We start from the raw sequence: 56,556 nt of genomic DNA, 5'->3' as shown, positions 1-56,556 counted from the left end.
CGGCCCGGTTCAGGCCAAGTACGTCCTGTTCACCAACGCCGCCAACTTGGCCACCTCGTTTAAGGCCACCATCAAAGAGGACGTCCTGACCCCCTGCGGGGACGCCACCCAGTCGCCGTCGACCTGGCACAAGGACGGCGCCGCCGACAGCGCCGGTCAGGCGGCCTGCGGCACGTACCGCAACGGCGCCGAGATCATCTGGACCACCGACGCCAAGAACACGCTGAGCTACCTGCGCGCGTCCAACACCGACGTGGCCGCGCTCTACCGGTGGTGGCGCGCCAACGGGTGAGATTCGGCGAAGGGCCGCAACCGATTCAAGAACAGATGACCGAGAGACGTTCGCCCCTCTTTATTTCCATCAACCGCAGGGAGTCAGGAAAATGTCACATCTCAACACCGCGCTGCGAGTCGTGTCGGCCACAGCCTTTACGGGCAGTTTGGCTTTCGCGGGTTGTGCCACCGCAAGCGCCGAACCCAACACGGGTAACGCGGCGGACCTGAACACGCTGGCCGCCTCGCTGTCGAAGGGTTACGGCCTGAACAACTGCAAGTCCCAAGAGCTGACCGAGGCAGGCGAGCTGGCCGAACTGGTGTGCGGGCAAAGCCCCGACTCCAGCGGACCGGGATCGGGTGTCTACGCGCTCTTCTCCAACAGCACGAACCTGGGCTCCGCGTTCAGTTCCACGATCAAGGACGTGTCCCTGGCCGCGTGCGGGGACGCCGGGCAGTCACCGGGAACCTGGAAGCAGAACGGCCAGACGGGCGGCCAGATCGCCTGCGGCACCTACAAGAACTACGCGACGCTGACCTGGACCACCGACGCCAAAAACGTGTTGGGACATCTCACGTCGGCCAACTCCGATGTCAACGCGCTCTACCAGTGGTGGCGCACCAACGGCTGACGCTTAGAGCGCGGCCGCAACCAAATCCGCTACCGCACGCATCCCGTCGGCGTTCGGGTGCAACGGAGCGGGGCGTCCGGGCAGTGACACACCCAAGCGGGTCGGCAGCGTCGTCCAGGGCTCTGCCGACCATGCGTGGTGCTCCCGGCTGGCCGCGGCGGCGCGGATGAGTCCGCAGCCGGTCGCCGCGGCGGCATCGGCCGTCATCGTCTCCAGCGCCGCGGCCACGTGGCGACCCAGGTCGGCGTCGGCGCTCGACAGCGGCGCGGCCGGCACACCCGGCGGCGGCAGCATCGTCAGGTAGTCGACGAAGAATATCCGTGCCCCCGCGGACCGGTGGCGCACTTCCCGGCCGACCGCGCACAGCGATTCAAACACCGCGTCCAAGGCCGCATCTCGCGCTTGGCGGTCCAGCAGTTCGGTGATGCGGTCCCCCAGCAACGGCAGGTGCCGCAGTGCCCGCGGTAGCGACGCCGCCATCAGCAGCGGGATGTAGCCGACGTCGTTGCCGCCGATGGTGACGGTGACCAGACTTTCGGTGCCGTCCAGCGCGGCGATCTGGGGTGGCGCCCCGCGCTGGCTTTCGGCGAGCACGTGGGCGGTGGTCGCCCCGGAGAAGGTGACGTCGACCAGGTCGTAGCCGTGACGCTGCGCGATCAGGTGGGCGTAGTTGCGTGCGGATCGACCCGACCATCGCGGAGCCCCTGCCGCGCGGGGACGGATGCCCGGGCCCGCGGCCATCGAACTGCCCAGCGCCACATAACGATTCATTGACTTAGGCTGGGGCTGGAAGCCTGCGCCCAGAACCGCTTCGGGATCCGTCCGGCGCGGCGGGCCAGATACCCGGCCGTGACCGCGGCGGCCATCGCGGCGGCCATCGCCGCCGGATCGGCGGCCCGGGTCACCGCGGTCGCCAGAAGTACGGCGTCGCAACCCAATTCCATCGCCAGCGCGGCATCGCTGGCGGTTCCGATGCCGGCGTCGAGCACCACCGGAACGCCGGCCCCGGCGACGATCATCTCGATGTTGTGCGGGTTGGTGATGCCCAGGCCGGTGCCGATCGGCGAACCCAGCGGCATGACGGCCGCGCAGCCGACGTCCTCGAGCCGGCGCGCCAGCACCGGATCGTCGTTGGTATAGGGCAGCACGACGAATCCGTCGTCGACCAATTGCTCTGCGGCCCGCACCAATTCGACCGCGTCGGGCAGCAGCGTGCGTTCGTCGGCGATCACCTCGAGCTTGATCCAGTTGGTGTTCAGCGCCTCGCGCGCCAACTGTGCGGTGAGCACCGCCTCGGCCGCGCCGCGGCATCCCGCGGTGTTGGGCAGCGGCGTGATGCCCAGCCGGTTGAGCAGATCGAGCAATCCGGTGCCGCCCTCGGCGTCGACGCGGCGGATCGCGACGGTGGTCAGTTCGGTGCCCGAGGCCACCAGCGCCTCTTCGAGCACCGCCAGGTTGCTCGCGCCGCCAGTCCCCATGATGAGCCGCGACGCGAAGCTGCGGTCTCCGATGGTCAGCTTGGGCATCTCGGATTTAGCCACCTTGCACCGCCGTCACCACCTCGAGCCGGGCACCGTCGAATAGCTCGGTGGCCCAACGGGATCGCGGCAGCACCGTGTCATCCATGGCCACCGCCACCCCGCGGTCCGGGAACCCCAGGGACTGCAGTAACGCGGCGACCGTGATGGGCGCGTCGACGTCGACCTTCTGTTCGTTGACCAGAACGATCATGGGTGTGCTCCCACCGGGGCCAGTTCGGACACGATCTGTTCTGCCGTCCAGGGCGCCAACAGGAATCCCGACCGGCCGTGGCCCGCGGCGACCAGCGTCCGCGCATCCAGGCGATGCACCAACGGCAGATTGTCAGGGGTCATCGGGCGCAGCCCGGCGGCGCATTCGGCCAACTCGTATTCGCCCAGCGCCGGCAGCACCGCGCACGCGTCGTCGAGCAGGTCGCGCACCCCCGACACGACCGGGGCCGTGTCGCGCCCGTGCTCGTACTGGGTGGCGCCGACGACCACTCCGTCCGCGCGGGGCACCAGGTACACCTGCCGTCCGTGCACCCGGGCGCGAATCACCCGCCGCGGCAACGGCATACAACCCTTGCGCCACCGCAGCCGCAGCACCTCGCCCTTCACCGGGCGCACCGGCAGGCCCGGCCACAACGCCGGCGCGTCGATGCCGTTGGCGATCACCACCGCGTCGGCCTCGACGCGCGACAGCTCGTGCACCGCCGGCGCCCACCGCACCCCGAGGCGCTCACACTCGGCGGCCAGCGCGTCGAGCACCGCGCGGTTGTCCACGGCCAGTTCGGTGGGCGCCCGGAAGCCGTGCCTGATGCCCTGCGCCAGCAGCGGTTCGACGTCGCGGGCCGCCGATTCCCAGACCACCGGGTGCCCCTGGCCGGACAACCAGTCCGCGACGGTGCGCAGGTCGGCGACGTCGGCGCGGTCGACGGCCACCACCAGCGACTCGCGCGCGGTGACCACCCCGGGCGGCAGCCCGTCGGTGAAACCGCCCTCGCGCCACAGCCGCAGCGATTCCAGCCCCAGCCGCAGCAACCGCTCCTCGCCGGGCCAGCCTTCGCTGTGCGGCGCCAGCATGCCGCCGGCCACCCAGGATGCGCCCTGGTGGTCGCTGCGATGCACCCGCACCGACCAGCCGGCCTGCGCGGCGCGGCGCGCCACCGCCAGCCCGATGACGCCGCCGCCGATGACGGCTAGGTACCCCGATGGGGGTCCCGGGGGCATCCCGGTCATTCTCGAGCCTCCCTTCGCCGGCATGATCCGGATCAGGTGTGACGGTAAGGGCAGGTCCGGGTGGCTCCGGCTGTGCCCACTCTCAGCCCCGCAGTCGCCTCGACTACCCGGGACTCCCGTGTCTGGTGGTTCTCTTCGGCTCCACGCTAGCGCGCTAGCGTCTCGGTGTGCATCAACCTCTTGCCCGGCTGGCCGCGGCGCGACTCTATCTGTGCACCGACGCGCGCCGTGAGCGCGGCGATTTGGCCGAATTCGCCGACGCCGCCCTGGCCGGCGGCGTGGACATCATCCAGCTGCGCGACAAGGGTTCGGCCGGTGAGCAGCGGTTCGGCCCGCTGGAGGCGCGTGAGGAGCTGGCGGCGTGTCAGGTCCTGGCCGCCGCGGCACGCCGGCACGGCGCCCTGTTCGCCGTCAACGACCGCGCCGACATCGCCCGCGCGGCCGGGGCCGACGTGCTGCACCTCGGCCAGGGCGACCTGCCGCTGGCGATCGCGCGCGACATCGTCGGGCCGGACGTGCTGCTCGGCTCGTCCACCCACAGCGCCGATCAGGCCGCCGCGGCCGCGCGCAGCGAAGCGGACTACTTCTGCGTCGGGCCGTGCTGGCCCACGCCTACCAAACCGGACCGCGCGGCGCCGGGCCTGCCGCTGGTGAAGGTGGCCGCCGGGCTGGGAACCGACAAACCATGGTTCGCCATCGGCGGCATCGACGAGCGCCGGCTGCCCGAGGTGCTCGACGCCGGCGCCCGGCGCATCGTGGTGGTGCGTGCGATCACCGCGGCCGCCGAGCCGCGGGCCGCGGCCACGCGGCTCAGTTCGGCGCTGGCAGCAGCGCGCTGATCCGGCGGGCCAGCTGCGAGGGCGCCCGGTCGGCCTCCGACGGGGGCCCGGGCATGCACCAGACGAAGACGCCGGTCTCGATCTCGATCGTGCGCGGCAGGTATCGCCGTCGCTCGTCGCCGTCGCCCAGCGGCAGCACCGCCGGCGCGGTGCGCAGCCGCTGCCAGCTGGCCGCGAAGCCCGGGTGCAGCGGCAGGTCGGCCACCTCGTTTTCGGCGACCCAGCGCATCTCGGCGCTTTCCCGGTTGGGCACGGTGTGCAGCAACTCGTCGGCGTCGGCGATCACGGTGGTGTAGCTCCACTGCGTGCCGGCGATGCCGGCGACCTCGGCCGTGACCACCGTGGCGCGCACCGCCAGCCGCTCGCCGAGCAGCCCGGCCTCCTCGTTCGCCTCGCGGACCGCCGTCTCCTCCGGCGTTTCGTGGCTGTCCCGGGCGCCGCCCGGCAGTCCCCAGGTGCCGCCCTGATGGCTCCACACGGCGCGATGCTGCAGCAGCACCGCGGGCGTACCGTCGGACTGCGGGGCCCGCAGCAGCAAACCCGCCGCGCCGTACCGGCCCCAGTAATGGGCGCCGCTGTCGGAGATCACCCAACCGTCACCGTCGCCCTGCACCGATTCAGGATATGCAGACTTGGTTGGGGCGTCGCCAATTGCGTCTGCCTCCACCCATCCACCCGAACATGCTCTTAGACTTCGCTTATAGAGGTCCGTGCAGCGAAATCGAGTGGCCGAGAGATGAGGGCTGATCAAACGTGACGGTTGAGCTGGCACACCCGTCGACCGAGCCGCAGGGATCGCGGTCGCCGGCCGAACCGGCTCATCCCCGCTGGTGGTTCATCTCCACGACGCCGGGGCGCATCTTGACCATCGGCATCGTGCTGGCCGCGCTCGGCGGCATCAGCGCCTTCGCCACCTCGACCACCATCAACCACCGGCAGCAGGTGCTGACCACGGTGCTCAACCACACCGAGCCGCTGTCGTTCGCCGCCGGCCGGCTCTACACCACCCTGTCGGTGGCCGACGCCGCGGCGGCGACCGCGTTCATCGCCGAGGCGGAACCACAGCCGGTGCGCCAGCGCTACGAGCAGGCCATCACCGACGCGTCCGTCGCCGTGACCCGGGCCTCGAGCGGGCTCACCGACGAACCGCTGGTGCAGCTGTTGGGCCGGATCAACGCCGAGCTGGCCGTCTACACCGGCCTGATAGAAATCGCCCGGACCAACAACCGGGAGGGCAATCCCGTCGGCTCGTCGTACCTGTCGGAGGCTTCGGGCCTGATGCAGTCGACGATCCTGCCCGACGCGGCGCGGCTGTATCAGGCGACGTCGGAGCGGGTGGACGCGGAAACCACCGCGTCGACGCAGATCCCGGCCCCGGTGATCATGGTGGTCGGCGCCACCGTGATCTTCGGCGCGTTCTCGCACCGCTGGCTGGCGCGGCGCACCCGCCGCCGAATCAACCCGGGCCTGGTGGTGGGCGCACTCGCTATTCTCGTCATGGTGGTTTGGGTTGGAACTGCGCTGACCATTTCTACGACGGCCAGTCGTAGCGCGAAGGACACTGCCGCGGAATCCCTCAAGACCGTCACCAACGTCGCGATCACCGCCCAGCAGGCGCGCGCCGACGAAACCCTGTCGCTGATCCGCCGCGGCGACGAGGAGAAACGCAAGCAATCCTTCTACCAGCGCATCGATTCCATGCACCGCCAGCTCGACCAGTACATGTCCCGCAGCGACGCCGTCGACAAGCCGGACCTCGAGGGCGCCGACCAGCTGTTGCTGCGCTGGCGGCAGGCCAACGACCGGATCACCTCCTACATCTCGGTGGGTAACTACCGGGCCGCGACGCAGGTGGCGCTGGGCAGCAGCGAGGAAGACTCGACCCCCGCGTTCGACAAGCTGGAAGACGAGCTGGTCAAGGCCATGGATCAGGGCCGCATCACGCTGCGCAACGACGTCATCAACGCGCGCAGCGGACTGTCCGGCGCCCAGGTGGGTGGCGTGGTGCTCAGCCTCGGCGCCGCCATCGCGGTGGCGCTGGGCCTGTGGCCGAGGCTGAAAGAGTATCGATGATGCTCGGCCTGCGGATGCTTCGCCGGGCGGGCGCCGCGACCGCCGCGGTGGTGGTGCTGGCGGGTTGCGGGCACACGGAGTCGTTGCGGGTGGCCAGCGTGCCGACGTTGCCGCCGCCGACACCGGTCGGCATGGAGCAGTTGCCGCCCGAGCTGCGGCTGCCGCCCGACGGCCCGAACCAGAACTGCGACCTCACCGCCAGCCTGCGGCCCTTCCCCACCAAGGCGGAGGCCGACGCCGCCGTCGCCGACATCCGCGCCCGCGGCCGGCTGATCGTCGGCCTCGACATCGGCAGCAACCTGTTCAGCTTCCGCGATCCAATCACCGGCGAGATCACCGGTTTCGACGTCGACATCGCCGGCGAGATCGCGCGCGACATCTTCGGGGCGCCCTCGCACGTCGAGTACCGGATCCTGTCGTCGGACGAGCGGGTCACCGCGCTGCAGAACTCCGAGGTCGACATCGTGGTGAAGACCATGACCATCACCTGCGACCGGCGCAAGCTGGTGAACTTCTCGACCGTCTACCTCGACGCCAACCAGCGCATCCTGGCCCCGCGCGACTCGTCGATCGTCAAGGTCTCCGACCTGTCCGGCAAGCGCGTCTGCGTCGCCAAGGGCACGACGTCGCTGCACCGCATCCAGCAGATCGATCCGCCGCCGGTCGTGGTGTCGGTGGTCAACTGGGCCGACTGCCTGGTGGCGATGCAGCAGCGCGAGATCGACGCGGTCAGCACGGATGACTCGATCCTGGCCGGGCTGGTCGAAGAGGATCCGTATCTGCACATCGTCGGGCCCAACATGGCCACCCAGCCCTATGGCATCGGGGTCAACCTGAACAACACCGGACTGGTGCGGTTCGTCAACGGAACCCTGGAACGGATCCGCCGGGACGGTACGTGGAACACGTTGTACCGCAAGTGGTTGACGGTGCTGGGTCCCGCGCCGGCCCCGCCCACGCCGAGGTATCTGGACTGATGGCCGAGCCGGACAAGCAAACCGAGCAGCCGGAATCCGACCCGGAAGACGTGGCGGACGTGGCCCCGGGCACCCAGCCGGCCGACGTCCAGACCGGCGCGGCGACCGGGCGGCTGCAGGCCACCCAGGCGCTGTTCCGTCCCGATTTCGACGACGACGACGATGACGACGACTTTCCGCACATCTCGCTGGGCGCCCTGGACACCGATCCGCAGGACCGCTTGACGGTCGCGACGCGATCGCTGCCCGCGGTCCGCCAGCTCGGCGGCGGCCTGGTCGAGATCCCGCGCGGACGCGACATCGACCCGCTCGAAGCCCTGATGACCAATCCGGTGGTGCCGGAATCCAAGCGCTTCTGCTGGAACTGCGGAAAACCGGTGGGCCGGTCCAGCAAGAAAGCCAAGGGCACGTCGGAGGGCTGGTGCCCGTCCTGCGGCAGCCCGTATTCCTTTCTGCCGCAACTTAATCCCGGCGACATCGTCGCGGGCCAGTACGAGGTCAAGGGCTGCATCGCCCACGGCGGCCTGGGGTGGGTCTATCTGGCGGTCGACCACAACGTCAACGACCGGCCGGTGGTGCTCAAGGGTCTGGTGCACTCCGGCGACGCGGAGGCCCAGGCGATCGCGATGGCCGAACGACAGTTCCTCGCCGAGGTGGTCCACCCGCAGATCGTGCAGATCTTCAACTTCGTCGAGCACAAGGATCAGCACAACAATCCGGTCGGCCTCATCGTCATGGAGTACGTCGGTGGGCAGCCGCTCAAGCACGGCAAGGGTGAGAAGCTGCCCGTCGCCGAGGCCGTCGCCTACCTGCTGGAGATCCTGCCCGCGTTGAGCTATCTGCACTCCATCGGCCTGGTCTACAACGACCTGAAGCCGGAGAACATCATGCGCACCGAGGAGCAGCTCAAGCTGATCGACCTGGGCGCGGTGTCGCGGATCAATTCGTTCGGATACCTCTACGGCACACCGGGATTCCAGGCCCCCGAGATCGTGCGGACGGGGCCGACGGTGGCCACCGACATCTACACGGTGGGCCGCACACTGGCCGCGCTGACGCTGAATTTGCAGACGCGCAACGGCCGCTACGTCGACGGCCTGCCCGAGGACGACCCGGTGTTGACCACCTACGACTCCTTCCGCCGGTTGTTGCGCCGCGCCACCGACCCCGACCCGCGGCGCCGGTTCGGCAGCACCGAGGAGATGTCGGCCCAGCTGATGGGCGTGCTGCGCGAGGTGGTCGCCCACGACACCGGCATCCCGCGGCCCGGCCTGTCGACGATCTTCTCCCCCAGCCGCTCGACGTTCGGGGTGGACCTGCTGGTCGCGCACACCGACGTGTACCTGGACGGCCAGGTTCACTCGGAGAAGCTGACCGCCCGCGAAATCGTTACGGCACTGCAGGTTCCGCTGGTCGATCCGGCCGACGTCGCCGCCCCGGTCCTGCAGGCGACGGTGTTGTCCCAGCCGGTGCAGACGCTCGATTCGTTGCGCGCGGCCCGGCACGGCACGCTGGACGCCGACGGCGTGGAGGTGTCCGAGTCGGTGGAGCTGCCGCTGATGGAGGTCCGCGCGCTGCTGGACCTGGGCGACGTGGCCAAGGCCACCCGCAAGCTCGACGACCTGGCCGAGCGGGTGGGCTGGCAATGGCGGCTGGTGTGGTACAAGGCCGTCGCCGAGCTGCTCACCGGCGACTACGACTCGGCCACAACGCATTTCACCGAAGTGCTGGACACCTTCCCCGGCGAGCTGGCGCCCAAGCTGGCGCTGGCCGCCACCGCCGAGCTGGCCGGCGACGTCGACGACCACAAGTTCTACGAGACGGTGTGGAAGACCAACGACGGGGTGATCTCGGCGGCGTTCGGGTTGGCCAGATCACTGTCCGCCGAAGGGGATCGGGCCGCCGCGGTGCGCACGCTGGACGAGGTGCCCGCCACCTCCCGGCACTTCACCACCGCGCGGCTGACCAGCGCGGTGACGCTGCTATCCGGCCGCACCAAGAGCGAGATCACCGAGGAGGACATCCGCGACGCGGCGCGGCGGGTGGAGGCGCTGCCGCCCACCGAGCCCCGCGTGCTGCAGATCCGCGCCCTGGTGCTCGGCTGCGCGATGGACTGGCTGGAGGACAACAAGGCCAGCACCAACCACATCTTGGGCTTCCCGTTCACCGAGCACGGGCTGCGGCTCGGCGTCGAGGCGGCGCTGCGCAACCTGGCCCGCGTCGCCCCCACCCAGCGGCACCGCTACGCGCTGGTGGACATGGCGAACCGGGTTCGCCCCACCAGCACGTTCTAGCGGTTCGCGTTAGGCGCGACTCGGGGCCCGGTTGGGCGCCCGTTTGGGCGCGGCATCCGGCCCGCGTCCCGTCGAGTGTGAATCGTGGGCGTTGAGTGTGAACCCTGGGCGGCGACACGCCGACAAACCACACCGTAGTTTCACACTGAAAGCCGCTATTTCACAGTCGATTTCGTCAACGCTGCACGCACCCGGTGGATGATCGCGGCGGGCCGGTCCTCCGCGACGACCCGGACGACGATCCACCCCAGCCGCTCCAGCGTTTCGATCCGGCGAATGTCCTTGACGTACTGGCGTCGGTCGGTGCGGTGTTGGTCGCCGTCATACTCGACGCCGACCATGGCGTCCGGCCAGCCCAGGTCCAGGTAGGCGATCGGCAGGCCGTCGGCCCCCAGCACCGGGATCTGGGTCTGCGGCCGCGGCAGTCCCGCGTCGATGAGCAACAGCCGCAGGTAGCTTTCCCGGGGCGACTGTGCACCCGCGTCGACCAGCTCGAGCGCGGCCTCTAACGCCCGCAGCCCGGGCGAGCGAGGGTGCGCCATCGCGACCCGCAGCACGTCGTCGACCTTGAAACCCGTTGCGTGCGCGAGGGCGTCGAGCCGCACCACGGCGGACCGCACCGCGCCCCGCCGCCCGATGTCGAAGGCGGTTCGCTCCGGTGTGGTGACGGGCAGACCGTCCTGGCGCTGAGTCTCACCGGCATACAGCGTTTCCCGATGCGTCAACACGCCGTTCGGGGGACGGGTGTTGGGATGGATCAGCTCAACAGGCACGCCGTCGGGGATCCATTCGGCGCCGTGCAGCGCCGCCGCGGCCGCTCCCGCGATGACCGCCCTGCGGCCCGACCACAGCCAGGCCGCGCGGATGCGCACCCGCAGCGACGGCTCCACGTGTGCGGGCACGTACACGTTCGGAAACACCGCGCGGTAGGCCGCCCGCAGCTGGTGGCGACTCAGCCTTCCCGACGCCAGCTCCTCGCTGCCGATAAACGGCACTTGCCTCATGTCGCGAACCATCTCACGTCGAACGCGGTCCGCGGGCGCGTCTGTGCACAGGCCCCGAGCGCACGGTATCGGCTACTTATCCGCCTAGCACGCTCACGCAGTCGCGGGCGATGGCCAGTTCTTCGTTGGTCGGGATCACCAGCACCGCGATCGGTGAGTCGTCGGCCGAGATCTGCCGCGCCCCCTTGCCGCCGCCGAGATTACGGCGCTCGTCGAGCACGATGCCCAGTTCTTCCATGCCGGCCATCGCGTCGCGGCGCACCGCGGCGTCGTTCTCGCCGATCCCGGCGGTGAAGCTGATGACGTCGGTGTGCCCCAGCACCGCCAGGTAGGCGCCGACGTACTTGCGCAGCCGGTGGGTGAACACGCTGTAGGCCAATTGCGCTGCCTGGTCACCGGATTCGATCATGGTCCGCAGCCGGCGAAAGTCGCGCTGACCGGACAGGCCCAGCACGCCCGACCGCTGGTTGAGCATGGACTCGATGTCGTCGACGCCCATGTCGGCCGTGTGCGACAGGTAGCCGACGACGCTGGGATCGATATCGCCGCTGCGGGTACCCATCACCAGCCCCTCCAACGGGGTCAGCCCCATCGAGGTGTCCAACGGCCGGGAACCGGCGATCGCCGAGGCGGAGCAACCGTTACCCAAATGCAGCACAATCTGTTTCAGGTCGCCGACGGGCCGCTCCAGAAAGGCGGCGGCCTGCTCGCTGACGTAGCGGTGCGACGTGCCGTGGAACCCGTATCGGCGGATCTGATACCGCTGAGCGAGGTCGCGGTCGATCGCGTAGGTGGCTGCCGCCGGCGGCAGGTCGTGGAAGAATCCGGTGTCGAAGACCGCGATGTGGGCGATGTCGGGCAGCAGTTTGCGCGCGACCTCGATCCCCTTGAGCGCGGGCGGATTGTGCAGCGGGGCCAACTCCGACAACTCGTGCAGCCGGCCTATCACCGCGTCGTCCAGCAGCGTGGGCTGATAAAAGGCGTTGCCGCCGTGCACCACTCGGTGCCCCACCGCGACGATGCCGCTCGTCTTCAGGTCGATACCGTCATCGGCCAACGCGTCGAACGCGTGGCGCAGCGCGGCGTCATGATCGGGAACCGACGACGATTCCTCTCCGATCCGCTCCACCAGGCCCGTCGCCCGGGCTGTGCCCGAATCCGGGTCGACCACTTGGTATTTCAGCGACGACGAGCCGGAGTTGATCACCAGCACCAGGCGGGAGCCACTCGTTTCCGTCACGGCCGCCCCTGCGCCTGGATCGCGGTGATGGCCACGGTGTTGACGATATCTTCGACCAGCGCGCCCCGCGACAGGTCGTTCACCGGCTTGCGCAGGCCCTGCAGCACCGGCCCGATGGCGAGCGCGCCGGCGCTGCGCTGCACCGCTTTGTAGGTGTTGTTGCCGGTGTTGAGGTCGGGGAAGATCAGCACCGTGGCCCGACCGGCCACCGGCGAGTCCCGCAATTTGGTGGCCGCGACCGACGGTTCGATCGCGGCGTCGTATTGGATGGGCCCCTCCACCGGCAGGTCGGGGTCGCGTTTGCGCACCAATTCCGTTGCCGTCCTGACCTTGTCGACGTCCGCACCGGTGCCGGAGTCGCCGGTCGAGTAGGACAGCATCGCCACCCGCGGTTCGATGCCGAACTGGGCGGCGGTGCGTGCCGAGGAGATGGCGATGTCGGCCAGCTGCTCGGGCGTCGGGTTCGGGATGATCGCGCAGTCACCGTAGGCCAGCACCCGATCCGGCAGGCACATCAGGAAGATGCTGGACACCGTCGAGACGTCCGGGACCGTCTTGATGATCTCGAATGCCGGCCGAACGGTGTGCGCCGTGGTGTGCGCGGCGCCGGACACCATGCCGTCGACATGGGAGTTCTGCACCAGCATGGTGCCGAAATACGTGGCGTCGCGCATGGCCTCGCGGGCCTGCTCGACCGTGACACCCTTGGCCTTGCGCAACTGCGCGTACTGGTCGGCGAACTCGTCGCGCAGCGGGCTACTGCGCGGATCGATCACGGTCGCGTCGCCCAGGTCCACCCCGAGTTCTCCCGCGCGCTGGCGGATTTGGGCTTCGTCGCCCAGGATGGTCAGGTCGGCGACGCGGCGCTGCAGCACCCGGCCCGCCGACTGCAGAATGCGGTCGTCGTCGCCTTCGGGTAGCACGATGTGCTTGCGGTCCGCGCGTGCCTGCAGCGTCAGCTGGTGAATGAACATCTGCGGCGTGACCACGGTGGGAATCGGAATCGCAAGCTGGGCAAGCAGATCGGGGACGTCGACGTGGCTGTCCATCAACTCCAGCGCGGTGTCGATCTTGCGCTGCGAGGTCGCGGTGACCCGGCCCCGGGCCGACGCCGCCGCGCTGGCGGTGTCGTAGGTGCCCAGCGCGGTGGCGACGATGGGCAGGCGCAGCCGAAGCCCGGCGACCAGGTCGGCGATGGACGGATGCAGCTGGAAACCGCCGTTGAGCACGATGCACGACAGCGACGGAAAGCCTTCGGCCGCATGGGCACTGGCCACGGCCAGTACTACGTCCGAGCGGTCGCCGGGGGTGATGACCGCCATGCCGTCGCGCAGGCGTTCCAGGACGTGGTCGGCGGTCATCCCGGCGACCAGCACGCCGGTGACCTCGCGTTCGCGCAGTGACTCTTCGCCGCTGACCGGCGCCCCGCCGACGGCCTTTTCCAGCTCGGCCACCGTCGGCGCGGACAGCAGCGGCGCGTCGGGCAGCACGTAGCTGCGCTGGGCGAATTTGCGCAGGGCCTGCGCGACCTCGGTCAGCTCGGCCGGCTCACAGCGGTTGGCCACCACGGCGGCGGTGTGGGCGTGCTGGGCGTCCAGCTCGGCCAGGCAGACCTCGACGACGCTGGCGACCTCGGCGGCCGTGCGCCCCTTGCCACTGACCGTCAGCAACAGCGGCGCACCGAGATTGACCGCGATGCGCGCGTTGGTCGAAAGCTCTGCGGGCCGGGTCACGTCGGTGTAGTCGCTGCCGACGATCACCACCACGTCGCACGCCTCGGCCACCGCGTGGTAGGCGTCGACGATGGCGGCGATGGCCGCGTCACCGTCGGCGTGCAGCTGCGCATAGGTGACGCCGACGCATTGCTCGTAGGTCAGACCCGCGGTGGTCCGCGACAGCAGCAATTCCAGGATGTAGTCGCGGTCCTCGCCGTCGTCGGAGCGCGTAATCGGGCGGAACACACCGACTTTGGCGACCGTGGCGGTCAACCGGTGCAGCAGCCCCAGCGCGATCGTCGACTTGCCGGTCTCCGGCTCGGGGGCCGCGATATAGATCGCTGTCACTGGACGGGCAGCACGGCGCCGCAGACCGCTTAGGCCAGCCGCCGCAACCGCGGCGCCAGGTCCTTCTCGAAGAGCTCCAGGAACCGGCGCTGGTCATGGCCGGGCGCGTGGAACACCAGGTGGTTGAGGCCCCATTTCACGTACTGGCCGACCTTTTCGACCGCCTCGTCGGGATCCGACGCCACGATCCAGCGCTTGGCCACCTGCTCGATCGGCAGCTCGTCGGCGGCCTTCTCCATTTCCAGCGGGTCGTGAATGCTGGTCTTCTGCTCGGCCGTCAGCGACAGCGGCGCCCAGAACCGGGTGTTCTCCAGCGCCTTGTCCGGGTCGGTGTCGTAGGAGATCTTGATTTCGATCATCCGGTCGATGTCGTCGGGATTCTTGCCGGCCGCCTCCGCACCCTCCTTCATGGCCGGCATCAGCTTGTCCTTGTACAGCTCCTCGCCCTTGCCGGAGGTGCAGATGAAGCCGTCGCCGGCGCGGCCCGCGTACTTGGCCACCTGGGGACCGCCCGCGGCGATGTAGATCGGGATGCCACCCTCGGGCACGTCGTAGATGGAGGCGCCCTTGGTGTGGTAGTACTCGCCCTCGAAGTCCACCCGGTCGCCCAGCCACAGCTCGCGCATCAGCCGCACCGATTCGCGCAGCCGGGCATAGCGTTCCTTGAACTCCGGCCACTCGCCCTCGTATCCGGTGGCGATCTCGTTGAGCGACTCGCCGGTGCCGACGCCCAGGAAAATGCGGTCCGGGTACAGGCATCCCATCGTGGCGAACGCCTGCGCGATGACGGCGGGGTTGTAGCGGAAGGTCGGGGTGAGCACCGAGGTGCCCAGCACCAGCCTCTTGGTGCGCTCGCCGACCGCGGTCATCCAGGCCAGCGAGAAGGGCGCGTGTCCGCCCTCGTGCCGCCACGGCTGGAAGTGGTCACTGACGGTTGCGCTGTCCATGCCGTGCCCCTCGGCGGCGACAGCGAGTTCGACGAGCTCGCGCGGTGCAAATTGTTCAGCGGACGCTTTGTATCCGAGTTTCAGTTCAGCCACTCGTTCTTTCTACTCCTGTGCTGATGGTCGCGACCCGCTACGCCCGGCTTCGCCGCGCTTGCGATCGCTCCTGTGCTGACGGTCGCGACCCGCTACGCCCGGCTTCTACACTCGCGGGCATGGGATCGGCGCCAACCCTCGTCCAAGTGACCGACACGGTCTACCTCGCCCGGGGCGAGGCCGTTAACTGGACGCTGGTCGTCGATGGCACCGGCGTGCTGCTGATCGACGCCGGATATCCCGGCGACCGCGAGGACGTGCTGTCGTCGCTGCGGGAGCTGAGCTACGGCCCCGGTGACGTGCGGGCCGTCCTGCTCACGCACGCCCACATCGACCACCTGGGTTCGGCGATCTGGCTCGCCAACGAATACGGCACCGCCGTGTACTGCCACGCCGAGGAAGTGGGCCACGCCAAACGCGAATACCTGGAACAGGCGTCGGTTTTCGATGTGGCCCTGCGCATTTGGCGGCCGCGCTGGGCGGCGTGGGGCCTGCACGTGTTGCGCAGCGGCGGCCTGATCCGCGACGGCATCCCCTCCACCCGGCCACTGACCGCCGAGGTGGCCGCCGGGCTGCCGGGGCACCCGCGGCCGGTGTTCACCCCCGGGCACACCAGCGGGCACTGCTCGTACGTGGTGGACGGGGTGCTGGTCAGCGGCGACGCGCTGATCACCGGGCACCCACTGCTGCGTCGGGGTGGGCCGCAGCTGCTGCCCGCGGTGTTCAGCCACAGCCAGCAGAACTCGCTGCGCAGCCTGGACGCGCTGGCCCTGCTGGACACCGAGGTGCTGCTACCCGGTCACGGCGACGTGTGGCGCGGCCCGATCCGGGAAGCGACTGCGCGCGCCATCTCGCTGGCTCAGTAGTGGAGAGGCGTTGTGCCGGTTGCTAAATCGATCGCATCGGGGCTTTGAGCGTGAATCCTGGGTCTTCAGTGTGAACCTACAGCGGGTGTTGTCGGCGTGTCGCCGCCAAGGATTCACACTGAAAACCGACGATTCACACTCGACCGGCGAGGGCGAGGACCGGCGCGGGCGCCGAACTCAACTCAAGCCAGCCACTTCTCGAAGGCGATCGGAATGAACGGGCCCCACGACGGCAGTGGATCCGGTGTTATCCGGGTGTATCCCGTCGCGTCATAGAGCGCCTCGGCCTCCGGCTGCCGGTTCCCGGTGATCAGGTAGAGCCGCCGATACCCACGCGCCAGGGTTTCGGCCTCCAGCGCCGCCAGCAGCGCCTTGGCGTAACCGCGGCGCCGGTGCCTGGCGTCGGTCCAAATCCGCTTGAGCTCGGCGGTCTCGGCGTCGTACCGGCGAAACGCGCCGCCCGTCACCGGCTCGCCGTCCACCACGCCGATCAGCAGTCCGCCATCCGGCGGCGCCAACTCGGCCTCCGGCACGGGCAGCCAGGTCAGGTGGGTGCTCGGCGTCCCGCCGTACCGTTGCGCATACTCGACGGCCAGTTCGGCCAGCAGCGGTTGCGCCAGCGGGTCGTCGTGAGTGGCCGACACGAACCGCAGTCGGCCGCGGGGCGTGGTTGATTCCGGCATCACCAAGGCTCAAACGCGTGTCGCGGTGACGTATTCCGGGATGAACTCCGAGTCGCCGGCTCCGGCGCTTCGCCGCCTGCCCAGGCCCAGCGCACCCAGCAGTTCGGTGAGGCCGCGCCCGGCGGTCTCCCAGCCATTGGACGCCAAATACTCTGGCACGTAATGGTATTCGCCCGGATAGGTCAGGCTGGCCAGGTCGACGTCCAGACCGCGCTGTCGCCAGCCGTCGACGAATGCACGCTCGGCCCCGAGCTGCAACGGATTCCAGGTGGGCATGTGATCGGCGGTGAACCGGCTACCGGCGGCGCTCGAGGCGGTGACGGCGTCGAGCACATGGTTCTGCTCGTCGGGCGGCAGGTAGCCGACGAGCAGCTGCTCGGCGACCCAGACCGTGGGCTGGGCGGCGTCGAACCCGACCCGGCGCAGCGCCGCCGGCCAATCCTGGCGCAGCTCGATGCCGACCGCACAGCGGTGGGTGGCCAATGTGGCGTCCAGCCCGCGCAGCACCTCGGCTTTGAAGTCGAGCACCTGCGGCCGATCGATCTCGTAGACCGTGGTGCCCTTGGGCCACCACAGCCGGTACGGCCGGGTGTCGAGGCCCGACGCCAGGATGACCACCTGCCGGATGCCCGCCCGGCCGGCGTCGGCCAGGAATTCGTCCACGAACCGCGTGTGCGCCGCCAGCGCGTCCATCAGCGCCGTCATGGCCGGGTCGTCGCCCTCGTCGGCCGCGAACACGTGATCGGTGATCGCGCGGGTGAGGTAGTCGATCCCGACGGCGCACAACAGCGGCTCGGCGAAGGGATCGTTCAGCAGGCCCTGGTGGGTGGCCACCGCCCGCGCGGCCGCGCCGAAAGTTGCGGTCACCGCCACGTCAACCGTCTGCGCCATGGTCGCCTCAGACGCCGGAGCGCCGCCGCAGGGCCAGCCCGGCGGCCACTCGCCAGCCCAACAACAACAGCGCGGTGACCGTCGTCGCCACCACCACGAAACTCGCCGCCACGCCCGCGGAGGTCGCCTTGCGCAACAGCATGCCGACGAGCACCGTGCACAGCCACACGACGACCCCGGTCGGCGCCACCGCGGTCGGCCGGCGCCACGCGCGGGAGACGAGCCACCCGACGACGGTGCCGGTGAGAAACGGCCACGCCGTCACGGCGACGCCGGTGATGTTGAGACCTTCGTCGTGGCTGCGGCGACCCACGGCGCAGAACACCAGCACGCCGATGACATCCACCGCGAGCCAGGCCGGCCCCCGGAGCCTAAGCATGCAGCGAGACTACCGGGACGTCGCATGATCCTTGACCGCGCAGCCGCGGTGAACCTAGATTCGTCAGCAATGAATCCCCATTCACTCCGCCGGTCCGGCGGTGGTAACCGGCGGCCCGACGGTGGCAGGCTGAGGACATGAGCACTCAGACACCGCCCGCCTTCGACCGCGACGACCCGCTCGGCCTCGACGCCTCGCTATCCAGCGACGAGCTGGCGGTGCGCGACACCGTCAGGGAATTCTGCGCCGAGAACGTGCTGCCGCACGTGGCGGAGTGGTTCGAGATCGGCGATCTCCCGGTGCGCGAACTGGCCAAGGGGTTCGGTCAGCTCGGGCTACTGGGCATGCACCTGGAGGGGTACGGCTGCGGCGGCGCCTCGGCCGTGCACTACGGGCTGGCGTGCGTGGAGCTGGAGGCCGCCGACTCCGGCCTCCGGTCGATGGTCTCGGTGCAGGGCTCACTGGCCATGTTCGCGATCTGGAATTTCGGGTCCGAGGAGCAGAAGCAGGAATGGCTGCCCGGCATGGCCACCGGTGAGCTGCTCGGCTGCTTCGGGTTGACCGAACCCGACGTCGGCTCCGATCCCGCCGCGATGAAAACCCGGGCGCGCCAAGACGGTTCGGACTGGGTGCTCAACGGCCGCAAGCTGTGGATCACCAACGGCTCGGTGGCCGACGTCGCGGTGGTGTGGGCCACCACCGACGATGGGATTCGCGGCTTCATCGTGCCCACCAAGACACCGGGCTTTTCCGCCAACACGATTCATCACAAGCTGTCGCTGCGGGCCTCGATTACCAGCGAGTTGGTGCTCGACGACGTGCGGGTGCCCGCCGAGGCGATGTTGCCCGAGGCCAAGGGGCTGCGCGGGCCGCTGTCCTGTCTGTCCGAGGCCCGGTACGGAATCGTCTGGGGCTCCATGGGAGCGGCGCGCTCGGCGTGGCAGGCCGCATTGGATTACGCCACGCAGCGCACCCAGTTCGGCCGGCCCATCGCCGGATTTCAGCTGACCCAGGCCAAGCTCGTCGACATGGCGGTCGAGCTGCACAAGGGCCAGCTGCTCTCGCTGCACCTCGGCCGCCTCAAGGACAGCGTGGGCCTGCGCCCCGAGCAGGTCAGCTTCGGCAAACTCAACAACACCCGCGAAGCGATCAAGATCTGCCGGACCGCACGAACCATATTGGGCGGCAACGGGATATCGCTGGAATACCCCGTGATCCGGCACATGGTGAACCTGGAATCGGTGCTGACCTACGAGGGCACACCGGAGATGCACCAGCTCGTCCTCGGCCAGGCGTTCACCGGCAGCGACGCCTTCCGCTGACGACAGACCCATGGCCGCACGCCTCGAGTACACGTCCGAGCATCACCAGTTCCGGGAATTGGTACGCGATTTCGTGCACCGGACGGTCGTGCCCAATCACGAGAAGTGGGAACGGGACGGCCAGTGGGATCGCGCGCTGTTCATCGAAGCCGGAAAGCTCGGACTGCTGGGCTTTTCCGTACCCGAGCGCCTCGGCGGCCCGGGCGTGGCCGACTTCCGCTACAACGCGATCGTCATCGACGAGTTGCAGCGGGCGGGCGCGGCCGCCGAGGCCATCGCCTTCACGCTGCAAAACGACGTGGTGCTGCCCTACCTCACCGACCTGACCACCCCAGAACAGCAACGGCGCTGGTTGCCCGGCGTGGTCACCGGCGAGACGGTGCTCGCCATCGCGATGACCGAGCCCGGCACCGGCAGCGACCTGGCCGGGATCCGCACGACGGCGGTGCCCGACGGTGACGACTACGTCGTCAACGGCGCCAAGACCTTCATCTCCAACGGGCAGATCGGCGACCTCTTCGTCGTCGCGGTGCGCACCTCGCCGGACCGTCACCACGGCCTGTCGCTGCTGGTCGTCGACCCCACCACACCGGGGTTCTCCCGCGGCCGCAACCTGGAGAAGATCGGCCTGCACGCCCAGGACACCAGCGAGCTCACCTTCACCGACATGCGGGTGCCCAGGGCCAATCTGCTCGAGGACGAGGGCAAGGGCTTCTACCAGCTGATGAAGAACCTGCCCCAGGAGCGGCTCGCGCTCGGGGTGGGGGCGGTGGCCGCAGCGGAAGGCATCCTCGCCCAGACGCTGGACTACGTGCGGGACCGCACCGCGTTCGGCTCACCGATCGCCAGCTTCCAGAACAGCCAATTCGTCCTCGCCGAACTGGCCACCGAAATCGACATCGCCCGCACCTATCTCGACGACTGCCTGGCCCAGCACCTGGCCGGCGAGCTGACCGCCGCGCGCGCCGCGCGGCTCAAGTGGTGGACCACCGACCTGCAGGTGCGCACCGCCGACCGCTGCCTGCAGTTGCACGGCGGCTACGGCTACATGCGCGAATACGGCGTGGCGCGCGCCTTCGTCGACGCCCGCATCCAAACCATCTACGGCGGCACCAACGAGATCATGAAGACGATCATCGCCAAGGACCTGGGCATCTGATGGCCGTCGACTACAGCGAGCTGCCCGTCGAGGAGGCGGTGCGCGCGGCCCGGGCCGACTCGCGACGCCGCCAGGTGCTCGACGCCGCGGTCAAGGTCATGGGCCGCAACGGGTTTCACCAGATGTCCATGCAGGACCTGGCGCGCGAGGCCAAGGTCTCCGTCGGCCTGATCTACAAGTACTTCGGCGGCAAGGAGGACCTGCTGCTCGCGACGATCGTGCGGATCCTCGACGCGTTCCGCGACCAACTGGCACCGGTCATCGCGGCCGCCGGCGACGACGTCGTCGACCAGCTGACCGCGGGCGTGCGCCGCTATATCGAGATCGTCGACGAGAACCTCGACGGCGTGGTGCTGACCTACCGGGAGAGCCGCACCCTCGGGGGGCCAGGTCGCACGCAGATCAAGGACCTCGAAATCGCCACCGCCGCACCGCTGCGCACGGTGATCGAGGCCGGCATCGCCCGGGGCGCCTTCCGCGACGTCGACGTCGATCTCACCGTGTTCGACGTCATGCTGCTCGCCCACGGCTGGGCGCTCAAGCACTGGCATTTCGGGACGAATTACAGCCTCGATGAGTACATCGCGCTGCAGACGCGCCACCTGCTGACCGGACTGATTGCCGACGACCGCCGCGCCGACTACGCGGACGTGCTGAAATAAAGGTCATGAAACTCACCGCGCGCCGGCTTCGCAGCACGATCGCGCTGCTGACCCTGGGCGCCGCCACCGGCCTGCCCGCGGCGGGCGCCGATCCCGCCGCGGCCCTGCCGGCGATGACCTCCAGCGGCAGCGGGCCGATCATCGGCGGCGGCTCGACGGCCGGGCAGGGAATCTCCCAGCAGCTCTTCAGCTTTGGCAAGCCTGACGTGGTGCAGGAGGTGGACGGCTCGGACGCGGCGCAGTTCATCAACGCCGCGGCCGGGGTCGCCAACCAGCAGCTGGCGGGCCCCTTCTCGCTGCTGCGCCGGGCGTTGACCTGCCAGACCAACAACGCCGGATTCGGCGCACGCGCCTACCGGCGCAACGACGGGCAGTGGGGAGGCGCGATGTTGGTCGCGGCCAAGAGCGCCACACCCAACGTCGACGGCCTGATCGCCTGTGCCAAGACCAACTGGCGCAGGTCGGCGGCGGGCGGTGAAGCCGCGATGTGCAACAACGGCTGGACCACGCCCACGTCGTACGAAAGCCGCCGTGGCGAGACGTATTACATCCTGCTGGCCGGCACCGCCGCCGACTTCTGCAGCGACCTCAACGCCAAGTACAAGACCGACGCCAACGCGTGGCCGTTCTAGGCCGACGCGGGTGCCGCCGCCCGGCGGTGAAACCAATTGTCGGCTCGACGGTTTCGCCGCGACCCGGACACCGCCGGTTTGGGCGCGCTTTTGAATTCATATCCAGTGTGCGCGCACCGGCCCCGAGCAGCGGTTGAATAGCGCTCCAATATAGCCTCGCCGGGATAGCGGCGCAGAATATTTCCATTTCTCGCCGCGGCCGGATTTTGCTGAAATTCCATTGCCGCCAAGGCGGCCGCATACCGCTCGTGACGCCGAATCATCCGTTTGACGAATCGTGCCGCAATATTCACGAAATCCGTTAGCTCCAAGCGGTTGACCGCGTAAACTCGCCCGCGTCGGGCATCAGACAATCGTCTCCCAGACGAAGGGGGTTCTTATGTCACGTCGTACCGGCAAAATCGTCCTCGCCTTGGTCCTCGCTTTCGCAGCACCGATGACCTCGGCTTGTACGGTTCCGCTAGTTATCGACTGCGGACCCGGTTTGACCTGCACCGGATAGCAGCTCAGTAACCGAAAAGCCACAAAGCAATTTGTGGCTTTTCGTTCGCATAACACTTCGCATAGCGAAGACCAACGGGTGACCGGCCGGGGCCGCGACACGGGTCGCTGGCTCGGCGCGACTCCGGCCGGGATCCTGCACCACACAAAGCATTTCGGGTAGGTGCGCGGCGCCTTGACGCGCGTCGACACCCGGGGGTTCTCCAGACCCGTTGCCTTGCAACGGGTCTGGTCATACGGCGCCCGCCGGTCAGGTGTGACTGTCGTGCGGGGCGCTGCCGTTCCTTCGGATGCTCGCCTTTCTGCGGGGTGGCGTCGTACGGTGGACATGCGCTGGGAAGATCGACACCCAGGCCCACGCAGAAGGGACAGGCATGTCGCGCCATCGTGTCGTCATCATCGGAAGCGGCTTCGGCGGACTGTCCGCGGCCAAGGCGCTCAAGCGCGCCGACGTCGACATCACCGTGATCTCGAAGACCACCACGCATCTTTTTCAGCCGCTGCTGTATCAGGTGGCCACCGGCATCCTGTCCGAGGGCGACATCGCGCCGACCACCAGGCTGATCCTGCGCCGCCAGCGCAACGTCCGGGTGCTGTGGGGCGAAGTCTCGGCCATCGACCTCACCGCCAGGACGGTCACATCCCACCTGATGGGCATGGAGACGGTGACGCCCTACGACAGCCTGATCGTGGCCGCCGGCGCACAGCAGTCCTACTTCGGCCACGACGAATACGCCGCCTTCGCGCCCGGGATGAAGAGCATCGACGACGCCCTGGAGTTGCGCGGCCGCATCCTGGGCGCCTTCGAAGCGGCCGAGGTCGCCACGGATCCGGCCGAGCGCAAACGCCGCCTGACCTTCGTGGTGGTCGGGGCCGGGCCCACCGGGGTGGAACTGGCTGGCGAGATCGTGCAGCTGGCCGAGCGCACCCTGGCCGGGGCCTTCCGGACCATCACCCCCAGCGAATGCCGCGTCATCCTGCTGGACGCGGCGCCCGCGGTGCTGCCGCCGATGGGGCCGAAACTCGGCCTCAAGGCGCAACGCCGGCTGGAGAAGATGGACGTCGAGGTGCAGCTGAACGCGATGGTGACCGCGGTCGACTACATGGGCATCACGGTCAAGGAGCAGGACGGCGGCGAGCGCCGCATCGAATGCGCGTGCAAGGTGTGGGCGGCGGGGGTGCAGGCCAGCTCCCTGGGCGCGATGCTCGCCGAGCAGTCCAGCGGAACCGAAACCGACCGCGCCGGAAGGGTGATCGTCGAACCCGACCTCACCGTCAAGGGCCACCCGTACGTCTTTGTCGTCGGCGACCTGATGTCGGTGCCGGGCGTCCCCGGCATGGCGCAGGGCGCCATCCAGGGCGCCAAATACGCGGCGACCGTCATCAAGCGCGCGGTCAAGGGCGACGACGACCCCGCCGAACGCAAGCCGTTCAAGTACGTCAATAAGGGCAGCATGGCGCTGATCTCGCGCTACAGCGCCGTCGCGCAGGTCGGCAAGGTGGAGTTCGCCGGGTTCATCGCCTGGCTGGCGTGGCTGGTGCTGCACCTGTACTACCTGATCGGCCACCGCAACCGCATTGCCGCCATGTTCGCCTGGGGCATCTCGTTCCTCGGCCGCACCCGCGGCCAGATGGCCATCACCAGCCAGATGATTTACGCCCGTCCAGTGGTGGATTGGCTGGAGCGGCAAGCGCAGGACGGGACGCTGGCGGCCGCCGAGCACGTCGACTCCGCCGAAAAACAGGCCGGCTAACTCAACGCCCGGTCGATGTCGGCGATCAGATCGTCGGCGCCCTCCAGCCCGACGGAGATGCGCACCACGCCGTCGCCGAGCCCGATCGCCGCGCGCCCCTCCGGGCCCATCGCCCGGTGTGTGGTTGTCGCGGGATGCGTCACAAGGGATTTGGCGTCACCGAGGTTGTTCGAGATGTCGATCAGCGCCAGCTTGTCCAGCACCTCGAACGCCCGCTGTTTGGCCACGCTGTCCGGGCAGTCCAGCGCGAAGGTGATCACCGTTCCCCCGCCGGACATCTGGCGCTTCGCCAAGTCGTATTGCGGGTGCGAGGACAGATACGGGTAGCGCACCCAACTCACGGCCGGATGGCTCTCCAGGAATTCGGCGATCCGCAACGCCGACGAATTGCTGTGTTCCACCCGGACCGCCAGCGTCTCAAGCCCTTTCACCAATACCCAGGCGTTGAACGCGCTCATCGCCGGGCCGGTGTGCCGCATCAGCTTCTGCACCGGGCCGTCGATGTACTCCTTGTCGCCCAGGATGGCCCCGCCGAGCACCCGGCCCTGGCCGTCGATGTGCTTGGTGCCGGAATACACCACCACGTCGACGCCGAGCGGAATGCCCTGCTGCAGAAGTGGTGTGGCAAAAACATTGTCCAGCACCACCTTTGCGCCCGCGGCGTGGGCAAGCTCGCACACCGCGGTGATATCCACCAGTGACTGCATCGGATTCGACGGCGTCTCGAAGAACACCGCCGTGGTGGGCACCGACAATGCCTGCTCCCACTGCGCCAGGTCGTCACCGTCGACGAAGACGGTTTCGACCCCCCACCGCGGCAGGATCTCGTTGCACACCACGAAACAGGAACCGAACAGGCTGCGCGATGCCACCAGCCGGTCCCCCGCCCCCAGCAACGCCCCCAGCGAGGTGAACACCGCCGCCATGCCGCTCGCGGTGGCGAAGGCCGCGGGCGCCCCTTCCAACAGGCGCAGCCGCTCCTCGAACATCGTCACGGTCGGGTTGCCGTAGCGCGAGTAGACGAAGTGATCCACCTCGCCGGTGAACGACTGCTCCGCCACCGCCGCGGACTCGTAGACATAGCCCGACGTCAGATACATCGCCTCGGCGGTCTCGTCGAAACCCGAACGCAACAGCCCGCCGCGCACGCCGATGGTCGCCTGGCTGACTCCGTCGGGCAGCGCCGCGGGCGTGCGAATGGAGCCGTCGTCGGCCGGTTTCATCGCCGTTTCAGCCCTGTTCAGCCCTGTTTCCAAGGCAATCCGACGGCCCGCCAACCGGTTTCGCCCCGGTGACCGTTGGCGTCGAGTTGACCCTCGAAGCCGTCCAGGATGTTGTAGGCCGGTGTGATGCCCAGCTCGGTGGCCACCTCGGCGGCGCCGATGGAGCGATTTCCCGAGCGACACAGGAACAGCACCGGGCGTTCCGCGTCGGCCTGCGCCGACGCAACCTGCTCGCGCAATTGCTCGGCGAAATTCTCGTTGCGCCGTCCGTCGGACGAATTCCACTCCAGGAACAACACCTCGCGGCCGAGGCTGGACAGATCGGGCACACCGACGAATCGCCATTCGGCGTCGGTGCGCACGTCGACCAGCACGGCGTTGGGGTTGTCGCTGAGCAGCTTCCATGCCTCCAGCGGCGTGATGTCGCCCGCGTAGGAGTGTGCGCGCTCTGTGCTCATGCTCGTATCCCTCGTTCTTCGTACGCGTTGTCAGCCACACTATCCGCGCCCGGGCGCTCAAGCCCCGGCCGGATTCCCCCGGACCCACAGCGATTACCTGACCTGAGATGGTATCGAGGCCTACGCGGTACCCGCTTGGCGGCGGTGGATTCGCGCGAAGTACCGGCCCGCTCAGGCGGGTGACTGCGGCGCGGCCAGCCGGCCGGCGACCTGGCCGGCGCGCTCCCGCGCGGCCGTCACCTCGGGCGCGGTGGCCAGGGCCCGGTAACCGCGTCCGAGGACACGCAGATCGCTTTCGGGCACGCTCAGCGCGCCGCTGAGCGCGGCGGGGTCATGGGAGTCGGCCGGCTCGATCGCGCGGGTGGCGGCCGGCGACACCATCATGGTGTCCACCGGCAGGCCCAAGACCGTGCGGGCCTGCAGCTCGAACGCGGACAGGCGCTGGCTGCGCAGCGTCACCCAGGCGCTATCGGTCGGGTGTGCGGTGACGTCGACGAAGTACACCTCGTCGCCGTTGATCATCAGTTCGACCGCGAAGACGCCGCGGCCGCCCAGTGCCTTGACGATCCGCGCGGCGATCGACCTCGCGGCGTCGGTCGCCGCAGCGCTCAACTTCTGCGGCTGCCAGGATTCCAGCACCTGCCCGCCGGAGCCGCGATGACCGATGGGCGAACAGAATTCGATCGACGAGCCCGCCGGGCCTTCGCTGCGCACCGCCAGCAGCGTCACGTAGAACTCCACTTCGACCACGGTTTCGGCCAGCACCCGGGGCTGGCCGGGGCCCGCATGACCGCCCACCGCCCGCTGCCAGGCGGCGCCGAGGTCCTCGCGGCGCGCCGCCACCGACTGGCCCGACCCGCTGGGCCCGGCCACCGGCTTGACCAACAGCGGATATCCCGCGTGCGCGCCCACCGCCTCGAGTTCGCCCAACGACCCGACGAACCAGAACGGCGCGGTCGGCAGCCCCAGCTCGTCGGCGGCCAACCGGCGCAGGCCCTCGCGGTCCGCGCTCAGGCGCACGGCGCGAGCGCTGGGCACCAGCACGGGGTGCTCGGCACCGGATCCGGTGGCGATCCGGTCGAGGGCCTCGGCGGCGACGGTGTCGGTCGCGGTCACCACGAAGTCGGGTTGCAGCCGTTGCAGCGCCGCGGCCAGCTCGGCGGCGTCGCTGAGCGGCAGCACCAGCGCCTGATCGGCCACGCCGTGGGCGGGCGCGTGCGGGCGCGCGTCGACGGCGATCACCCGCGCCCCGAGGCGCCCCAGGTCGATCGCCAGCTCCCGGCCGATCTCGCCGGCACCCAGCAGCACCACCGTGGGCCTGCCGTCGGCGGGCGCCGCGGGCGGGGCTTCGGCGCGCGCCGGCGCTTGCTGGGGCACCACGAGCGCCGTCGTCTCGTCGTCCCGTCCGTCGGTCAGGCCGTCAGTCACGGCTCAAGGATAGGTCGGTTCCTGTGGTGCGCCGGTCGAGCCGCCCGCTGACGATGCGGCCCGCGTAGCGGGGTGCTGAGGAAGCGGGCCACCTAGCCTAGGGCTGGCCTGGGAGTAACTGCACCATCAGGCCGTTGGCCTCGGCCAGCAGCGCGCCGTCGGTGTCGACCAATTCCGCCGACACGAACGCCTTGCGCCCCTCGGTGCCGGTGACCCGTCCGCGGACCACCAGCGGCACATCGATCGGGGTGATCTTGCGGTAGTCCACATGCAGGAACGCCGTGCGGCTGATCGGGCGGTTCGAGGCGTGCGAGACCATCCCGAACATGTGGTCAAACAGCAGCGGCAGCACGCCGCCGTGCACCGCGTAGTTGCCACCGACGTGAAACCGGGTGAAGCGGCCCTGCATCTCGCAGCCGTCGGGCTCGTAGCGCGTCAGCGTCCACGGCGGCAACAACAGGCTGCCCATGCCGGGCAGGTCGGGGGTGCGCCCGGCGGGCGCCTGTCCCTCCACGGCGGCCTGGAAGGGACCGAGCAGCTCGGTCAGCGCCGTGACACGGTCGGCCGCGTCGTCCCACACGTCGTCGTCGGGGTCGGCCGACACCGCGAGGTCCTGCAAGCGCCGCATGGCCGCCACGAACCGCCCGAAGCCCGGGCCCGGGCTGGCCACCCCGTATTCCGGGAAGCCGCCGTGGTGTTCGTATTCGGGGTCGAGGTCTTTGGGATCCTGGGCCGCATCCGTCACGGGCGGGCTGCCAGCACGTCGCGGCGCACGATGGTCTGTTCGCGCCCGGGGCCCACGCCGATGCACGAAATATGCGCTCCGGCAAGCTCTTCCAGTCGCAGTACGTAGTCGCGCGCCTTGGCAGGCAGATCGTCGAATTCCCTGGCGTGCGAGATGTCCTCCCACCAACCGGGCAGCTCCTCGTAAACGGGCTCGGCGCGCGCCAAATCGCTTTGCGTCATCGGCATCTCGTGGATGCGTGCCCCGTCGATCCGGTAGCCCACACACACCGGAACCGTCTCCAGGCTGGACAGCACGTCGAGCTTGGTCAGAAAGAAGTCGGTGATGCCGTTGACCCGGGTGGCGTAGCGGGCGATGACGGCGTCGAACCAGCCGCAGCGCCGGCGCCGTCCGGTGGTGACACCGAATTCACCGCCCGTCTTCGACAGGTACTCGCCGTACTCGTCGAACAGCTCGGTGGGGAACGGGCCCGAACCCACCCGGGTGGTGTAGGCCTTGAGGATCCCCAGCACGGCGGTGATCCGGGTGGGCCCGATGCCCGACCCCACGGCGGCGCCGCCGGCCGTCGGATTCGACGACGTCACATAGGGATAGGTGCCGTGGTCGACGTCGAGCAGGGTGCCCTGCGAGCCTTCCAGCAGGACCGCTTCGCCGGCCTCCAGCGCGGTGTTGAGCAGCAGCCGGGTGTCGGCGATGCGGTGGCGGAAACCCTCGGCCTGCTCCAGCAGGGCTTCGACCACCTGGTGCGGGTCGAGCGCCTTGCGGTTGTAGATCTTGACCAGGATCTGGTTTTTCAGCTCCAGCGCGGCTTCGACCTTGTGCGTCAGCACCTCCCGGTCGAGCACGTCGGCGACCCGGATGCCGATGCGGGCGATCTTGTCCTGGTAGCAGGGCCCGATGCCGCGGCCGGTGGTGCCGATCTTCTTGTTGCCCATGTAGCGCTCGGTGACCTTGTCGATGGCGACGTGGTAGGGCAACAGCAGGTGCGCGTCGGCGGAGATGAGCAGTTTGGAGGTGTCGACGCCGCGGTCCTCGAGGCCCTTGAGCTCGTCCAGCAGGACGCCGGGGTCGACCACCACCCCGTTGCCGATGACGTTGGTGACGCCGGGGGTGAGCACCCCCGACGGGATCAGGTGCAGCGCGAAATTCTCGCCGGTGGGCAAGACGACGGTGTGTCCGGCGTTGTTGCCGCCCTGGTAGCGCACCACCCACTGCACTCGCCCACCGAGCAAATCGGTGGCCTTCCCTTTGCCCTCGTCGCCCCATTGGGCGCCGATGAGGACGATTGCCGGCATGACACGCTCCCACCTGATCTCGCCTGCGTATTGTGGTCCAGCCGGTGACCCACCCTAGCCTGGCGGCCGCGCGGGCCGCCGGTGGCCGACTGAGCCGGGCAAATCAGCTTAAGCCAGGAGACGCCGCGACCGGCGCACTTGCCGTCGCGGGCGGTTTGGTCGCGCATACGCCGGTCCTGGTCGACGGGTCCAACATCAGGCACAGGCCGTTGGCGCCGCGAGCGTTCTTGGTGCCCGACCAACCCGGGTGCACCGGTTTCCCGTTCCAGCTGATCAGCGTCCAGCCATCGCGGGGGCTGCCCTGGATCACGACGATGCCCGTGTTGGGCAGCGGATCGAAAAGCAGGAGCAACGGATCGGGGTTTCTGACGGTCATCATCGTCCCGACGCCGATGGCGAATTCGCTAGAGAACGCCACCTCGGTGATCCTGCCGTTCGCGGCGCGGACCGGGTTGGCGACCGCACTGGCATACATCGCCTGGAGCACGTCGTTGAAGCCGCCCGCGTTGGTCGCGGCATTGCCGTACACGGTTTGCAGCGCGCCGTTGAAACGCCTGCGGAACTCGTACCCGTTGGCGTCGGTGGATCCGGAGGCCAGCATCGGCACGATCCGCAGCCCGAGCATCCACGCGACCGGTGCCAGCAGGTAGGCCAGCCCGCCGAGGCTGACCTGCGGCTGGCCGTTGAAGGCGCCGGCGTCGATCTCGTTGAGCCCCGGCAACGCCTGCACATTCATCCCCAACGCGGCAGCCAACGGCGCCGCGGTCTGCTGCGTCCTGATCAACTGCGACGCGAAGATCGCGGCGACCGGGCCCTTCGCCGCGAGCACGCCGGCGACGGTCTGAGCCTGCTGCTGACCAAGCGCGGTGAGCGACGCTCCGGGCGGCGCGGTGTCGATCAGGGCCGCCGCATTGGCCGTCGACTGCCCATGCCGCACCAGGTCGATCACGATCGATTCGTCGGCCGAGGCCTTCGCAGATCCGTTGCACAGCAGGACGATTGAAAGCCACACGGCGCCGACGCGGCGGAGCTGCCCCGTCAGCAACGGAGGCGGGTGGGGCCGGCACCCGCCGCGACCAATGCGGTTCGCGCGGTTGACAAGACGACGGTAAATCGGCGAATGGTAGTTCTCCGTTCCCTCAACCACTCGTGGCGGGATTCCGCGCAACGTCGGCCCTGTGGCAGGAGTAAAGTATCCGGTTGTTTACCGGCAGCGTTGCAACAACTTTCGTAGTCGACACCATGTTGTGACTGTGTCGTTATGACGAGCACTTCCGGCGTCGCGGTGCGCAGCTGGCCAGAGACGTTGGGAGCCAATGACATTGACTAGTGCGTGATTGGATGGGCTGTGACGCAAGGAGATCGGGGCGCCGCGGTCCTGGTGTTCGGTGGACGGCCCCTCTACCGACCACTGCGGGACATGCACACCCACCGGGTCACCGGCGAAACCGACGTCGACGCCGCCATCGGCCCGTATCGGCGGCTGGTCGTGCTGGGCGGCGACGCCGAGCTGGCTGCTGTGCTGACCCGGCTGTTGCGTGCCGAGCGCCTCGACATCGAGGTGGCCTACGTGCCGCGCCGGCGCACCCGCGCGACCCGGATCTATCGCCTACCGGCCGGGCGCCGGGCGGCGCGCCGCGCCGGGCGTGGTGTGCCGCGGCGGGTGCCGCTGATCCGCGACGAGACCGGGTCGGTGATCGTCGGGCGGGCCGGCTGGGTGCCGCCGGATGACGCACGGTCCATCCATGGCGAGGCGGTGGTCGACGACACCACGCTGTTCGACGGGGACGTCGCCGGGGTGTGGATCGAGCCGACGCTGGCCATGCCGGGGCTGCGCGCGGCGATCGTCGGCCGGCCGTGGCGCCACTGGGTCACCGGCCGCGCGGCCCAACTGGGCAGCACGGGCGTCGCCGTGCTGCGCGACGGTGTCTTCGCGCCCCGCACCGCGCGGCGATCGGCGTTCTACCGCCACATCGAAGGCTGGCTGCTGGTCCGCTAGTTTCGATCGGTGAGCTTCCCTGCCTCCCAACACGAATCGGTACGGCCCAGCCCGATCTTTCTAGGCCTGCTCGGGCTGACGGCCGGCGGCGGCGCGCTGGCCTGGTCGGCCGGGGCCAGCGCGCGGCCGCTGGCCTACGCCGGGGTCTTCGTCTTCGTCATCGCCGGCTGGCTGGTGTCGCTGTGCCTGCACGAATTCGGGCACGCGCTGACCGCCTGGCGGTTCGGCGATCACGATGACTCCGTGCGCGGGTACCTGACCCTGGACCCGCGCCGCTACGCCCATCCCGGGTTGTCGCTGGCGCTACCCATGGTCGTCATCCTGCTGGGCGGAATCGGCCTGCCCGGCGCGGCGGTCTACGTGCGGACCTGGTTCATGACGCCGGCCCGGCGCACCCTGGTCAGCCTTGCCGGCCCGGCGGCCAACCTCGCGCTCGCGGTGCTGCTGCTGGTGGTGACGCGGTTGTTCTTCGACCCAAGGCACGTCGTGCTGTGGTCCGGCGTGGCCTTCCTCGCGTTCCTTCAGCTCACCGCCGTGCTGCTCAACCTGCTGCCCATCCCGGGCCTGGACGGATACGACGCCCTGGAGCCGCATCTGAGCCGCGACACCCAGCGCGCGTTGGCGCCGGCTAAGCAGTGGGGCTTCGTCATCTTGCTGTTCCTGCTGCTGGCCCCGGTGCTCAACCAGTGGTTCTTCGGGCTGGTGCTGTCGCTGTTCGACCTGTCCGGTGTGCCGGACGTGCTGGTGGGCTGGGGCAACGCGCTGACCCGGTTCTGGAGCCGCTGGTTCTGACCCTTGCCATATATGCGCTATTGCGCATATATTTCGCGCCATGGGCGCAGGCCACAACCACACCCCGGCCGAGACGGGCGACGCTCGGGTGATCCCGCGCATGGTCGCGGCCGCAGCGATCCTGGCGGCGTTCTTCGTGGTGGAGCTGGCCACTTCGTTGCTGATCAACTCGATCGCGCTGCTGGCCGACGCCGGCCACATGCTGACCGATGTCGTCGCGGTGTTCATGGGGCTGGCCGCGGTCACGCTGGCGCGCCGCGGCAGCTCGTCACCCGCCCGCACCTACGGCTGGCATCGCGCCGAGGTGTTCACCGCCGTCGCCAACGCGGCGCTGCTGATCGGCGTCGCGGTGTTCATCCTCTACGAGGCCATCCGGCGGCTCAGCGAAGCTCCGGCCGTGCCCGGCGTGCCGATGATCGTGGTCGCGCTGGCGGGGCTGGCCGCCAATCTCGTCGTCGCGCTGCTGTTGCGTTCGCACTCGTCGGGCAGCCTGGCGGTCAAGGGCGCCTACATGGAGGTGGTCGCCGACACCGTGGGCAGCCTGGGCGTGCTGATCGCCGGCGTGGTGGCGGTGACGACGCACTGGCCCTACGCCGACGTGGTGGTGGCCGTGCTGGTCGCGCTGTGGGTGCTGCCCCGCGCCGTCGCGCTGGCCCGCGACGCGCTGCGGATCCTCTCCGAATCGTCGCCTACCCACATCGACGTCGAGGAACTGCGCGCCGCGCTCGAGGCAGTCGACGGCGTGATCGACGTGCACGACCTGCACGTGTGGACGCTCTCCCCCGGCAAGGACATGTGCACCGCACACCTGATCAGCGCCGGCGACTCGGCCCGGGTTCTGCACGACGCGCGGGCGGTGCTGTCGGCTCGCGGGCTCGAGCACGCCACCGTGCAGATCGACTGTCCCGACGACAGCGATTGTTCGGACAGCTTCTAAGGCGTCACAGCCCCAGCGCGGGGCGCGCCTCGGGGTCGCAATCGTCGAGCAGGTCCAGGCAGCGCGAGTATTCGTCGGTTTCGCCGATGGTGTCGGCGGCGCGCGCCAGGGCCGCCACACACCGCAGGAAGCCGCGGTTGGGTTCGTGCGAATAGGGCACTGGGCCGAAGCCCTTCCAGCCGTTCCTGCGCAGCTGGTCCAGGCCGCGGTGGTAGCCGGTGCGGGCGTAGGCGTAGGCGGTGATGGCCTGGTCGTCGGCCAGCGCCTGCTCGGCCAGTGCCGCCCAGGCCACCGACGCGGTCGGATGCGCGGCGGCGACGATGCCCGCCTTTTCACCGGCGAGCAGTTCCGCCTCGGCATCGGCATCTCCGGGCAGCAGGATCGGGTCGGGCCCTAGAAGATCTCCCATCGGCGTCATGGCTCTATTCTGCAGCTCGCTCGTTTTGCCCGCGTGACGCACCTCGGCCATCGCCGCGAGCCGGGTACTCGGTCGCTAAGCTCTGCAACTACCCCACGAAGCGGGAGGACAGTAGTACTCATGCCCAACCCATCCGAACCCGACCGCGGCGGCGCGCCGAAACGGCCCGGGTTCGACCCACGCGATTCGCGCACCGAACCGAGCGACGAATGGGGGGCCGAGTCCGGCTTCGACACCGGAGAAGACGCCACCGAGAGCGTCCCCATGGTCCCCACCGACTCCGAGACGGAGACCGTGGTGATCAACAGGCCCGACCCGCAGAGCGGCCCCGAAGAAATCGCGGATGGGCCGCAGCGCGAACGGCGCTTCACCGCGCCCGGCTTCGACGCCAAAGAGACCGCGATCATCAACACCACCGCCGAACCCGCCACCGAGGTGTTCGCGACGCCGCCGGGAGACGCCACCACGCAGTTCGGCGCACCGCCCAAAGCCGCTGTCCCGCAATCGATTCCGCCGCGGTTCGGGGGGAAGCTGCGCACCTCGCGGCAGTTCAACTGGGGCTGGATACTGGCGCTGGTGGTGATCGTGCTGGCGCTGGCGGCGATCGCGATCCTGGGCACGGTGCTGCTGACCCGCGGCAAGCACGCCGGCGTCTCGCAGGAAGACCAGGTTCGTCACACCATCCAGAATTTCGACGTCGCGATCCAGCGCGGTGACCTGACCACGCTGCGCACCATCACCTGCGGCACCACCCGCGACGGCTACGCCGACTACGACGAGCACGCGTGGGACGAGACATACCGACGGGTGTCGGCGGCCAAGCAGTATCCGGTGATCGCCAGCATCGACCAGGTGGTGGTCAACGGCCAGCACGCCGAGGCGAACGTCACCACGTTCATGGCCTATGACCCGCAGCTGCGCTCGACCCGCAGCCTGGATCTGCAGTACCGCGACGACCAATGGAAGGTCTGCCAGTCCGCCAGCGGCTAGGCAGGCCAGGTCGCCCCGCCGAGCGTGAAACTAGCTTCACGTTGGGCGCCGAGCGTGAAACTAACTTCACGCTCGGCGATTGATCAGCCCACCGACTTTCCGGCGCAATGCAGGTCGGTGCAGGCCTGCACCACCCGCTCGGACATCGACGCCTCGGCCTTCTTGAGGTAGCTGCGGGGGTCGTAGACCTTTTTGACGCCGACCTCGCCGTCGACCTTGAGCACGCCGTCATAGTTGGCGAACATGTGACCGGCGATCGGGCGGGTGAACGCGTACTGGGTGTCCGTGTCGACGTTCATCTTCACCACGCCGTAGCGCAGCGCCTCCTCGATCTCCGACGTCAGCGACCCGGACCCGCCGTGGAAGACGAAGTCGAACGGCTTGGCCTCGGCGGGCAGTCCCAGCCTGGCCGCGGCCACCTGCTGGCCCTGCGCCAGGATGTCGGGGCGCAGCTTGACGTTGCCGGGCTTGTAGACCCCGTGGACGTTGCCGAAGGTGGCGGCGAGCAGGTACTTGCCGTGCTCGCCGTGGCCCAGCGCGTCGATGGTCTTCTCGAAGTCGTCGGGGGTGGTGTAGAGCTTGTCGTTGATCTCGTTGGCGACGCCGTCCTCTTCGCCGCCCACCACGCCGATCTCGATCTCGAGGATGATCTTGGCGGCCGCCGCGTCCTTGAGCAGGTCGCGCGCGATCACCAGGTTCTCGTCGATCGGCACGGCCGAGCCGTCCCACATGTGCGACCCGAACAGCGGGTCTTTGCCCGCCGCGACCCGTTCGGCCGAGATGGCCAGCAGCGGGCGGACATAGGTGTCCAGCTTGTCCTTGGGGCAATGGTCGGTGTGCAGCGCAACGTTGACCGGATATCTGTCGGCGATGCAGCGGGTGAACTCGGCCAGCGCCACCGCACCGGCCACCATGTCCTTGACACCCAGCCCCGAGGCGAATTCCGCACCGCCGGTGGAGAATTGGATGATTCCGTCGCTGCCGGCGTCGGCGAAGCCTTTGAGGGCCGCGTTCACCGTCTCCGACGACGTGCAGTTGATCGCCGGGAAGGCATAGGCATCCTCCTTGGCGCGTCGCAGCATCTCGGCGTAGACCTCGGGCGTGGCGATGGGCATCAGACACCTCCTGACGGCTGGTCCTACCCAACCACGGATGCGTGGTCGACAGCTACCCGGCGAAGCGCGGCGCGGGTTAGTCCGGGCCTTAAGGTCCGGTCCGTGCGGGCCGGGGTCGTTTCGCCGGTATGTTGAGGAATCATGAGCACCGCCGTGACGGCCCTGCCCGACATCTTCGACCCCATGTACTGGTTGGGCGCCAACGGCGTCTTCGGTTCGGCGGTGCTGCCCGGCATCCTGATCATCGTCTTCATCGAGACCGGGCTGCTGTTTCCGCTGTTGCCGGGCGAGTCGCTGCTGTTCACCGGCGGCCTGCTGGCGGCGCACCCCAATCCGCCGGCCAGCATCTGGGTGCTGGCCCCCGCCGTCGCCACCGTGGCGATCCTCGGCGACCAGACCGGGTATTTCATCGGCCGGCGCATCGGCCCGGCGCTGTTCAAGAAGGAAGACTCGCGGTTCTTCAAGAAGCACCATGTGACCGAGTCGCACGCGTTCTTCGAGAAGTACGGCCCCTGGGCGATCATCCTGGCCCGGTTCGCGCCGTTCATCCGGACGTTCACACCGGTGGTCGCCGGGGTGTCCTACATGCGCTACCCGGTGTTTTTGGGCTTCGACATCGTCGGCGGCATCCTCTGGGGCGGCGGCGTGACGCTGGCCGGCTACTTTCTGGGCAACGTGCCGTTCGTGCACCACAACCTGCAGAAGATCCTGCTGGCCATCCTGCTCGTCTCGCTGATGCCGGCGTTCGTCGCCGCCTGGCGCAGCTATCGGGGACGCCGCCACGCGCACAGCGCCGAGGACCGCGAACCCGAGCGGCTGCCGGCGGCCGAATAGCCGGCCACCGCCGGCGCGGGATCAGAGCGCGACTTTGAAGTCGCAGCCCGTCTTGGCGCGGACGTCCTCGACCGTGACGCCGGGCTGCAATTCGGTGAGCACCAGCCCCTGTCCCGGTTCGACGTCGAAGACGCACAGGTTGGTGATGATCATGTCGACCACGTTCTTGCCGGTGAGCGGCAGCGTGCACTGGCTGAGGATCTTCGGGCTGCCGTCTTTGGCGGTGTGATCCATCAGCACGATCACGCGCTTGACCCCGGACACCAAATCCATTGCGCCGCCTGGGCCTTTGACCATCTTGCCGGGCACCATCCAGTTGGCCAGGTCGCCGTTTTCGGCGACCTCGAGCGCGCCCAGGATGGACAGGTCGATGTGGCCGCCGCGGATCATCGCGAAGGAATCGGCGCTCGAGAAGAAGCTCGACCCGGGCAGGCTGGTGATGGTCTGCTTGCCCGCGTTGATCAGATCGGGGTCGACGGTGTCCTCGCTCGGGTAGGCCCCGATGCCGAGCAGGCCATTCTCCGATTGCAGGGTGACCTTGATGCCGTCGGGAATGAAGTTGGCCACCAACGTCGGGATGCCGATGCCCAGGTTGACGTAGAAGCCGTCGCGCAGTTCCTGGGCGGCGCGCTGGGCCATTCGCTCGCGAAGGGGGCTGTCGCTTTTCAGCGCGGCGCCGCCGCTGGTGGTGCGGAACTCGATGCGCTTCTCGTAGCCGGTGCCCTCGATGATGCGGTCGACGTAGATGCCCGGGGTGTGGATCAGGTCGGGATCCAGCTCGCCGACCTCGACCAGCTCCTCGACCTCGGCGACGGTGACCGCGCCGCAGGTGGCGATCATCGGGTTGAAGTTGCGCGCCGTCTTGCGGTACACGAGATTGCCGGCGGTGTCGCCCTTCCACGCCTTGACGATCGCGACGTCGGCCCGGATGCCTTCTTCCAGAACGTATTCGATGCCGTCGAAGACCCGGGTGTCCTTGCCCTCGGCGAGGTTGGTGCCGAAGGCCGTGCGGGTGTAAAAGCCGGGGATGCCCGCGCCGCCGGCGCGCAACTTCTCCGCCAGCGTGCCCTGCGGCGTCAGCACCAGGTCCAGCTCGCCGGCCAGCACCTGGCGTTCGAATTCCTTGTTCTCGCCGACGTAGGAGGCGATCACCTTCTTCACCTGGCGTCCCTTGAGCAGCAGTCCCATGCCGAAATCGTCTACGCCGGCGTTGTTTCCGACGATGGTGAGGTCCTTGATGCCGCTGTCGACCAGGGCCTGGATCAGCTTCTCCGGAATGCCGCACAGACCGAATCCGCCAGCGGCGATGGTGATGCCGTCCTTCAGCAGGCCGTGCAGAGCCGACTCTGCATCGTGGTGAACCTTATTGCTCACAGGGTGCTCCCGTTCTTCGACTCGGCGGAGACGTTACAGGCGGCCTCCATGAGCATCCACCCCGACAGCTGCACCGACAGGTCCCGCTCGGCGACCTCGGAGGCCATCACCGCGCCCTCGACGAATTCCGCTTCTTTGCCGCCCGCCGTGGGCAGCTGGGCGTCGCGGTCCCAGAACGGGCCGAACACCGGCAGCCCGTCCACCGTCTGCCTGTTGTCCCAGGCCGCCTTCGCGCTGGCCAGCACGATCCGCCGGGCGGTGTCGCGCGCCAGCGCGTCGTCGGCCGACTCCCCCGGCAGCGTGGTGGCCACCAGCGCCAGGTAGCGGGCGGTCACCCCGGCGAACAGACCGCCGTCCCCGCCGCCGGCCCCGGCCAGCACGCCCGCCGGCGCCATGTGTTCGTCCACCGCCGCGACCAGCCGGTGCACTCGGGCGGCGTGACGCTGCCTGACCTCGACCGCGGTGCGGGCGGCCAGCTCGGTCTCCAGCCCGAGCACCACGCCCTGGCAGTAGGTGTACTGAGCGCGCACCAGCGAACCGTCCTTGACGCCGTCGAACACCAGGTGGGTCTCCGGGTCGATCAACGTCTGGTCGATCCAATTCCCCATCTGCTCAGCGCGTTTCAGGTGGTCGCCGTAACGCGCGAGGAAAATCCCGGCCGGGCCGTTGGCCGGGGCGTTGAAGAACTGGTCGGACTTGCGCCAGGGGATCCCGCCGCCGTCCTCGGGCGCCCAGGCCTTGACGAACTGCGCGGCGAGCTTGGGCAGGGCGCGGCGGCGCTGCACGCCGGCGATCCGGGCGGCGCGTTCGAGCGCCAGCGCCAGCCAGGCCATGTCGTCGTAGTAGCTGTTGACCCAGGAGAAGTTGTTGCGCAGCCGGTGCGAGCGGACCTGCCGGTTGATCTCGGTGTGGCGGTGCGGCTGCGGATCCCGCTGCTGGGCGTCGACCAGGCAATCGAGCAGATGCGCCTGCCACCAGTAGTGCCAGGTGCCGAACCAGCGGTCGCGCCGCGTCGCCGGCCAGGCGACCACCCCCAGCTGCGTCGCGGGGAGTCCCCAGAGGCGTTTCAGGTGTCGTTGCGTGACAGCGGCTTCGCTGCTGGCCGCGCGGTTGACCCAGAGCTGATCCATACCTGTCGATCCTGCCGCACCCGGTTGACTGTGCGCGTACGGCGTCGGGCTACCAGGCCTGGGACAGATCGGCGTGCTGCTTGACCCAGGCGTGCATGGCGATGCCGGCGGCGACGCCGGCGTTGATGCTGCGCGTGGAGCCGAACTGCGCGATCGACACCGTCAGCGTTGCGCCCGTGCGGGTGTCGTCGGTGATGCCGGGGCCCTCCTGACCGAACACCAGCAGGCACTCGCGTGGCAGCGTGGCCTCCTCCAGGCGCGCGGCGCCCGGCACGTTGTCGACGGCCACCACCGTCAGGCCGGCGTCGGCCGCGAAGGCGAGCAGCTCGGCGGTGCTGTCGTGATGGCACAACCGCTGATAGCGATCGGTGACCATGGCGCCCCGGCGATTCCATCGCCGCCGCCCCACGATGTGCACGGTGTGCACCGCGAAGGCGTTGGCGGTGCGCACCACCGAACCGATATTGGCGTCGTGGCCGAAGTTCTCGATCGCGACGTGCAGGGGATGCCGGCGCCGGTCGATGTCGGCGATGATCGCCTCGCGCGTCCAGTACCGGTAGGCGTCGACGACGTTGCGAGTGTCGCCCTCGCGCAACAGGATTGGGTCATAGCGCGGGTCTTCGGGGAGCTCGCCCCGCCACGGGCCGACGCCAGCGGGCGGGGTCGCGGACCATTCGGTGGGCCCAGGTCCGCTCATCGCTGCGTCCACACCCCGGCGTGCGTGCCGTCGATGGCCAGCGTCGCGTACAGCAGCGCGTCGTTGATCTCGCCCTGGGTGCACAGCGACGCGTTGACGTGCACCGCATCCAACGACGCGTCGGGCAGGATCAGCACCGACGACCCGTAGGTCGAGCAGGCCGGGTTCAGTCCCGGGGCGGGCAGGGTCGGCGAGGCCAGCAGCATCATCGGCCCGCCGCGCTTGACGGACTCGTCGCGGTAGCGGGCCGCGACGGCGGTGGCCTCCAACCCCAACAGCATGTAGCCGTTGCCGGTGAACGCTCCCGGATCACCCAGCTGCATCTTGGTCACCGGCTTGCCGTCGGCGCGCCATGCCGACAGGCTGGCGGTCTTGACCGCCAACCCGCCGCTGTCGTTGGGATTGGTGGGCAGCAGCCCCACCGGGAAGGCGACCGGGTAGGCCGACGAGCTGTCCGGGATCCGGTCGCGCGGCGAGTAGCCGTAGACGCCGCGCACCTGGCTTCGATCCTTCAGCGGCCCAAGGCAAACCGTGCCGGTAAGCCGGTCGCGGGACGCCGAGAGCGGCGCGGGGACGTCGCGCACATTGGTGGTCTTCGGTTGAAAGGATTTGTCACAGCTGCCCAGGCCCGCGGTCTCGAGGGGGTGGGCCAGCGCGCCGTAGAGCCCGAAGCGGATGTCCTCGGCTTTGGCGTGCGGGTCCTTGGCCGAGGCCGGGCTGGCGTCGACGTCGACCAGCACGTAGTCGCCGTCCCAGCGCAGATTCGACACCGACATGTTCCAGCCCAGCAGCGCCAGCGATTCACCGAGCCGCGCGCCCTGGGCGCCGTAGGGACGCACCGGCTGGCTGGAGGACGAGCAGCCGGCCAGGCAGGCCACCACGCACGCGAGCATCGCGAGGGCGCTACGCATGATTCAGCGGCTCGGGCTACGAAGATCAGCCGGCAACTAGCTCAGCCCCAGATCGGCGAGCCCGAGCACGCTTCGATAGGGCAGCCCCTCGGCCTCGATGGCCTCGGCGGCGCCGGTGGCGCGGTCCACCACCGTGGCCACCCCCACCACGTCGCCACCCGCCTCCTGTACGGCGCGCACCGCGGTCAGCGCCGAGTTGCCGGTGGTGCTGGTGTCCTCGACGACCAGCACCCGCTTGCCGGATACCTCGGAGCCTTCGATAAGGCGTTGCAGCCCATGGGTTTTCGCGGACTTGCGCACCACGAAGGCGTCGATCGGCCGGCCCGGCGCGTGCATGACGGCGGTGGCCACCGGGTCGGCGCCCAGCGTCAGGCCGCCGACGACGGCGTAGTCCCAGTCGCTGGTCAGGTCGCGCATCAGCGTGCCGATCAATGCCGAGGCGCGGTGGTGCAGGGTGGCCCGGCGCAGGTCGACGTAGTAGTCGGCCTCCTTGCCGGAGGACAGCGTGACCCGCCCGTGCACCACCGACAGGCGCCGCACCAGCTCCGCCAGCTCTTCGAGGTCAGGTCCGGCCACGGCCACTCCCGATTCGTTTGGTGACGGCCCGCATCAGGGTCCGCGGCAGCAGGCGCTCGGCGGCGATGATCGCCTTGTACTGCAGGCCCGGAATGCTGATCACCTTGCCGCGGGCGATATCGGCCAGGCTCTGGCTGACCACATCGTCGACCTCGAGCCACATGAACGACGGCGACTTGGCCATGTCGATCCCAGCGCGGTCGTGAAATTCGGTGTGCACGTAGCCCGGGCACACGGCGTGCACGGACACCCCGGTGCCCTGCAGGCCCACCGACAGGCCCTCGCTGAACGAGATCACCCACGCCTTGGACGCCGAATACGTCGACCCGCGCCCGGGCACCAGCCCGGCGATGCTGGCGATGTTGACGACGGTGCCCGCGCCGGCCGCCAGCATGGCGGGCAGCGCGGCGCGGGTCAGGTGCATGACCGCGGTGACGTTGACGTCGAGCTGGGACTGCAGCAGCGCGGGGTCGGCGGACCAGAAGTCGCCGGAGGTGCCGAAGCCGGCATTGTTGACCAGGACGCGCACTCCCCCGGCCGCGAGCCGGTCACAGACGCGCTGACGGCCGGCCGTATCGGCCAGGTCGGCGGGCAGGATCTCGACGGAACCGGAGTGTTGCTGCAGCTCCTCGGACAGTCTGGTCAGGCGGTCGACATCGCGGGCGACCAGGACCAGGTCGTAGCCGTCGCTGGCATAGCGTCGCGCGAACCCGGCGCCGATTCCGGACGTTGGCCCGGTGATCAGGGCGACGGGGCGAGGCATGAGCGACATCCTAATGACGTCGGCAGCACCGGCCTTGCGGCCACCCGGGGCCCGCCGTCAGCGCTGATAGTTGCTGGCCTGCTGGCCGTTGCGCCCGGACGGCGGTGGGCGGCGGATGGTCTCCGAACGCCCGTCGGCAGGCTGGGGCTGGTCGCGGCGCAGCGGCTCGGCGGCGCGGCGACCCGACGGCAGGTCGGGGCCGAGCAGCCCCGCCACGTCCTGCTGCGCGCGCCGGATCGGCAGCTCCGCGCGGCCCGCGGGCGCCAGCGGCCGGCTGGGTGAGGCGTTGCGCAGTCCGGACGGCGGCCCGGCCTCCTGCGGGGCCTCCTCCGGCAGCGGCGGCAGCACCCGCAACAGGTCGTTGAACTGGCGTACGGTGCGCAGGCCCTCGTCCCACTCGGTGCGCGTGCTGGTGATCGGCAAGGCCACCAGCGTCCAGTTCTGTTCGTTCCACATGATCTCGGCGCTGTCCGGTGCGGTGTGCGCGAAGGTCACCATCCGGCGGTCGCAGGCCCGGCGGGCGGCGTCGAGGTTGGTGGAGTACACCATCCGCGGCCCGATCGCTCCCAACAGCCAAATGTCGCTCTCCCGTGGCTCTTTGAGCCCCTTGAGGCGCAGGTCCACCACCACGTTGGTGCCCACCTTGCGGTGCAGCGCGATGACGGTGGCGACCTCTTCGAGGTCGAAGATGTAGACGGCCTCACCGCGAATCTGGCCCAGCACCACGTTCTGGGCGGCGACGTCGCCCACCGTCGACATCACGCCGCGCTTCCAGCGCTTGAGGATGTCGGTCGATTCAGGCTCGTAGTCGAATCCGTGCGATCGCGCCCACGACTTGCGGCGCCTGCTGCGCCCGCGCCGCCGATCGATGTCGACGTACAGCAACACCCCCGCACCGACAAAGCACAGCGCGGAGAGCGTGAACCAGAGGGGGACCATCCAAAACAGGGTATCTGCTATTGGCCCGGAACACAGAAGGCGACCAGGTCACAACCCAATCAAGGTTTGCTGCGCCCGCCCGGGCGCATAAGCGCCGAACGTCGACTTGTTGCGGCGGTTGGTGCGAAATACCCGCAACAAGTCGACGCCTCTGCGCGCTTAGCCCAGAATCAGCGAGTCACCGTCGGGGCTGACGTTCACCGGAACGGTGTCGCCGTCGTGCACGTCGCCGGCCAGCAACATCTTGGCCAGCTGGTCACCGATGGCCTGCTGCACCAGCCGGCGCAACGGCCGCGCGCCGTAGACCGGGTCGAATCCGCGATGTGCCAGCCACTGCTTGGCCGGCAGCGACACCTCGAGCGTGAGGCGACGCTGCGCCAGCCGCTTCTGCAGCTGGGCCAGCTGGATGTCGACGATCGACACCAGCTCGCCGGGCTCGAGGCCATCGAAGATGATGACGTCGTCGAGCCGGTTGATGAACTCCGGCTTGAACGCCGAGCGCACCGCGGCCATCACCTGCTCCTCGCTGCCACCCGATCCCAGGTTGGACGTCAAGATCAGGATGGTGTTGCGGAAGTCGACGGTGCGGCCCTGCCCGTCGGTCAGCCGGCCCTCGTCGAGCACCTGCAGCAGCACGTCGAACACGTCCGGGTGGGCCTTTTCGATCTCGTCGAACAGGATCACCGTGTAGGGACGCCGCCGCACCGCCTCGGTCAGCTGACCGCCCTGGTCGTAGCCGATGTATCCCGGCGGGGCGCCGACCAGCCGCGCGACGGAATGCTTCTCGCCGTACTCGCTCATGTCGATGCGCACCATGGCGCGTTCGTCGTCGAACAGGAACTCCGCCAGCGCCTTGGCCAGCTCGGTCTTACCGACACCGGTCGGCCCGAGGAACATGAACGAGCCGGTGGGCCGGTTGGGGTCGGCGACGCCGGCCCGGGAACGCCGTACGGCATCGGAGACGGCCGTCACGGCCCTCTTCTGCCCGATGACGCGCTTGCCCAGCTCCTCCTCCATGCGCAGCAGCTTGGCGGTCTCGCCCTCGAGCATCCGGCCGGCGGGGATGCCGGTCCACGCCGACACCACCTCGGCGATGTCGTCGGGCCCAACCTCCTCCTTGAGCATGACGTTCTCCCGCGCCTCGGCCTGGGGCAGCGCCGCGTCGAGTTTCTTCTCGACCTCCGGGATGCGCCCGTAGCGCAGCTCGGCGGCCTTGGCCAGGTCGCCGTCGCGCTCGGCGCGCTCGGACTCCCCGCGCAACGTGTCCAACTGCTCCTTGAGCTCACGGACCACGTCGATGGCGTTCTTCTCGTTCTGCCAGCGGGTGGTGAGCTCGGACAGCTTCTCCTTCTGGTCGGCCAGCTCGGAGCGCAGCTTCTCCAGCCGCTCCTTGGACGCCTCGTCCTCCTCCTTGGCCAGCGCCATCTCCTCGATCTCGAGGCGGCGCACCAGCCGCTCGACCTCGTCGATCTCGACGGGCCGGGAGTCGATCTCCATCTTCAGCCGGCTGGCGGCCTCGTCGACCAGGTCGATGGCCTTGTCCGGCAGGAAGCGCGCGGTGATGTAGCGGTCGGACAGCGTCGCCGCGGCCACCAGGGCCGAGTCGGTGATGCGCACGCCGTGGTGCACCTCGTAGCGGTCCTTCAGCCCGCGCAGGATGCCGACGGTGTCCTCCACCGAGGGCTCGCCGACCAGCACCTGCTGGAAGCGGCGCTCCAGCGCGGCGTCCTTCTCGATGTACTTGCGGTACTCGTCGAGCGTGGTGGCGCCGACCAGCCGCAGCTCGCCGCGGGCCAGCATCGGCTTGATCATGTTGCCGGCGTCCATCGCGCCCTCGCCGGTCGCGCCGGCGCCGACGATGGTGTGCAGCTCGTCGATGAAGGTGATGATCTGCCCGGCGGAGTTCTTGATGTCGTCGAGGACGGCCTTGAGCCGTTCCTCGAACTCGCCGCGGTACTTGGCGCCGGCCACCATCGAGCCCAGGTCCAGGCTGATGACGGTCTTGTCGCGCAGGCTTTCGGGCACGTCGCCGGCGACGATGCGCTGGGCCAGGCCCTCCACGATCGCGGTCTTGCCGACGCCGGGCTCGCCGATCAGCACCGGGTTGTTCTTGGTGCGCCGACTCAGCACCTGCACGACGCGGCGAATCTCGTTGTCCCGCCCGATAACCGGGTCGAGTTTGCCGTCGCGGGCGCGGGCCGTCAGGTCGGTGGAGTACTTCTCCAGCGCCTGGTAGGTCGCCTCGGGCTCCGGGCTGGTGACCCGGGCGCTGCCGCGCACCTTGACGAAGCCCTCGCGCAGGGCCTGCGGTGAGGCGCCGTGACCGGTCAGCAGCTTGGCGACGTCGGAATCCCCGGTGGCCAGGCCCACCAGCAGGTGCTCGGTGGACACGTATTCGTCGTCCATCTCGGTCGCGAGCTGCTGGGCGGTGGTGATCGCGGCCAGCGATTCGCGGGACAACTGCGGCTGCGAGTTGGCCCCGCTGGCCTGGGGCAGCCGGTCCAGCAGGCGCTGGGCCTCGGTGCGGATGGTGGCGGGCTCGACGCCGACAGCCTCCAGCAGCGGACCGGCGATGCCGTCGGCCTGCGTCAACAGCGCCATCAGCAGATGGGCGGGCCGGATCTCCGGGTTACCCGCCGCCGAGGCGGCCTGGAGTGCCGAAGTCAGTGCCGCTTGGGTCTTGGTTGTCGGGTTGAAAGAGTCCACGACACCTCCGTTCGTCGGTAGGGAAAATGCTTCTCGGCTTGTTCAACGCCGTCAAGGTTGAGTCTGTTCCGCTCAAGTCTAACGAGTTTTGAGCACTACGGCGTAGGGGGTACCCCCGTAGCGATGACGCAGACGATGCAACCCCCCGACCAGGCCGACCCCGACCCGGAGACACGGCCGCGCCGCAGCGCCGGCGTGTGGCTGGCCGCCGTGGCCGCCGCCCTGGCGTGCGCCGGCCTGCTGGCGGTCGGGTTCCACACCGATCTCAGCGGCGGTAGCCCGTCGGCGGTCCCGCAGGCCGGGACGCTGCAGGTCAGCGGGACGGGCATGACGAAGACGCTGCCCTGCCACGCCGGTTATTTGTCGGTGAGCGGGCAGCAAAACACCGTCACCCTCACCGGGCACTGCACCAGCGTCAGCGTCTCCGGCAGCGGCAACCACGTCGCGGTCGACAGCACCGACGCGGTCAGCGCGTCGGGGAACGACAACGTCGTTCTCTACCACTGGGGTTCACCCAAGATCGCCAACGTCGGGACGGCCAACGTCGTCCGACAGGGCTGAGCCGGCGGCCGGCCGAGCCTAGAATCGGGGCCCGTGAGCCTGGAGGACGCCGAAGCGCTGCGGGTGCTGCGTGACGCCTTCGCGCCCGCGGACACGGCCGGTGACTCCGCGCTCGTCCATCGCTTCTACACCCAGTGGTTCGCCCTCGACGGCTCGGTGCGTGATCTGTTCCCGCCCGAAATGGCCGCCCAGCGGCTCGCTTTCGGGCGCGCGCTGCACTGGGTGTTCGGCGAGCTGGTCGCCCGGCGCGCGCAGGAGCCGGTGGCTTTTCTGGCCCAGCTCGGCCGCGACCATCGCAAATACGGTGTGCTGCCGGCCCATTACGAGACCCTGCGGCGCGCGCTGCTCTCGACGCTGCGCGCGCACGTCGGTGCGGCGTGGACCGACGCCGTGGAGGCGGCGGCCCGGCAGTCGCTGAACCTGATCACCGGGGTGATGAGCGGCGCCGCGGACGCCGAGGAGGGCCCCGCCTGGTGGGACGGCACCGTCATCGAACACATGCGGGTGTCGCGCGATCTCGCAGTCGTGCGGCTGCAGCTTGACCAGCCGATGCACTACCACCCCGGCCAGTACGTCGACGTCCACGTGCCGCAGTGTCCGCACCGGTGGCGGTATTTGAGTCCCGCCATTCCGGCCGACCCGGGCGGCGGCATCGAGTTCCACGTCCGCCTGGTTCCCGGCGGCCTGGTCAGCACCGCGATCGTCGGCGAAACCCGCATCGGCGACCGGTGGCGGCTGTCCAGCCCGCACGGCGGCCTGCGGGTCGACCGCGAGGGCGGCGACGTGCTGATGGTCGCCGGCAGCACGGGCCTGGCGCCGCTGCGGGCGCTGATCATGGACCTGTCCCGGTTCGCGGTGAACCCGCGCATCCATCTGTTCTTCGGCGCCCGGTACCGTTGCGAACTCTACGATCTGCCGACCCTGTGGCAGGTCGCCTCGCATAATCCGTGGCTGTCGGTCTCGCCCGTCTCGGAATACAACAGCGACCCGTCCTGGGCCGCGGACTATCCCGACGTCACGCCGCCGCGCGGCCTGCACGTGCATCAGATCGGGCGGCTGCCCGACGTGGTGACCAAGTACGGCGGCTGGGGTGACCGGCAGATCCTGGTCTGCGGGGGGCCGGCGATGGTCAGCGCCACCAAGGATGCCCTGATCGCCAAAGGCGCTCCGCCCGAACGCATTCAGCATGACCCGCTATGGAGGTAGCCATGCACGTCGTCACCCTGCGCGATCCGTCGTCGCCGCTGGTCGCGCAGTTCGTTCCCGAGGCAGGGATGATCGGCACGTCGCTGCGCGACGCCGGTGTGGAGCTGCTGGGCCAGCGCCGCGGCCTGGACGCCTACGTCTCCGATGGCAAGACGATGGGGATCCCGATCCTGTACCCGTGGGCAAATCGGTTGGGCGAGAAGACCTATACCGCCCAGGAGGTCACCGTGACCCTGACGCCGGGAGAAAACGGTGTGCGCGCCGACCCCAACGGGCTACCCATCCACGGCGTCCTGGCCGCCTACCCCGGTTGGCGGGTGACGGCCGAGACCGACGGCGAGCTGACCGCCGAACTGGATTTCGGTGCCGATCCCCGATTGCTGGCCAGCTTCCCGTATCCGCACGTGCTGACGGTCGCGGTGCGGCTGGCCGACCGGGCGCTGACGGTTCGGACCACGGTGGACGCGACCGGGGATCGGGCCGTGCCGCTGTGCTTCGGGTTTCATCCCTACCTGCAACTGCCCGACACCCCGAGGGCCGACTGGGTCATCGAGACACCGCCGTTGCGGCATCTGGGCCTCGACGACACCGGGCTGCCCACCGGCGCTTCCGAGCCCCAGCCGGCCCGGCGAGAGGCATTGGGCGACAACACGTTCGACGACGCCTACGACGGGGTGGCCGACGGCGCGGTGTTCGCGGTGTCCGGCGGCGGTCGGCGCATCGAGGTGCATTTCGAGCAGGGCTATCCGGCGGCGCAGATTTTCGCGCCGGCGCCCGACGACCCCACGAAGACGATCGTGTGCTTCGAGCCGATGACCGCACCGACCGACGCGCTGCGCCGGGGCGGCTACCGCTGCGCGCTACCGGGCGAGCGGGCCGTCACGCAATTTTCGATCCGGGTGGGCTCGCAGTGACCACTCGGGTCACTGCCGCTGTCTGGTGGTCATCAGGTGATTGCAAAAAGCGCTAGCAGATGTGCTAGCGCTTTTGCGAAGGTCGTATGCGTGTCGGAGACAGACCCCTTGGGGCGCAAGGGAAACCGACCGAAAGTCAGCGTCCCCGGCGCGGCTGCCACACCACCAGCGCGGTGCTTTTGGGCACCACCGCCACGTCGCGGCGCTGGCTGGCGCGGACCTGCGAAAGCTCCTCGGTCAACTCCTTGACCCGGGCCTGCAGCGCCTCGACCTGATTGGTCAGCTCGATGATCCGCTTGATGCCGGCGAGGTTGACGCCCTCGTCCTGCGACAGGCGCTGCACCTCGCGCAGCAGGTCAACGTCGTGCTCCGAATACCGCCGTCCCCCACCAGAAGTCCGGCGCGGGCTGACCAGGCCGAGGCGGTCGTAGGTGCGCAGCGTTTGGGCGTGCATGCCAGCCAGCTCGGCGGCCACCGAGATCATGAAGGTCCGGGCGTCCTCTTTTCGTGAATTGCTCGAGCCCTTGGCCATCAGCGATTGCCTGCCCATCCGGCCCGGGGGTCGAAGCCGCTGGCGCGCTCGGCGGCGGCGTACGCCTCCAGCGCCTCCTGGGCGGCCCCCTCCAAATTCGGTGGCACAGCGACCTTTACGGTCACCAGTAAGTCGCCGTTGCCGCCGCTGCGCTTGGGAACGCCACGCCCGCGCACCCGCAGGATGCGGCCGTCGGCGGTGCCCTTGGGCACCCGGACACCGACCTTGCCGTCCAGGGTGGGCACCGAAATGGTTGAGCCCAAAGCCAACTCGGTGAAGCTGACCGGCACCGTCACCGTCAGGTCGTCGCCGTCGCGGCCGAACACCTTGTCCGGGCGCACATGCACCGTCACGTACAGGTCACCCGAGGGCGCACCGCGCAACCCCGCCTCACCCTGGCCGGGCAGCCGGATGCGCTGTCCGTCCTCGACGCCCGGCGGGATCCGCACGTTGATGGTGCGGGTCCGGGTGGTGACGCCGGTGCCCTTGCACTCGTCGCAGGGGTGCTCGATGATCGAGCCGCTGCCCCGGCAATCGGTGCAGGGCTCGGAGAATCCGAACGCGCCCTGGTTGCGGTTGATCACGCCGGAACCGTTGCAGGTGGGACACACTTTCGGGCTAGTGCCCGGCCGCGCGCCACTGCCATGGCAGTTGGTGCACGGCGCCGGGCTGGTCAGCCGCAGCGGCATCGCCACGCCCTTGGCGGCCTCGACGAAATCCAGCTGGGTTTCGGTCTCGAGGTCGTTACCGCGGCGGGGCCGGCTGGGCCGGGCACCCGAACCGCGCCCGAACAGCCCGCCGAACAGGTCACCGATGTTGGTGCCGCCGCTTCGGCCGGCCGCGTCGAACAAATCGTTGAGGTTGAACTCGGCGCCATCACCACCGACGTTGAAGCCCCCGAACCCGCCGCTGTCGAACCGGCGCCCGCCGAATCCACCGCCGGCGAACAGCCTTCGGGTTTCATCGTATTCCTTGCGCTTGGCCGGATCCGACAAGACGTTGTGCGCCTCGGAGACCGCTTTGAAGCGTTCACCGGCGGCCGGGTTGTCGGGGTTCGCGTCCGGGTGCAGATCGCGCGCCAACTTGCGGTAGGCGCGTTTGATCTCTTCTGGGCTGGCGTCAGAGGAGACGCCCAGCTCCTTATAGAAGTCCTTTTCGACCCATTCACGCTGGGCCATGTCGCGTCACCCCCTCACCTTTCTTCTGTTGTGTTGATTGTCTGCCTTATTCACCGGACGCGTCGGCGTTGTCGTCCGTGTCGGCCGGTTCGCTTTCGGCGGACTCGGGTGCGGCAGCCGCTCCATCCTCGTCGGCGACCGTGTCGACGACACCGACCAGGGCGTGACGCAGCACCTGATCACCCAGCTTGTAACCCTGCCGCATGACGGTGCCGATCACCGGCCGGGACCCGTCGCCCTCGTGCTGCACCGCTTCGTGCAGCACCGGGTCGAAGTCCTCGCCCTCCTCGCCGAACGCCGTCAGGCCAAGGCCGTTCAGCGCGCTTTCCAGCTTGTCGGCGACCGACTTCAGCGGTCCGGACTCCAGATCGCCGTGCTTGCGGGCGCGGTCGAGATCGTCGAGCACGCCCAGCAATTGGTTGACGACGGCGGCCTTCGCCCGGTCCGCCGCGGCCTGCTGATCGCGCAGCGCCCGCTTGCGGTAGTTGGCGAAGTCGGCCTGCACCCGTTGCAGATCGGCGGTGAGCTCGGCGACTTTGCCATCGGCTTGCTGCGCCGGTTCGCCGGCCGGCGCCCCTCCCGGCGTGTCGCCGGGAGGGGCCTGCCGCACTTCACCGGTCTCAGGGTCGATTCGCCGCTTGTCGGTGATCGTCACCTGTTCGTGTGGATTGCTTTCCGTCACTTGGACTCCCGGTCATCGTCGACCACCTCCGCGTCCACGACGTCGTCAGCGGAGCCAGACCCGTCGCCCGCCGCGCCGCCACCGGCCTGCTCGCCGGCGGCCTGGGTGGCCTCGTAGATCGCCTGTCCGAGCGCCTGCGACTCCTGGCCCAGCTTCTCCATCGCCGCCTTGATCGCGGCGATGTCGGTGCCGCCCAGGGCGGTCTTGGCCTCGGCGATCGCGGCGTCGACCTTGGACAGCGTGTCCTCGGGGACCTTCGAGCCGCCCTCGGCTTCGCGCTGGTCCTTGACGAACTTCTCCGTCTGGTAGACCAGCGATTCGGCCTGGTTGCGGACGTCGGCCTCTTCGCGACGCTGACGGTCCTCCTCGGCGTGCGCCTCGGCGTCCTTGATCATCCGGTCGATCTCCTCCTTGGACAGGCCGGAGCCCTCCTGGATCTTGATCGTGTTCTCCTTGCCGGTGCCCTTGTCCTTGGCCGTGACGTGCACGATGCCGTTGGCGTCGATGTCGAAGGTGACCTCGATCTGCGGGACGCCGCGCGGAGCCGGCGGGATGCCGGTCAGCTCGAAGGAGCCGAGCAGCTTGTTGTGCGAAGCGATTTCGCGCTCACCCTGGTAGACCTGGATCTGCACCGACGGCTGGTTGTCGTCGGCCGTGGTGAAGGTCTCCGACCGCTTGGTGGGGATCGTGGTGTTGCGTTCGATGAGCTTGGTCATCACGCCGCCCTTGGTCTCGATGCCCAGGCTCAGCGGCGTAACGTCAAGCAGCAGAACGTCTTTCACCTCACCCTTCAAAACCCCGGCCTGAAGAGCCGCTCCCACCGCTACAACTTCATCGGGGTTGACGCCCTTGTTGGGCTCCTTGCCACCGGTGAGTTCCTTGACCAGGTCGGTCACCGCGGGCATCCGGGTGGAACCACCCACCAGGACCACGTGGTCGATCTCGGACACCGAGATGCCGGCGTCCTTGATCACGGACTGGAAGGGCTTGCGGGTGCGGTCCAGCAGATCCTGTGTGATGCGCTGGAATTCGGCGCGGGTCAGCTGCTCGTCGAGGAACAGCGGGTTCTTGTCCGCGTCGACGGTGATGTAGGGCAGGTTGATCGAGGTGCTCTGCGAACTCGAGAGCTCGATCTTGGCCTTCTCGGCGGCCTCACGCAGCCGCTGCATCGCCATCTTGTCCTTGGTCAGGTCAATTCCGCTGGTGCCCTTGAACTTATCGACCAGCCATTCGACGACGCGGTCATCCCAGTCGTCCCCACCGAGGTGGTTGTCACCACTGGTGGCGCGGACCTCGACCACACCCTCGCCGATCTCGAGCAGCGAGACGTCGAACGTACCGCCACCGAGGTCGAAGACCAGGATGGTCTGTTCCTTCTCGCCCTTGTCCAGGCCGTAGGCCAGCGCCGCCGCGGTCGGCTCGTTGACGATCCGCAGGACGTTGAGGCCGGCGATCTGGCCGGCTTCCTTGGTGGCCTGACGCTGGGCGTCGTTGAAGTACGCCGGCACGGTGACGACCGCGTCGGTGACGTCCTCACCCAGGTACGCCTCGGCGTCGCGCTTCAGCTTCATCAGCACGCGGGCGCTGATCTCCTGAGCGGTGTACTTCTTGTCGTCGATCTCGATGGACCAGTCGGTGCCCATGTGCCGCTTGACCGAACGGATGGTGCGGTCGACGTTGGTGACCGCCTGGTTCTTGGCGGGCTGGCCGACGAGCACCTCCCCGTTGCGCGCGAACGCGACGATGGACGGCGTGGTCCGCGAACCCTCGGAGTTGGCGACGACGACCGGGTCACCGCCCTCGAGGACTGCGACGACGGAGTTGGTGGTCCCGAGGTCGATACCGACCGCACGAGCCATAGTGATTCCTCCTGAATATGTAGAGCTTGTCTGGTGCCACTATGCTGAGTGAACCCCGCTCAAGCCTGCCCCTGGGGCGGTGGGCTGTCAACCCAGTATTGAGTGTGGTTCGCTCAACTTGTCGATAATGCTAACGGCGGTCGGTCCCGCCTTGTTCCCGGGTCGCCAAAGAATTCTGGGCGCCGCCGGCAACCTCCTCTATCAGCGCCAGCAGCGCCCGGGTGGCCGCGCTGGCCTGCCGGTTCGCCGAGGTCGCGACGTAGAGCCGCCACTGCAGGTCGTGCCCGGTGATCCGGACGCTCACCAAACCCGAGCTGTCGATGCCCTCGAGGATGGACCAACTCAGAAAACCGATCCCCAGCCCCTTGCGGATGCAGACCGCCGCCGTGCCGATGTCGGCGACCTCCACCGCGACGGTCCGCTCGACCCCGGCGGCCGCGAACGCGGTGTCCACCACGGCGCGGTTCCCGTAGCCCGGCGGCCCGTCGACGAACGGCATGCCCGCGAGCTCGGCCAGCGAAACCGCCGTGCGCCGGGCCAGCGGGTGGCCCTCGGGGACGACCAGCAGCAGCGGCACCGAGGCCACCAGCCGGGTGTGCAGGTCGGCCGGGGGCGGTCCGGTGAAAACCAGGAAGGCGACGTCGAGATCCCCGTCGCGCAATTGGGCCGCCAGCCCGGCCGACCCGGAGCTGGCCGCGCGCAGGTGGACCACGACGTCGGGATGACGGGCGTGCAGTTCGGCCAGCACGGTCGGCACGTCGATGACGCTCACCGACGTCAACGTCCCCACCGTGACGGTGCCGCGCACCGTGCCCCGGGCGGCGCTCACCGCGTCCTTGGCCGCGCGGGCGGCGTCCAAAGTGGTCCGGGCGTGGGGTCGCAGCGCTTCGCCGGCGGGGCTCAGCGCCACGCCAGCCGGGCCCCGGACGAACAACTCGGCGCCCAGTTCGCGCTCGAGCGCCTTGATGGTGGCCGACACTCCTGACTGCACGACGTGCAGCCGCTGGGCCGCCCCGGTGAAGCTTCGACTATCCGCCACGGCCAGGAAGTACTCGAGGTGACGAAGCTCCACACCAGCGATTATCACCGCCGGTGATGAGAACCATCAGAAGATATCGTTGGTGCTGATCAAACCGCGGGGCATACCGTGACAATGCCCATGGATCAGCAAGCCCCCACCACGATCCGCACCCCCTGGTCGTCGGCGTCGCCCGACGACCGCTTCGTCGTGGACAACCCCGCCACCGGACAGGTCGTCACCGTCGTGCACGGGGCCGGCACCGCGGAGGTGGATCGGGCCGTGCGGACCGCGCACGCGGCGCACCTGCACTGGAAGCTTCGTCCGGCCCGCGAACGCGGCCGTTACCTGCGGCGGATCGCCGACGTCATTCGCGAGCACGCCGACGAGATCGCCGCCCTCGAGTCGCGAGAGATGGGCAAGCCGATCAGCCAGGCCCGCAGCTTCGACGTGGAAGCCGCGATCGGGATCTTCGACTACTTCGCCGGCATGGTCGAGGTGCTGCCCAGCCAGGCACGCGACTACGGGCCGGTGTTCGACGTGACCACGCTGGAGCCCTACGGCGTGATCGCCGGCATCGTGCCCTTCAACTGGCCGCCGATCCACACCGCCGGCAAGGTCGCTCCCGCGCTGGCCGTCGGGAACGCCGTCGTGCTGAAACCGCCGGAGCAGACGCCCTCGGTGGTGCTGCGACTGGTCGAGCTGATCCAGTCGGTGCTGCCCGACCCGGTGGTGCACGCCGTGCCCGGCGGCGGCGAGGTGGGCGCCGCGCTGGCCGAGCATCAACTGGTGGGCAAGATCTCCTTCACCGGGTCCCCGCTCACCGGTTCGGCGGTGCTGCGCACCGCGGCCGGCAACCTCACGCCGACGTTGATGGAACTGGGCGGCAAGAACCCGCTGCTGGTGTTCGACGACGCCAACCTGCACGAGGCGCTGTTGGCCGCCATCGACGGCGGCTTCTTCAACCAGGGCGAAGCGTGCACCGCATCGTCGCGAATCCTGGTGCAGGACAACGTCTATGCCGAGTTCGAGGAGAAGCTGTGCGCCGCCGTGCGCCGGCTGCGGGTGGGCGACGGCGCCGATCCCGCCACCGACGTGGGGCCGCTGGTCACCCGGGCGCAGCGCAAGCAGGTCCTGGAGTACCTCGACATCGGCGTCGCCGAAGGCGCCCGCATCGCCGCCCAGGCACCGCTGCCGCAGGATCCGCGGCTCGCGGACGGCTTCTACGTCGCGCCGACCGTGCTGACCGGCGTCACGCCGGACATGCGGGTGGCCCAGGAGGAGATCTTCGGTCCGGTGGTCGCCCTGATCCGGTTCAGCGACGAGGCCGAGGCGGTGCGGATCGCCAACGGCACCCCGTACGGGCTGGTCGCCGCGGTGTTCACCGCCGACGGCGACCGGGCGCTGCGGGTGAGCCGGCAGATCCGGGCCGGAGCCGTCTTCGTCAACAACTACGCGCGGGTGGCCATCGGCAGCGGATTCGGCGGCGTGGGCCACAGCGGGTTCGGCCGCGAGCACGCCCAGGAGACGCTGGCCGAGTACGGCTACACCAAAACCATCCGCCTGGCCGCCAACCGTGACGAGTTGCCGTACTGGAGCGCGGCCGCCCGAGTCCTCGAAGGATAACCCAGATGCGTGTCATCGCCCTCGAAGAGCATTACGCCACAATGGAATTCCTGCAGGGCCCGGGCACCTGGCTGGCGTCGCGAGCCGGCATCGTCGAACCCGCCAGCGATCTCGGCGACGGCCGCATCGCGGCGATGGACGAGGCCGGGGTGGACCTGGCCGTGCTGTCGCTGGCCGCGCCCGGGGTTGAGCAGCTGGATCCGAACGAGGCGGTGCGGCTGGCCCGGGATTGCAACGACCAGCTCGCGGCGGCGGTGCAGCGCTACCCCGACCGCTTGGCGGGCTTTGCCACCGTGCCCACCAGCGCACCCGACCAGGCGGCCGACGAACTCGAGCGCGCGGTGCGCGGGCTGGGCTTCCCCGGCGCGGTGATCAACGGACACAGCCGCGGCCGCTATCTGGACGACCCGTTCTTCGAGCCCATCCTGGACCGCGCGGCCGCCCTGCAGGCGCCGATCTACCTGCATCCGACCATCCCCCCGGCGGGCGTCATCGAATCCAGCTACGCGGGTTTCGCCGAGCCCGTCACGTTCGCGCTGGCCACGGTGGGCTGGGGGTGGCACATCAACACCGCCACCCACGCGCTGCGGATGATCCTGGGTGGCGTGTTCGACCGGCACCCGTCGCTGCAGATGATCATCGGGCACATGGGTGAGGCGACGTCCTTCATGCTGCCGCGCTTCGACGCCACGCTGACACCGGAGCTGACCGGTCTGCAGCGTCCCGTCAGCTACTACCTGCGGGAGAACTTCCACTACACGTTCGCCAACTTCAACGACCACGCGACGTACGCCAACCTCGTCGCCCAGGTGGGGATCGACCGCGTGGCCTTCTCCGCCGACTATCCGTTCGGGTCGATGGTCGCCGCCCGCGCGTTTCTGGACAGCCTGCCGCTCGCCGACGACGAGCGCGCGGGCATCAGCCACCGCAACGCCGAAAAGCTGTTGGGGCTGTAGGGAAGTCGTGAACCGGTCACGGGTCGATAAATTCGGGACATCGGCTCTGTATCGATACCTGTGTCAGGGCAGCGGCTTTCGCGTCTCGGTGCGTAACCTGAGTGCCGCTATATGAATCGTCTGGGGAGCGGCGGGTGCGGTTTTCGGAGAATGCGCGGCGAAGCCTGGCCGGTGGTTCGCTGCTGCTCGTAGCCCTGGTGGCCGGCTCGGAGCTGGTCTCCGGCTGCAGTTCGGTCATCGGCGGCCGGCCGGTGGCCTCGCCAGGAGCCGGCCCCACCGAACCGTCCTTCCCCACACCCAGGTCCACGCCGCCGTCGGCCACCGCCGCCCCGGCGCCGGGCCCGTCGGCCGCACCGGCGAACCCGACCACCCCGGCCGGCGCCATCCCGCTGCCGCCCGACCAGAACGGCTACGTCTTCATCGAGACCAAATCCGGCGTGACGCGCTGCCAGATCAACAGAGACACCGTCGGCTGTGAGGCGCCCAGGTTGCCCAGCACCCATTGCACTTTGCCGCCGCTGTTGATGCTGACGCCGTTGGCGTGCTCGCCGTCCTGCAGCGGGGAGTTGGTGAAGGGCGCCTCACAGCCGACGGTGTCTCTGTTGATCTGGCAGCGCGTCACGCCGGATTTGGTCTCGATGAAGACGTAGC

55 protein-coding genes, 1 pseudogene and 1 riboswitch (1 of these 57 only partly in view) are annotated in these 56,556 nt (G+C 69.1%); of the genes and pseudogenes, 23 read left to right on the top strand and 33 right to left on the bottom strand.

The window, feature by feature from the left end:
- On the top strand, positions 1-292 hold the 3' portion of the coding sequence (locus tag A5624_RS24680; RefSeq protein WP_066872428.1) for a serine/threonine protein kinase. The gene continues 239 nt to the left of window position 1, outside the view; only the last 292 of its 531 coding nucleotides appear in the window; the start codon falls outside the window, past its left edge; its stop codon occupies positions 290-292.
- A 91-nt stretch (positions 293-383) separates the two neighbouring features.
- On the top strand, positions 384-905 hold the full coding sequence (locus tag A5624_RS24675) for a serine/threonine protein kinase (RefSeq protein ID WP_066872426.1): 522 nt from the start codon (positions 384-386) through the stop codon (positions 903-905).
- Between the two features lie 3 nt (positions 906-908).
- On the opposite strand, the gene A5624_RS24670 is transcribed toward A5624_RS24675, so the two are convergent.
- The 4 genes from A5624_RS24670 to thiO are packed head-to-tail and all read right to left on the bottom strand — an operon-like array spanning position 909 to position 3,655.
- Positions 909-1,676, bottom strand: coding sequence for an SGNH/GDSL hydrolase family protein (locus A5624_RS24670; RefSeq protein ID WP_066872423.1), 768 nt, complete (start codon positions 1,674-1,676; stop codon positions 909-911).
- Positions 1,673-2,431 (bottom strand): thiazole synthase, encoded by a 759-nt coding sequence (locus A5624_RS24665; RefSeq protein WP_066872551.1) that lies wholly within the window; start codon positions 2,429-2,431, stop codon positions 1,673-1,675. Before A5624_RS24665 ends, A5624_RS24670 begins: the two co-directional genes overlap by 4 nt.
- A gap of 7 nt (positions 2,432-2,438) precedes the next feature.
- Positions 2,439-2,636 carry a sulfur carrier protein ThiS gene (gene thiS / locus A5624_RS24660; protein ID WP_066872420.1) on the bottom strand — a complete coding sequence of 66 codons (198 nt, stop codon included), beginning with the start codon at positions 2,634-2,636 and terminating at the stop codon, positions 2,439-2,441.
- Positions 2,633-3,655, bottom strand: coding sequence for a glycine oxidase ThiO (gene thiO / locus A5624_RS24655; RefSeq protein WP_066872548.1), 1,023 nt, complete (start codon positions 3,653-3,655; stop codon positions 2,633-2,635). Before thiO ends, thiS begins: the two co-directional genes overlap by 4 nt.
- A gap of 1 nt (position 3,656) precedes the next feature.
- Positions 3,657-3,794, bottom strand: a riboswitch (TPP riboswitch).
- A 37-nt stretch (positions 3,795-3,831) separates the two neighbouring features.
- Between thiO and thiE the strand changes: the two genes are divergently transcribed.
- Positions 3,832-4,503: a thiamine phosphate synthase gene (gene thiE / locus A5624_RS24650; RefSeq protein WP_066872416.1), complete on the top strand. Its 672-nt coding sequence runs from the start codon at positions 3,832-3,834 to the stop codon at positions 4,501-4,503.
- Here the strand turns inward: thiE and A5624_RS24645 are convergent.
- Complete coding sequence (locus A5624_RS24645) at positions 4,475-5,116, bottom strand: NUDIX hydrolase (protein WP_066872413.1); 642 nt, start codon at positions 5,114-5,116, stop codon at positions 4,475-4,477. The genes thiE and A5624_RS24645 overlap by 29 nt on opposite strands.
- A gap of 140 nt (positions 5,117-5,256) precedes the next feature.
- Between A5624_RS24645 and glnX the strand changes: the two genes are divergently transcribed.
- The 3 genes from glnX to A5624_RS24630 are packed head-to-tail and all read left to right on the top strand — an operon-like array spanning position 5,257 to position 9,847.
- Positions 5,257-6,576 (top strand): protein kinase G-activating protein GlnX, encoded by a 1,320-nt coding sequence (gene glnX / locus A5624_RS24640; RefSeq protein ID WP_066872410.1) that lies wholly within the window; start codon positions 5,257-5,259, stop codon positions 6,574-6,576.
- 14 nt (positions 6,577-6,590) lie between these two features.
- The gene (locus A5624_RS24635; protein WP_156749190.1) at positions 6,591-7,553 is read left to right on the top strand and encodes a glutamate ABC transporter substrate-binding protein; all 963 of its coding nucleotides are present in this window, start codon (positions 6,591-6,593) and stop codon (positions 7,551-7,553) included.
- Positions 7,553-9,847, top strand: a complete 2,295-nt coding sequence (locus A5624_RS24630; RefSeq protein WP_066872404.1) for a serine/threonine-protein kinase PknG — start codon at positions 7,553-7,555, stop codon at positions 9,845-9,847. The genes A5624_RS24635 and A5624_RS24630 overlap by 1 nt, the downstream gene beginning before the upstream one ends.
- Positions 9,848-10,002: 155 nt before the next feature.
- Here A5624_RS24630 and A5624_RS24625 read toward each other — a convergent pair whose 3' ends face one another.
- The 4 genes from A5624_RS24625 to fgd all read right to left on the bottom strand — a co-directional run bounded on the left by A5624_RS24625 (position 10,003) and on the right by fgd (position 15,194).
- Positions 10,003-10,851 carry an endonuclease domain-containing protein gene (locus A5624_RS24625; protein ID WP_066872545.1) on the bottom strand — a complete coding sequence of 283 codons (849 nt, stop codon included), beginning with the start codon at positions 10,849-10,851 and terminating at the stop codon, positions 10,003-10,005.
- A 76-nt stretch (positions 10,852-10,927) separates the two neighbouring features.
- Positions 10,928-12,091: an acetate kinase gene (locus A5624_RS24620; protein ID WP_156749186.1), complete on the bottom strand. Its 1,164-nt coding sequence runs from the start codon at positions 12,089-12,091 to the stop codon at positions 10,928-10,930.
- Positions 12,088-14,154 carry a phosphate acetyltransferase gene (gene pta / locus A5624_RS24615; protein WP_066872398.1) on the bottom strand — a complete coding sequence of 689 codons (2,067 nt, stop codon included), beginning with the start codon at positions 14,152-14,154 and terminating at the stop codon, positions 12,088-12,090. Before pta ends, A5624_RS24620 begins: the two co-directional genes overlap by 4 nt.
- Positions 14,155-14,183: 29 nt before the next feature.
- Complete coding sequence (fgd, locus tag A5624_RS24610; protein WP_007768513.1) at positions 14,184-15,194, bottom strand: glucose-6-phosphate dehydrogenase (coenzyme-F420); 1,011 nt, start codon at positions 15,192-15,194, stop codon at positions 14,184-14,186.
- 119 nt (positions 15,195-15,313) lie between these two features.
- Here fgd and A5624_RS24605 point away from each other — a divergent pair, with 119 nt between their 5' ends.
- Positions 15,314-16,060, top strand: coding sequence for an MBL fold metallo-hydrolase (locus tag A5624_RS24605; RefSeq protein WP_066872395.1), 747 nt, complete (start codon positions 15,314-15,316; stop codon positions 16,058-16,060).
- Positions 16,061-16,242: 182 nt separating this feature from the next.
- Here A5624_RS24605 and A5624_RS24600 read toward each other — a convergent pair whose 3' ends face one another.
- The 3 genes from A5624_RS24600 to A5624_RS24590 are packed head-to-tail and all read right to left on the bottom strand — an operon-like array spanning position 16,243 to position 18,013.
- On the bottom strand, positions 16,243-16,746 hold the full coding sequence (locus A5624_RS24600) for a GNAT family N-acetyltransferase (RefSeq protein ID WP_066872543.1): 504 nt from the start codon (positions 16,744-16,746) through the stop codon (positions 16,243-16,245).
- 6 nt (positions 16,747-16,752) lie between these two features.
- Positions 16,753-17,634, bottom strand: a complete 882-nt coding sequence (locus tag A5624_RS24595) for a class I SAM-dependent methyltransferase (RefSeq protein ID WP_066872392.1) — start codon at positions 17,632-17,634, stop codon at positions 16,753-16,755.
- A 7-nt stretch (positions 17,635-17,641) separates the two neighbouring features.
- Positions 17,642-18,013, bottom strand: coding sequence for a DUF3054 domain-containing protein (locus tag A5624_RS24590; RefSeq protein ID WP_066872389.1), 372 nt, complete (start codon positions 18,011-18,013; stop codon positions 17,642-17,644).
- A 137-nt stretch (positions 18,014-18,150) separates the two neighbouring features.
- On the opposite strand from A5624_RS24590, the gene A5624_RS24585 reads away from it, so the two are divergent.
- The 5 genes from A5624_RS24585 (at position 18,151) to A5624_RS24565 (ending at position 24,043) form a co-directional block, all read left to right on the top strand.
- Entirely contained in the window at positions 18,151-19,335 is a 1,185-nt protein-coding gene (locus A5624_RS24585; RefSeq protein WP_066872387.1) for an acyl-CoA dehydrogenase, read from the top strand.
- Positions 19,336-19,345: 10 nt separating this feature from the next.
- The gene (locus tag A5624_RS24580; RefSeq protein WP_066872384.1) at positions 19,346-20,494 is read left to right on the top strand and encodes an acyl-CoA dehydrogenase family protein; all 1,149 of its coding nucleotides are present in this window, start codon (positions 19,346-19,348) and stop codon (positions 20,492-20,494) included.
- Positions 20,494-21,156, top strand: a complete 663-nt coding sequence (locus A5624_RS24575; RefSeq protein ID WP_066872382.1) for a TetR/AcrR family transcriptional regulator — start codon at positions 20,494-20,496, stop codon at positions 21,154-21,156. Before A5624_RS24580 ends, A5624_RS24575 begins: the two co-directional genes overlap by 1 nt.
- Before the next feature lie 5 nt (positions 21,157-21,161).
- Positions 21,162-21,788 carry a hypothetical protein gene (locus tag A5624_RS24570; RefSeq protein ID WP_066872379.1) on the top strand — a complete coding sequence of 209 codons (627 nt, stop codon included), beginning with the start codon at positions 21,162-21,164 and terminating at the stop codon, positions 21,786-21,788.
- 875 nt (positions 21,789-22,663) lie between these two features.
- Positions 22,664-24,043 carry an NAD(P)/FAD-dependent oxidoreductase gene (locus A5624_RS24565; RefSeq protein ID WP_066872376.1) on the top strand — a complete coding sequence of 460 codons (1,380 nt, stop codon included), beginning with the start codon at positions 22,664-22,666 and terminating at the stop codon, positions 24,041-24,043.
- On the opposite strand, the gene A5624_RS24560 is transcribed toward A5624_RS24565, so the two are convergent.
- From A5624_RS24560 to A5624_RS24535, 6 genes are all read right to left on the bottom strand, one after another.
- Positions 24,040-25,266, bottom strand: coding sequence for an O-succinylhomoserine sulfhydrylase (locus A5624_RS24560; RefSeq protein WP_066872373.1), 1,227 nt, complete (start codon positions 25,264-25,266; stop codon positions 24,040-24,042). The genes A5624_RS24565 and A5624_RS24560 overlap by 4 nt on opposite strands.
- Positions 25,267-25,283: 17 nt before the next feature.
- On the bottom strand, positions 25,284-25,724 hold the full coding sequence (locus A5624_RS24555) for a rhodanese-like domain-containing protein (RefSeq protein ID WP_066872370.1): 441 nt from the start codon (positions 25,722-25,724) through the stop codon (positions 25,284-25,286).
- A 171-nt stretch (positions 25,725-25,895) separates the two neighbouring features.
- Complete coding sequence (gene purT / locus A5624_RS24550) at positions 25,896-27,152, bottom strand: formate-dependent phosphoribosylglycinamide formyltransferase (protein WP_066872367.1); 1,257 nt, start codon at positions 27,150-27,152, stop codon at positions 25,896-25,898.
- Between the two features lie 97 nt (positions 27,153-27,249).
- Positions 27,250-27,897: a PaaI family thioesterase gene (locus A5624_RS24545; protein WP_066872365.1), complete on the bottom strand. Its 648-nt coding sequence runs from the start codon at positions 27,895-27,897 to the stop codon at positions 27,250-27,252.
- On the bottom strand, positions 27,894-29,192 hold the full coding sequence (locus tag A5624_RS24540; protein ID WP_066872362.1) for an adenylosuccinate synthase: 1,299 nt from the start codon (positions 29,190-29,192) through the stop codon (positions 27,894-27,896). The genes A5624_RS24545 and A5624_RS24540 overlap by 4 nt, the downstream gene beginning before the upstream one ends.
- 103 nt (positions 29,193-29,295) lie before the next feature.
- The gene (locus A5624_RS24535; RefSeq protein WP_369827519.1) at positions 29,296-30,204 is read right to left on the bottom strand and encodes a histidine phosphatase family protein; all 909 of its coding nucleotides are present in this window, start codon (positions 30,202-30,204) and stop codon (positions 29,296-29,298) included.
- 408 nt (positions 30,205-30,612) lie between these two features.
- Here A5624_RS24535 and A5624_RS24530 point away from each other — a divergent pair, with 408 nt between their 5' ends.
- From A5624_RS24530 to A5624_RS24520, 3 genes are read left to right on the top strand one after another with little or no spacing between them, the layout of a single operon-like run.
- Positions 30,613-31,191, top strand: a complete 579-nt coding sequence (locus A5624_RS24530; RefSeq protein ID WP_231997760.1) for a peptidase M50 — start codon at positions 30,613-30,615, stop codon at positions 31,189-31,191.
- Positions 31,192-31,200: 9 nt separating this feature from the next.
- On the top strand, positions 31,201-31,983 hold the full coding sequence (locus A5624_RS24525; protein ID WP_066872353.1) for a site-2 protease family protein: 783 nt from the start codon (positions 31,201-31,203) through the stop codon (positions 31,981-31,983).
- Between the two features lie 40 nt (positions 31,984-32,023).
- On the top strand, positions 32,024-32,920 hold the full coding sequence (locus A5624_RS24520; protein WP_066872350.1) for a cation diffusion facilitator family transporter: 897 nt from the start codon (positions 32,024-32,026) through the stop codon (positions 32,918-32,920).
- 4 nt (positions 32,921-32,924) lie between these two features.
- On the opposite strand, the gene A5624_RS24515 is transcribed toward A5624_RS24520, so the two are convergent.
- Positions 32,925-33,338: a DUF3151 domain-containing protein gene (locus A5624_RS24515; protein WP_066872538.1), complete on the bottom strand. Its 414-nt coding sequence runs from the start codon at positions 33,336-33,338 to the stop codon at positions 32,925-32,927.
- Between the two features lie 120 nt (positions 33,339-33,458).
- On the opposite strand from A5624_RS24515, the gene A5624_RS24510 reads away from it, so the two are divergent.
- On the top strand, positions 33,459-34,328 hold the full coding sequence (locus A5624_RS24510) for a hypothetical protein (protein ID WP_066872347.1): 870 nt from the start codon (positions 33,459-33,461) through the stop codon (positions 34,326-34,328).
- Positions 34,329-34,411: 83 nt separating this feature from the next.
- Here A5624_RS24510 and fbaA read toward each other — a convergent pair whose 3' ends face one another.
- On the bottom strand, positions 34,412-35,443 hold the full coding sequence (gene fbaA, locus A5624_RS24505; protein ID WP_066872344.1) for a class II fructose-bisphosphate aldolase: 1,032 nt from the start codon (positions 35,441-35,443) through the stop codon (positions 34,412-34,414).
- A gap of 141 nt (positions 35,444-35,584) precedes the next feature.
- Between fbaA and A5624_RS24500 the strand changes: the two genes are divergently transcribed.
- Positions 35,585-36,277 carry a DedA family protein gene (locus A5624_RS24500; RefSeq protein WP_066872341.1) on the top strand — a complete coding sequence of 231 codons (693 nt, stop codon included), beginning with the start codon at positions 35,585-35,587 and terminating at the stop codon, positions 36,275-36,277.
- A gap of 21 nt (positions 36,278-36,298) precedes the next feature.
- On the opposite strand, the gene A5624_RS29360 is transcribed toward A5624_RS24500, so the two are convergent.
- The 8 genes from A5624_RS29360 to clpB all read right to left on the bottom strand — a co-directional run bounded on the left by A5624_RS29360 (position 36,299) and on the right by clpB (position 45,373).
- A complete protein-coding gene (locus A5624_RS29360; RefSeq protein ID WP_066872339.1) occupies positions 36,299-37,651 on the bottom strand; it encodes a 3-oxoacid CoA-transferase in 1,353 nt (450 codons plus the stop codon).
- Positions 37,648-38,781, bottom strand: coding sequence for a glycoside hydrolase family 76 protein (locus A5624_RS24490; protein WP_066872336.1), 1,134 nt, complete (start codon positions 38,779-38,781; stop codon positions 37,648-37,650). Before A5624_RS24490 ends, A5624_RS29360 begins: the two co-directional genes overlap by 4 nt.
- Before the next feature lie 49 nt (positions 38,782-38,830).
- Entirely contained in the window at positions 38,831-39,478 is a 648-nt protein-coding gene (locus tag A5624_RS24485) for an RNA methyltransferase (protein ID WP_066872333.1), read from the bottom strand.
- Positions 39,475-40,389, bottom strand: a complete 915-nt coding sequence (locus A5624_RS24480) for a hypothetical protein (RefSeq protein WP_066872330.1) — start codon at positions 40,387-40,389, stop codon at positions 39,475-39,477. The genes A5624_RS24485 and A5624_RS24480 overlap by 4 nt, the downstream gene beginning before the upstream one ends.
- Before the next feature lie 36 nt (positions 40,390-40,425).
- On the bottom strand, positions 40,426-40,965 hold the full coding sequence (gene pyrE / locus A5624_RS24475; protein WP_066872534.1) for an orotate phosphoribosyltransferase: 540 nt from the start codon (positions 40,963-40,965) through the stop codon (positions 40,426-40,428).
- Positions 40,952-41,728, bottom strand: a complete 777-nt coding sequence (locus A5624_RS24470) for an SDR family oxidoreductase (RefSeq protein WP_066872531.1) — start codon at positions 41,726-41,728, stop codon at positions 40,952-40,954. The genes pyrE and A5624_RS24470 overlap by 14 nt, the downstream gene beginning before the upstream one ends.
- Positions 41,729-41,785: 57 nt before the next feature.
- Positions 41,786-42,667 (bottom strand): trehalose monomycolate transport factor TtfA, encoded by an 882-nt coding sequence (ttfA, locus tag A5624_RS24465; RefSeq protein WP_066872328.1) that lies wholly within the window; start codon positions 42,665-42,667, stop codon positions 41,786-41,788.
- A gap of 159 nt (positions 42,668-42,826) precedes the next feature.
- Positions 42,827-45,373, bottom strand: a complete 2,547-nt coding sequence (clpB, locus tag A5624_RS24460; protein ID WP_066872325.1) for an ATP-dependent chaperone ClpB — start codon at positions 45,371-45,373, stop codon at positions 42,827-42,829.
- Positions 45,374-45,496: 123 nt separating this feature from the next.
- Between clpB and A5624_RS28330 the strand changes: the two genes are divergently transcribed.
- From A5624_RS28330 to A5624_RS24445, 3 genes are read left to right on the top strand one after another with little or no spacing between them, the layout of a single operon-like run.
- Positions 45,497-45,934: a DUF3060 domain-containing protein gene (locus A5624_RS28330; protein WP_231999679.1), complete on the top strand. Its 438-nt coding sequence runs from the start codon at positions 45,497-45,499 to the stop codon at positions 45,932-45,934.
- Between the two features lie 33 nt (positions 45,935-45,967).
- Entirely contained in the window at positions 45,968-47,140 is a 1,173-nt protein-coding gene (locus A5624_RS24450) for an FAD-binding oxidoreductase (RefSeq protein ID WP_066872322.1), read from the top strand.
- A gap of 2 nt (positions 47,141-47,142) precedes the next feature.
- On the top strand, positions 47,143-48,054 hold the full coding sequence (locus tag A5624_RS24445) for an aldose 1-epimerase (RefSeq protein WP_066872319.1): 912 nt from the start codon (positions 47,143-47,145) through the stop codon (positions 48,052-48,054).
- Positions 48,055-48,190: 136 nt separating this feature from the next.
- Here the strand turns inward: A5624_RS24445 and A5624_RS24440 are convergent, their stop codons facing one another.
- The 5 genes from A5624_RS24440 to A5624_RS24420 all read right to left on the bottom strand — a co-directional run bounded on the left by A5624_RS24440 (position 48,191) and on the right by A5624_RS24420 (position 53,377).
- Positions 48,191-48,586 carry a heat shock protein transcriptional repressor HspR gene (locus tag A5624_RS24440; protein WP_066872316.1) on the bottom strand — a complete coding sequence of 132 codons (396 nt, stop codon included), beginning with the start codon at positions 48,584-48,586 and terminating at the stop codon, positions 48,191-48,193.
- Complete coding sequence (gene dnaJ / locus A5624_RS24435) at positions 48,586-49,764, bottom strand: molecular chaperone DnaJ (RefSeq protein ID WP_066872313.1); 1,179 nt, start codon at positions 49,762-49,764, stop codon at positions 48,586-48,588. The genes A5624_RS24440 and dnaJ overlap by 1 nt, the downstream gene beginning before the upstream one ends.
- A 46-nt stretch (positions 49,765-49,810) precedes the next feature.
- Positions 49,811-50,446, bottom strand: coding sequence for a nucleotide exchange factor GrpE (gene grpE / locus A5624_RS24430; protein ID WP_066872309.1), 636 nt, complete (start codon positions 50,444-50,446; stop codon positions 49,811-49,813).
- Positions 50,443-52,305 carry a molecular chaperone DnaK gene (dnaK, locus tag A5624_RS24425; protein ID WP_066872307.1) on the bottom strand — a complete coding sequence of 621 codons (1,863 nt, stop codon included), beginning with the start codon at positions 52,303-52,305 and terminating at the stop codon, positions 50,443-50,445. Before dnaK ends, grpE begins: the two co-directional genes overlap by 4 nt.
- Before the next feature lie 130 nt (positions 52,306-52,435).
- The gene (locus A5624_RS24420; RefSeq protein ID WP_066872303.1) at positions 52,436-53,377 is read right to left on the bottom strand and encodes a LysR family transcriptional regulator; all 942 of its coding nucleotides are present in this window, start codon (positions 53,375-53,377) and stop codon (positions 52,436-52,438) included.
- A gap of 87 nt (positions 53,378-53,464) precedes the next feature.
- Between A5624_RS24420 and A5624_RS24415 the strand changes: the two genes are divergently transcribed.
- The 3 genes and pseudogenes from A5624_RS24415 to A5624_RS27755 all read left to right on the top strand — a co-directional run.
- On the top strand, positions 53,465-54,949 hold the full coding sequence (locus A5624_RS24415) for an aldehyde dehydrogenase (protein WP_066872528.1): 1,485 nt from the start codon (positions 53,465-53,467) through the stop codon (positions 54,947-54,949).
- 5 nt (positions 54,950-54,954) lie between these two features.
- Positions 54,955-55,905, top strand: a complete 951-nt coding sequence (locus tag A5624_RS24410) for an amidohydrolase family protein (protein WP_082990649.1) — start codon at positions 54,955-54,957, stop codon at positions 55,903-55,905.
- Positions 55,906-56,039: 134 nt separating this feature from the next.
- Positions 56,040-56,390: pseudogene (locus A5624_RS27755) on the top strand (hypothetical protein); the annotation flags it as partial.
- Between the last annotated feature and the right edge of the window lie 166 nt (positions 56,391-56,556).

Source organism: Mycobacterium sp. 1482292.6, assembly GCF_001672995.1.
GTDB classification, from domain to species: domain Bacteria; phylum Actinomycetota; class Actinomycetes; order Mycobacteriales; family Mycobacteriaceae; genus Mycobacterium; species Mycobacterium europaeum_A.
This window is presented reverse-complemented; position numbering and strand designations above follow the sequence as displayed.

Bases quoted from the DNA above. Each gene is read 5' to 3' on its own strand.
- A5624_RS24480 (WP_066872330.1), bottom strand. From the start codon at position 40,389: ATGCGTAGCGCCCTCGCGATGCTCGCGTGCGTGGTGGCCTGCCTGGCC.
- A5624_RS24555 (WP_066872370.1), bottom strand. From the start codon at position 25,724: ATGAGCACAGAGCGCGCACACTCCTACGCGGGCGACATCACGCCGCTG.
- A5624_RS24670 (WP_066872423.1), bottom strand. From the start codon at position 1,676: ATGAATCGTTATGTGGCGCTGGGCAGTTCGATGGCCGCGGGCCCGGGC.
- A5624_RS28330 (WP_231999679.1), top strand. From the start codon at position 45,497: ATGACGCAGACGATGCAACCCCCCGACCAGGCCGACCCCGACCCGGAG.
- A5624_RS24565 (WP_066872376.1), top strand. From the start codon at position 22,664: ATGTCGCGCCATCGTGTCGTCATCATCGGAAGCGGCTTCGGCGGACTG.
- ttfA (WP_066872328.1), bottom strand. From the start codon at position 42,667: ATGGTCCCCCTCTGGTTCACGCTCTCCGCGCTGTGCTTTGTCGGTGCG.
- A5624_RS24635 (WP_156749190.1), top strand. From the start codon at position 6,591: ATGCTTCGCCGGGCGGGCGCCGCGACCGCCGCGGTGGTGGTGCTGGCG.
- A5624_RS24590 (WP_066872389.1), bottom strand. From the start codon at position 18,013: ATGCTTAGGCTCCGGGGGCCGGCCTGGCTCGCGGTGGATGTCATCGGC.
- A5624_RS24625 (WP_066872545.1), bottom strand. From the start codon at position 10,851: ATGAGGCAAGTGCCGTTTATCGGCAGCGAGGAGCTGGCGTCGGGAAGG.
- A5624_RS24585 (WP_066872387.1), top strand. From the start codon at position 18,151: ATGAGCACTCAGACACCGCCCGCCTTCGACCGCGACGACCCGCTCGGC.
- A5624_RS24560 (WP_066872373.1), bottom strand. From the start codon at position 25,266: ATGAAACCGGCCGACGACGGCTCCATTCGCACGCCCGCGGCGCTGCCC.
- A5624_RS24605 (WP_066872395.1), top strand. From the start codon at position 15,314: ATGGGATCGGCGCCAACCCTCGTCCAAGTGACCGACACGGTCTACCTC.
- thiS (WP_066872420.1), bottom strand. From the start codon at position 2,636: ATGATCGTTCTGGTCAACGAACAGAAGGTCGACGTCGACGCGCCCATC.
- A5624_RS24445 (WP_066872319.1), top strand. From the start codon at position 47,143: ATGCACGTCGTCACCCTGCGCGATCCGTCGTCGCCGCTGGTCGCGCAG.
- A5624_RS24580 (WP_066872384.1), top strand. From the start codon at position 19,346: ATGGCCGCACGCCTCGAGTACACGTCCGAGCATCACCAGTTCCGGGAA.
- A5624_RS24440 (WP_066872316.1), bottom strand. From the start codon at position 48,586: ATGGCCAAGGGCTCGAGCAATTCACGAAAAGAGGACGCCCGGACCTTC.
- A5624_RS24500 (WP_066872341.1), top strand. From the start codon at position 35,585: ATGAGCACCGCCGTGACGGCCCTGCCCGACATCTTCGACCCCATGTAC.
- A5624_RS24540 (WP_066872362.1), bottom strand. From the start codon at position 29,192: ATGCCGGCAATCGTCCTCATCGGCGCCCAATGGGGCGACGAGGGCAAA.
- dnaK (WP_066872307.1), bottom strand. From the start codon at position 52,305: ATGGCTCGTGCGGTCGGTATCGACCTCGGGACCACCAACTCCGTCGTC.
- A5624_RS24410 (WP_082990649.1), top strand. From the start codon at position 54,955: ATGCGTGTCATCGCCCTCGAAGAGCATTACGCCACAATGGAATTCCTG.
- A5624_RS24595 (WP_066872392.1), bottom strand. From the start codon at position 17,634: ATGGCGCAGACGGTTGACGTGGCGGTGACCGCAACTTTCGGCGCGGCC.
- A5624_RS24490 (WP_066872336.1), bottom strand. From the start codon at position 38,781: ATGGATCAGCTCTGGGTCAACCGCGCGGCCAGCAGCGAAGCCGCTGTC.
- A5624_RS24530 (WP_231997760.1), top strand. From the start codon at position 30,613: ATGCACACCCACCGGGTCACCGGCGAAACCGACGTCGACGCCGCCATC.
- thiO (WP_066872548.1), bottom strand. From the start codon at position 3,655: ATGCCCCCGGGACCCCCATCGGGGTACCTAGCCGTCATCGGCGGCGGC.
- A5624_RS24510 (WP_066872347.1), top strand. From the start codon at position 33,459: ATGCCCAACCCATCCGAACCCGACCGCGGCGGCGCGCCGAAACGGCCC.
- A5624_RS24485 (WP_066872333.1), bottom strand. From the start codon at position 39,478: ATGAGCGGACCTGGGCCCACCGAATGGTCCGCGACCCCGCCCGCTGGC.
- A5624_RS24675 (WP_066872426.1), top strand. From the start codon at position 384: ATGTCACATCTCAACACCGCGCTGCGAGTCGTGTCGGCCACAGCCTTT.
- A5624_RS24515 (WP_066872538.1), bottom strand. From the start codon at position 33,338: ATGACGCCGATGGGAGATCTTCTAGGGCCCGACCCGATCCTGCTGCCC.
- A5624_RS24415 (WP_066872528.1), top strand. From the start codon at position 53,465: ATGGATCAGCAAGCCCCCACCACGATCCGCACCCCCTGGTCGTCGGCG.
- A5624_RS24665 (WP_066872551.1), bottom strand. From the start codon at position 2,431: ATGCCCAAGCTGACCATCGGAGACCGCAGCTTCGCGTCGCGGCTCATC.
- A5624_RS24630 (WP_066872404.1), top strand. From the start codon at position 7,553: ATGGCCGAGCCGGACAAGCAAACCGAGCAGCCGGAATCCGACCCGGAA.
- dnaJ (WP_066872313.1), bottom strand. From the start codon at position 49,764: ATGGCCCAGCGTGAATGGGTCGAAAAGGACTTCTATAAGGAGCTGGGC.
- fbaA (WP_066872344.1), bottom strand. From the start codon at position 35,443: ATGCCCATCGCCACGCCCGAGGTCTACGCCGAGATGCTGCGACGCGCC.
- A5624_RS24470 (WP_066872531.1), bottom strand. From the start codon at position 41,728: ATGCCTCGCCCCGTCGCCCTGATCACCGGGCCAACGTCCGGAATCGGC.
- A5624_RS24570 (WP_066872379.1), top strand. From the start codon at position 21,162: ATGAAACTCACCGCGCGCCGGCTTCGCAGCACGATCGCGCTGCTGACC.
- A5624_RS24575 (WP_066872382.1), top strand. From the start codon at position 20,494: ATGGCCGTCGACTACAGCGAGCTGCCCGTCGAGGAGGCGGTGCGCGCG.
- A5624_RS24520 (WP_066872350.1), top strand. From the start codon at position 32,024: ATGGGCGCAGGCCACAACCACACCCCGGCCGAGACGGGCGACGCTCGG.